Annotated in this window: 32 protein-coding genes; 28 read left to right on the plus strand and 4 right to left on the minus strand. The window is 58.9% G+C overall.

All coding sequences use genetic code 11. The annotated features are described in order from the left end of the window. The first annotated feature begins 224 nt into the window (after window positions 1–224). From coaE to uvrB, 3 genes are read left to right on the plus strand one after another with little or no spacing between them, the layout of a single operon-like run. The gene (coaE, locus tag DWZ01_RS09000; RefSeq protein ID WP_117635947.1) at window positions 225–866 is read left to right on the plus strand and encodes a dephospho-CoA kinase; all 642 of its coding nucleotides are present in this window, start codon (window positions 225–227) and stop codon (window positions 864–866) included. After that, on the plus strand, window positions 859–1,440 hold the full coding sequence (locus DWZ01_RS09005) for a lytic transglycosylase domain-containing protein (protein ID WP_117635946.1): 582 nt from the start codon (window positions 859–861) through the stop codon (window positions 1,438–1,440). The genes coaE and DWZ01_RS09005 overlap by 8 nt, the downstream gene beginning before the upstream one ends. 51 nt (window positions 1,441–1,491) lie before the next feature. Then, a complete protein-coding gene (gene uvrB, locus DWZ01_RS09010) occupies window positions 1,492–3,732 on the plus strand; it encodes an excinuclease ABC subunit UvrB (RefSeq protein ID WP_117848715.1) in 2,241 nt (746 codons plus the stop codon). 65 nt (window positions 3,733–3,797) lie between these two features. Here the strand turns inward: uvrB and DWZ01_RS09015 are convergent, their stop codons facing one another. From DWZ01_RS09015 to DWZ01_RS09030, 4 genes are all read right to left on the minus strand, one after another. Further along, complete coding sequence (locus DWZ01_RS09015; protein ID WP_117848717.1) at window positions 3,798–5,438, minus strand: NAD(P)/FAD-dependent oxidoreductase; 1,641 nt, start codon at window positions 5,436–5,438, stop codon at window positions 3,798–3,800. Between the two features lie 80 nt (window positions 5,439–5,518). Then, entirely contained in the window at window positions 5,519–6,790 is a 1,272-nt protein-coding gene (locus tag DWZ01_RS09020) for an NAD(P)/FAD-dependent oxidoreductase (protein WP_117848719.1), read from the minus strand. Continuing rightward, a complete protein-coding gene (locus DWZ01_RS09025) occupies window positions 6,791–7,621 on the minus strand; it encodes an Mrp/NBP35 family ATP-binding protein (RefSeq protein ID WP_022094864.1) in 831 nt (276 codons plus the stop codon). It abuts the gene before it with no gap. A 145-nt stretch (window positions 7,622–7,766) separates the two neighbouring features. Continuing rightward, a complete protein-coding gene (locus tag DWZ01_RS09030; RefSeq protein ID WP_158557022.1) occupies window positions 7,767–9,920 on the minus strand; it encodes an LTA synthase family protein in 2,154 nt (717 codons plus the stop codon). A gap of 193 nt (window positions 9,921–10,113) precedes the next feature. On the opposite strand from DWZ01_RS09030, the gene uvrA reads away from it, so the two are divergent. The 25 genes from uvrA to DWZ01_RS09155 all read left to right on the plus strand — a co-directional run bounded on the left by uvrA (window position 10,114) and on the right by DWZ01_RS09155 (window position 41,467). Continuing rightward, window positions 10,114–12,993, plus strand: coding sequence for an excinuclease ABC subunit UvrA (gene uvrA, locus DWZ01_RS09035; protein ID WP_117848723.1), 2,880 nt, complete (start codon window positions 10,114–10,116; stop codon window positions 12,991–12,993). 132 nt (window positions 12,994–13,125) lie between these two features. Further along, on the plus strand, window positions 13,126–13,626 hold the full coding sequence (gene ybaK / locus DWZ01_RS09040) for a Cys-tRNA(Pro) deacylase (RefSeq protein WP_117848725.1): 501 nt from the start codon (window positions 13,126–13,128) through the stop codon (window positions 13,624–13,626). A gap of 105 nt (window positions 13,627–13,731) precedes the next feature. Continuing rightward, window positions 13,732–15,312, plus strand: coding sequence for a murein biosynthesis integral membrane protein MurJ (murJ, locus tag DWZ01_RS09045; RefSeq protein WP_117848727.1), 1,581 nt, complete (start codon window positions 13,732–13,734; stop codon window positions 15,310–15,312). 6 nt (window positions 15,313–15,318) lie between these two features. Continuing rightward, a complete protein-coding gene (gene uvrC / locus DWZ01_RS09050) occupies window positions 15,319–17,259 on the plus strand; it encodes an excinuclease ABC subunit UvrC (RefSeq protein ID WP_334199552.1) in 1,941 nt (646 codons plus the stop codon). Between the two features lie 364 nt (window positions 17,260–17,623). Continuing rightward, window positions 17,624–19,237: an ABC transporter substrate-binding protein gene (locus tag DWZ01_RS09055; RefSeq protein ID WP_117848731.1), complete on the plus strand. Its 1,614-nt coding sequence runs from the start codon at window positions 17,624–17,626 to the stop codon at window positions 19,235–19,237. A 155-nt stretch (window positions 19,238–19,392) separates the two neighbouring features. Next, the gene (locus tag DWZ01_RS09060) at window positions 19,393–20,349 is read left to right on the plus strand and encodes an ABC transporter permease (protein ID WP_022094871.1); all 957 of its coding nucleotides are present in this window, start codon (window positions 19,393–19,395) and stop codon (window positions 20,347–20,349) included. Between the two features lie 3 nt (window positions 20,350–20,352). Next, window positions 20,353–22,368 (plus strand): dipeptide/oligopeptide/nickel ABC transporter permease/ATP-binding protein, encoded by a 2,016-nt coding sequence (locus tag DWZ01_RS09065; protein ID WP_117848733.1) that lies wholly within the window; start codon window positions 20,353–20,355, stop codon window positions 22,366–22,368. After that, window positions 22,369–23,196, plus strand: a complete 828-nt coding sequence (locus DWZ01_RS09070; RefSeq protein ID WP_117848735.1) for an ABC transporter ATP-binding protein — start codon at window positions 22,369–22,371, stop codon at window positions 23,194–23,196. Between the two features lie 80 nt (window positions 23,197–23,276). Next, window positions 23,277–24,254 carry an acetylxylan esterase gene (locus DWZ01_RS09075; protein ID WP_117848737.1) on the plus strand — a complete coding sequence of 326 codons (978 nt, stop codon included), beginning with the start codon at window positions 23,277–23,279 and terminating at the stop codon, window positions 24,252–24,254. After that, on the plus strand, window positions 24,247–25,098 hold the full coding sequence (locus DWZ01_RS09080; RefSeq protein WP_117848739.1) for an acetylxylan esterase: 852 nt from the start codon (window positions 24,247–24,249) through the stop codon (window positions 25,096–25,098). The genes DWZ01_RS09075 and DWZ01_RS09080 overlap by 8 nt, the downstream gene beginning before the upstream one ends. A 68-nt stretch (window positions 25,099–25,166) precedes the next feature. After that, window positions 25,167–26,087: a dihydrodipicolinate synthase family protein gene (locus DWZ01_RS09085; RefSeq protein WP_035138887.1), complete on the plus strand. Its 921-nt coding sequence runs from the start codon at window positions 25,167–25,169 to the stop codon at window positions 26,085–26,087. Between the two features lie 173 nt (window positions 26,088–26,260). Next, window positions 26,261–27,226 carry an ROK family protein gene (locus tag DWZ01_RS09090; RefSeq protein WP_022094876.1) on the plus strand — a complete coding sequence of 322 codons (966 nt, stop codon included), beginning with the start codon at window positions 26,261–26,263 and terminating at the stop codon, window positions 27,224–27,226. Between the two features lie 70 nt (window positions 27,227–27,296). After that, window positions 27,297–27,983: an N-acetylmannosamine-6-phosphate 2-epimerase gene (locus DWZ01_RS09095; protein WP_022094877.1), complete on the plus strand. Its 687-nt coding sequence runs from the start codon at window positions 27,297–27,299 to the stop codon at window positions 27,981–27,983. 101 nt (window positions 27,984–28,084) lie between these two features. Then, entirely contained in the window at window positions 28,085–29,005 is a 921-nt protein-coding gene (gene rapZ / locus DWZ01_RS09100) for an RNase adapter RapZ (RefSeq protein WP_022094878.1), read from the plus strand. A 6-nt stretch (window positions 29,006–29,011) separates the two neighbouring features. After that, on the plus strand, window positions 29,012–29,941 hold the full coding sequence (gene whiA, locus DWZ01_RS09105; RefSeq protein ID WP_117848741.1) for a DNA-binding protein WhiA: 930 nt from the start codon (window positions 29,012–29,014) through the stop codon (window positions 29,939–29,941). Window positions 29,942–30,134: 193 nt separating this feature from the next. Next, window positions 30,135–31,160, plus strand: coding sequence for a type I glyceraldehyde-3-phosphate dehydrogenase (gap, locus tag DWZ01_RS09110; protein ID WP_117848743.1), 1,026 nt, complete (start codon window positions 30,135–30,137; stop codon window positions 31,158–31,160). Between the two features lie 140 nt (window positions 31,161–31,300). Continuing rightward, window positions 31,301–32,491: a phosphoglycerate kinase gene (gene pgk, locus DWZ01_RS09115; protein WP_117848745.1), complete on the plus strand. Its 1,191-nt coding sequence runs from the start codon at window positions 31,301–31,303 to the stop codon at window positions 32,489–32,491. Next, the gene (gene tpiA / locus DWZ01_RS09120) at window positions 32,484–33,251 is read left to right on the plus strand and encodes a triose-phosphate isomerase (RefSeq protein WP_089572945.1); all 768 of its coding nucleotides are present in this window, start codon (window positions 32,484–32,486) and stop codon (window positions 33,249–33,251) included. Before pgk ends, tpiA begins: the two co-directional genes overlap by 8 nt. A gap of 5 nt (window positions 33,252–33,256) precedes the next feature. Then, on the plus strand, window positions 33,257–34,810 hold the full coding sequence (gene gpmI / locus DWZ01_RS09125; protein WP_117848747.1) for a 2,3-bisphosphoglycerate-independent phosphoglycerate mutase: 1,554 nt from the start codon (window positions 33,257–33,259) through the stop codon (window positions 34,808–34,810). 165 nt (window positions 34,811–34,975) lie between these two features. Beyond that, on the plus strand, window positions 34,976–35,230 hold the full coding sequence (gene secG / locus DWZ01_RS09130; RefSeq protein WP_006236144.1) for a preprotein translocase subunit SecG: 255 nt from the start codon (window positions 34,976–34,978) through the stop codon (window positions 35,228–35,230). Window positions 35,231–35,523: 293 nt separating this feature from the next. Continuing rightward, entirely contained in the window at window positions 35,524–37,200 is a 1,677-nt protein-coding gene (locus DWZ01_RS09135; protein WP_233506203.1) for an ABC transporter substrate-binding protein, read from the plus strand. A 157-nt stretch (window positions 37,201–37,357) separates the two neighbouring features. Next, a complete protein-coding gene (locus tag DWZ01_RS09140) occupies window positions 37,358–38,395 on the plus strand; it encodes an ABC transporter permease (RefSeq protein WP_117758574.1) in 1,038 nt (345 codons plus the stop codon). 14 nt (window positions 38,396–38,409) lie between these two features. Beyond that, on the plus strand, window positions 38,410–39,345 hold the full coding sequence (locus DWZ01_RS09145) for an ABC transporter permease (protein ID WP_117640785.1): 936 nt from the start codon (window positions 38,410–38,412) through the stop codon (window positions 39,343–39,345). A 2-nt stretch (window positions 39,346–39,347) separates the two neighbouring features. Beyond that, entirely contained in the window at window positions 39,348–40,439 is a 1,092-nt protein-coding gene (locus tag DWZ01_RS09150; RefSeq protein ID WP_117564867.1) for an ABC transporter ATP-binding protein, read from the plus strand. After that, complete coding sequence (locus DWZ01_RS09155; protein ID WP_022094888.1) at window positions 40,439–41,467, plus strand: ABC transporter ATP-binding protein; 1,029 nt, start codon at window positions 40,439–40,441, stop codon at window positions 41,465–41,467. The genes DWZ01_RS09150 and DWZ01_RS09155 overlap by 1 nt, the downstream gene beginning before the upstream one ends. Window positions 41,468–41,596 lie beyond the last annotated feature (129 nt).

Consider the following 41,596-nt stretch of genomic DNA (forward strand, 5'->3'; position numbering starts at 1 on the left):
CAGCCCGTGGGAGGCCAGGGCGCCGCTGACCGGTGGACGGCACCGAGCCGTCGCAAGACTTGAAGAAGGGGGAGGCCTCGCGGCCTCCCCCTTTTTTGCGTTTTATAGAGAGCTGTAATACAAGAACTCGCCTTCTTTTAGCTTGTCTTACTGTTTGGCTGTATTTTGAGTCCTTCTTTTGTATTTGCGCGATAATAACTCCCATTGGCGTTAGGGAGGACTTGATGTTTACCGTTTTTGTTTTGGGCAATATTGCTTCGGGTAAGTCGACTGCCTGCCGCTATCTCGAATCTCATGGCGCCATGCTCATCGATCTGGACGAACTTGCCAAATCGCTGTATGTGCCAGGCTCAGATATCGTCAATGCCCTCGCGGAAGAATTTGGCTGGGATATTTTGGACGAGGAGGGCGGCGTTCGCCGTAACATACTCGCTTCTCGAGCTTTTGTTTCTCCTGATGCGGTCGCGAGGCTCAATAGCATTGTGCACCCCGTTCTCATTGAGCAACTGTCACTGAGGATTCTTGATCCGGTTTGCTGCACGGTTTCTTCCCCCCGTTATCCCTTTGCGGTGGTCGAGGTTTCTGCTCCGACTGGTTTTGAGGATGCATTTGGCTTGGCTGATGAAATTCTGGTCATCAGCGCCCCTTTGTCAGTTCGTCGCGAGCGTGCTATTCAGCGTGGCATGGAGCCATCTGATTTCGATGCCCGTTCTGCTTGCCAGCCCGATGAGTCTGCGCTGTGCAATCTCGCTACAACGGTGATTGATAATGCCGCAGGCGATAATTCGCTCTTTGAGCAGCTTGACTCATGGCTTGCATGCCATGGGTTTATAGACACTGCGAATAAGGAGGATGCCGATGCCTAAGACACGTTTCTTTGCGTGGTATCGCCTTATTCCGCTGGCTGCCGTTTTTGCCTTCGGCCTTATCTCATTCGTTTACTCGTGTGCTCCCGCGGCTTTCTTTAAGCCGCTGTATCCCATTGACCACGAGGCGTATGTAAAGCAATCGAGTATTTCGCATAATCTGGATCCGTATCTGGTGTGCGCTGTCATTAAGTCGGAATCGAATTGGGATCCCGAGGCTGAGTCGAATCAGGGTGCTCAGGGATTGATGCAGCTGATGCCTGTGACTGCTCAGGATATGATCACCAAGGGCCTTGTCGACGGTGACGAGTATTCGGTCGACAACCTTAACGATCCGGCTACCAATATCGAGTTTGGCTGCGCATACCTCTCGTATCTTCTGACCTATTTCAATGGGTCGACGGATAGTGCCATTGCCGCCTATAACGCTGGCATGGGCAATGTCGACGGTTGGGCGCAGCAGAGCACGTCGCTTCATAATGCAATCACCTTTCCCGAGACGCAGGCGTATCTGATTCGTGTCAATAATGCCTGGGTTCGCTATAAGACCCTCTATCCCGATCGGTTCGTATAGGACTATGCCTGCCGCCTGCGTATACTGCAGATATATGAGTTAGGAGTATCCATGGCGGAATTTGAAGTAGAACGCGTTGGCGGTGAACTTAAGCGCTTTGGCGTTGAGGGCGCTGAGGTGCCGTTTGAAGTCGTTTCTCCCTATGAGCCTGCAGGTTCTCAGCCTAAGGCCATTGAGTCGCTTGTGCAGGGTGTGAGGGATGGAGATCGCTATCAGGTTTTGCTGGGCGTGACTGGTTCGGGCAAGACCTTCACGATGGCTAAGACTATTGAGGCCCTGGGGAAGCCGACGCTGGTCATGGCTCCCAATAAAACGCTCGCCGCTCAGCTTGCGAGCGAGCTCAAAGAGTTCTTTCCCAACAACGCTGTGGTCTACTTTGTCTCGTACTACGACTACTATCAGCCCGAGGCGTATGTGCCGCAAAGCGATACATATATCGAGAAAGACTCCTCGATTAACGAAGAGGTCGAGATGCTGCGCCATCAGGCGACCGCATCGCTGCTATCTCGACGCGATGTGATCGTTGTCGCATCGGTCTCGTGTATCTATGGCATTGGCTCTCCTGAGGACTATGCGGGTCTGGCTCCAAACGTCGACAAGAAGGTGCCGCTCGAGCGCGATGACTTTATCCATGCGCTTATCGACATTCAATATGATCGCAATGACTATGACCTGGCGCGCGGCACGTTCCGCGTGCGCGGTGATGTCGTCGACGTGTATCCGCCTTATGCCGAGCATCCGTTGCGGTTTGAGTTCTTTGGTGACGAGGTTGAACTGATAGCCGAGATCGATGAGGTCACCGGAGAGATGCTTCGTGAGTACGAGGCCATCCCCGTATGGCCGGCATCGCACTACGTGACCGAGAAGCCGAAGGTCAAGGCGGCTCTGAAATCGATCAGCGAAGAGTGCGAGAAGCGCGTGGCGGAGCTCAAGGCGACTGACAAGTTGCTCGAGGCGCAGCGTCTGCAGCAGCGCACCGATTATGATCTTGAGATGCTCGAGACGATGGGCTTTTGCAACGGCATCGAGAACTACTCGCGTCATCTGGACGGTCGCAAGCCGGGTGAGCCGCCGTTTACCCTGATCGATTACTTTCCTAAGGACATGCTCTGCATCATCGATGAGAGCCATGTGACGGTGCCGCAGATTCGCGGTATGCACGAAGGTGACCGCTCGCGTAAGGTAACGCTGGTGGAACACGGTTTTCGCCTGCCCTCGGCACTCGATAATCGCCCGCTTCGTTTCGATGAGTTTGAGGCAAGGATACCCCAGTTTATCTATGTTTCGGCCACACCGGGCGACTACGAGCTGCGGGTGAGCCAAAACGACGTGGAGCAGATTATTCGTCCGACCGGTCTGCTCGACCCCAAGATCGATGTGCGTCCGGTTCGTGGGCAGATTGACGATCTTGAGGACGAGATTCGCGAGCGCGTTGCCCGCAAGGAGCGCGTGCTGGTGACCACGCTCACCAAGCGCATGGCCGAGGACCTGACCGACCATCTGCTTGATGCCGGCATTAAGGTCAATTACATGCACTCCGATACAGCGACGATGGACCGTGTCGAGATCCTGCGAACGCTGCGCGAGGGAAAGATTGATGTTCTCGTTGGCATCAACCTGCTTCGCGAGGGCTTGGATCTCCCCGAGGTCTCACTGGTGGCAATTCTCGATGCCGATAAGGAAGGCTTCTTGCGCAACCGCCGTTCGCTGATTCAGACGATTGGCCGCGCGGCCCGTAACGCCGATGGCGAAGTCATCATGTATGCAGACGTTGTGACCGATTCGATGAAAGAGGCCATCGAGGAGACGCAGCGCCGTCGCGAGATTCAGATGGCATATAACGAAGAATATGGCATTGTGCCCAAGACGGTGCGCAAGGCCATCAACGACATCTCAAGTTTTATTGCCGAGGCCGAAAAAACCGTGGGTTCCAAGGGGCGCTCGAAGGGCGACTCTCTTGGCCATGGCGCATTCTATACGCCCGATGAGTTGGGCGAGGGTGGCGTGCCGGAAACGGTGGCGCCCGAGCAGACACTTGCGGAGCAGTTGGAAGAACTGCCGCATGACGAGCTCGTGCGGATCGTCGAAACCATGGAAGAGGATATGCGTAACGCTTCTGCCGCCATGGACTTTGAGGAGGCGGCGCGCCTGCGCGATGCCGTCGTTCAGATTCGGGCGATGCTCGAGGGTGCGTCTGAGGACGAGACGATCGAGCGCTTACGTTCGCAGGCCCGCAAGGGTTCCACGTTCGCATCGGGCAGAAAACGCCAGGGTGCACGGTTTAAGAAATAGTGAACAGGCCCCGAGTTCCCTGTGGAGCTTGGGGCCTGTGTCTTTTGCGCGCTGGAATTCGTGCGTTAGAGGTCTGCGATCAGGGCTTCGGCACAACGGATGCCGTCGGTGGCCGCGCTCATGATGCCGCCGGCATATCCAGCTCCCTCACCACAAGGGTAGAGGCCCGGGGTCGACACGGCATGGCACGTTCGGTCTCGGGTGACAGTGACCGGTGAGCTCGAACGAGTCTCCACGCCGGTAAGAACGGCATCGGGGCAGTCGTAGCCGCGTAGCTTTTTTCCGAGTAGGGGAAGTCCCAGGCGGAGCGACTCGATGATATGCTGCGGCAGGGCTTCGTCAATTGCCGTCCAGGTCACACCGAGCGGATAGGTGGGCTTTACCTTTCCGGGCGCCTTACTGGCGTGTCCTGCGAGGAAATCTCCGACGAGCTGTGCTGGTGCGTTCCAGTTGGAACCGCCCAGGCGATAGGCGGCCGCCTCGCAGGCACGCTGGAGCTCGATGCCGGCGAGCGGGTCATTGTTGGGAAGGTCCTCAGGCGTGACGTTAACGAGCAGGGCGGCATTTGCGTTGCGTCCGTCGCGGGCATTGAGACTGGCGCCGTTGACGCACAGGTGGCCCTGCTCGGAAGAGGCGGCGACAACCTGCCCGCCGGGGCACATGCAAAACGAGAACACGCTGCGGCCGTTGGGAAGATGGGCGACGAGCTTGTAAGGGGCTGCTCCGAGGGCAGGATGTCCCGCCGAGGCTCCGTATTGGACTCGGTCGATGTCGCGCTGCGGATGCTCGATGCGAACGCCCATGGCAAAGGTCTTTTGTGCGAGGGCCACGTTGTGGCCCTTAAGGAGCTCAAAAATATCGCGAGCAGAATGCCCGCAGGCGAGGATGAGGTGCTTTGTCTCGATTGGCTCGCAAGCGGCGTCTTGGGACGATTGGACATCAATACCGGTGATGGCGCCAGACGCGTCGATGCGAATGTCGACGAGCTTCGTTCGATAACGGACGACACCTCCGAGCTGCTCGATGCGCTGGGATATAGCGGTGACAACCGTGGGAAGGATGTCGGAGCCAATGTGCGGCTTGGCATCCCACAGAATATCGCGGGGCGCGCCCGCCTCGACGAAGGTTTCGAGGATAAGGCGATGGGCGGGATTTTTGGTTCCCGTATTGAGTTTGCCGTCCGAGAAGGTTCCCGCGCCGCCCAGGCCAAACTGGATATTGCTCTCGGGGTCGAGGATGCGCTCCTTTAGAAAGAGGTCGATCGCCTGCGAGCGGCGAAATGCCGGGTCGCCGCGCTCGATGAGCAAGGGCTTAAGACCTGCTTCGGCGAGCGTAAGCGCAGCGAAAAGGCCGGCACACCCGGCGCCGACAACGACAGGGCGTTCTTGAGGTGCGTCGGAGGCGGGGGAGGGGAATGAAGGCTCATCGTCTTCTATCGCGCGTACGCGCGAGCGGTCACGCTCGACAACGCTGTCGACTGCTTCTCGCTCGAGGTGGGGACTAGTCAGCTCAACACGAAAGCCCAGGATAAAATGGACGTCTCGTTTTTTGCGAGCGTCGATTGACTTGCGGTGGAGCTCGATGGACTTGATTTCGGAGTCCTTGCAACGTAGGACGCGCTTGGCGACTCGCTTGCCAACAATGAGACAGGCATTTTCATCGCCGGCTTCATCGAGCGACGCGTTGACTTGGGTGATTTCGATCATCGAGGTCTCCTTAGAGGCAAGAAAGAGGCCGTCCGGTATTCCAGACGGCCCGAATGCGTTTTTGATTATAGACTGCGCGGCTACAGGCTGCTTGCAGCGCGAATGCCCGAGATCCAGGCCCACGCAAGGTTAAAGCCTCCGCAATCGGCGTCGATGTCGAGCGCTTCACCGCAAACGTAAAGCGGAGCGTCGACAACGCTGCGCGCGCGTAGGCTGGGTGTTGAGATACTCTTGACAGATACGCCACCACGCGTGACCTGCGCTGAGCGCTCCTCGGCTGTTCCCTCGACGAGCAACTTAAAGTGCTTGAGGATCGAGACCAGGTGGATGACATCGTTGGAGCCTGGATGGCACTGCTCGAACGCTGTGCAGACGACGCGGGAGAGTTGCGGGGCGAGCATGCCGTCGAGCCAACGGGGATCGCGGGGTGAAAAGTCACCGAACAGCTCAACGCGCCGGTTGAGGATATCGAGCAACTCGTCTTTGGAGAGGTCGGGGAAAACGTCGAGCAGGATCGTATCGCCGTGCTGGATACGACGAGAGAGGTTGAAGACAGCGACACCCGAGATACCGAAGGTTCGAAACAGCACTTCACCGTCTTCGTGCCAGAGCTCATTATGATTGCGGGCGAGCGTCAAGCGGGCACGGACGCGCAGGCCATCCAACGTCTTGAATGCCGCCCGATCGCCAACGACCGTTGCCGATACGGGGCAGAGGATGGGGCGCAACGAAGTGAGGGGGAGGCTAAACGTATCGGCGATACCGGTGGGGTTGCCGCCCGTGGCGATAATTACGGCATGTGCCTGCAGGGCCTCGTTCTTGCGAGGGACATCGGCGAGCGCTTTCCGAAGCGAGCGGAGCTCCGATTTTCGGTCGTCGTGCTTTTTTGCCTTGAGTGCCCGCGCTGGACGGTCTATTTGGAGTGCCCAGCCTTCGGAAGCTTTGTGCGCCGAGGCAACGTTGGCTCCGCAGATTAAGGTGATACCTAGGCGGTCGCAAACGCTGAGAAGCGCGTCGCGCACCGATTCGGCGCGAAGGGAGCGCGGGTACAGCCGGCCTTCCTCGGAGGTTGTCATGATGCCCAGCGAGGAGAAGAAACCCATAAGCTCTTGTTCGGGCTGGGGGCCCATGACGGATTCGACGAATGCGGGGTGGTTATACCGCTGAGGATCAATCGATTCGTTGGAGAGGTTGCAACGGCCGTTACCGGTCGCAAGGAGCTTGAGGCCGCAGGCGACATCGCGCTCAACGATGCAGACGCTTTTGCCAGCGCGTGCGGCCGTAATGGCGGCGGCGAGGCCTGAAGCCCCGCCGCCGATTACCAAGACGTCATAGAGGGCGCTCGCGTTCACTTAGGCCTCGTCGGTCTCGTGCGGGGTAATAGCCTCGACGGCAGAGACTGCCTTGGGCAACATGCCATCGGGCAGCGCGGTCTCGACCTCGCCCTTATCGCAGGCCTCGGCGAGTGCCGGATTAATGGGAAGCTGGCCCAAGATGTCGAGGTTATAGCGCTCTGCGACCTCGGGGAGCTTGCTCTTGCCAAAGACCTCGATCTTCTTGCCGCAGTCGGGGCACTCAATATAGCTCATGTTCTCGACAATGCCCAGAATGGGGACGTTCATCTTCTCGGCCATGTTGACCGCCTTGGCGACGATCATCGAGACCAGATCCTGCGGGCTCGTGACGATGACGATGCCGTCGACCGGCAGCGACTGGAAGACGGTGAGCGCGACGTCGCCTGTTCCCGGAGGCATGTCGACCAGTAGGTAGTCGATGGGGCCCCACGAGGTCTCGCTCCAGAACTGCCTAATGGCGCCTGCGATGACCGGACCGCGCCAAAGGACGGGGTCGGTCTCGTTTTGGAGCAGCAGGTTGGAGCTCATGACCTTGACGCCGTGCTCGGAGATTTCGGGCAGCATAAGGTTGCCAAGGGCATGGACGTGGCGTCCACTCATACCGAACATCTTGGGGATAGAGGGACCGGTGATGTCGGCATCGAGGACGCCGACCTTGTGGCCGTGACGGGCAAGCTCGGTGGCGATGGCACCGGTGACAAATGACTTGCCGACACCGCCCTTGCCGGAAAGCACGGCGATGACGCGCTTGACCTCGGACAGCGTGTTCTCCTCAAATTGCGACGGCGACGTTTGTCCGCCGGCGGCCTGTGCGTGTTCGCAACCCATGTATGACTCCTTTGTATATGCTGGGGCCGGGGCCCCGCGATGTGACACGAGCGTCATTGTACCCTCGTTTGCGAGCGGGAGTCATTTGCGATGCGTTTGGGCCGAGCGTGCTTGCAATACGATGGGCCCAAGCGAATGGGCGGGCTTACTGAACTTTGCTGGCGAACTCGAGGTATTGCATGCGCTGCAGCTTGTCGATCGTCGAGGCGTAGGGGCTGTCTTTCGATTCCAAGTCGTAGCGCAGCCCGTCGGCACCGAGATAGCCGGCGACATTGATGGTGGGCACATCTGACCTTGTCGCAAGCAGGGCCTTTTGGTAATTGGTGAGCGGGGCGCCGATCTTATTAAGGGTAATGGCTGCAATCTCGTTTGCCCCGACGGTGTCGTAGACGTTGAGCTCGGTATTGCCGGCGATCTCATAGTTAGCCCAGACGAGATATGTCGACTGATAGATACGGAAAGCGTGGCTTGCCGTATCTTCCTGAGGGTACAGCTCGTCGTTGAGAGTCGTTGCGGCGCTCGGCTGATGGTCGCCAAAAAAGACAAGAACAACCGGTCTGCCGATATTGCGGAGCTCGTTGATAAAGTACTCGAGGTCCCGGTCGGATGCGTTGATGCAGGTGAGATAGGTGTTGAGCGCGCTGTTGGCACCCTCACTGGCTCCCTCGACCCAATAGTTTGTCAGCTCTTCGGCGGGAACGGTGCCATAGTCGTAGCCGCCGTGATTTTGCATCGTGACGTCAAAGATGAACTGCGGGGCTTCGTTAGTTCTAAGCAGGTCGAGTATCTTGTCGTAGGTGGCGTAGTCGCATACGCCGGCATGGTAATAGGGCGCACCTTCGAAATCGCCGATTGAAAGAAAGTCTCCAAAGCCCAGCTGCTGATAGATTTTATCTCGATGGTAGTTGACGGGGTTTTGCGGGTGCATAGCGGTAGCGGTATACCCAAGCTCTTTAAGGTCCTTTGCCAGGCTGTTGACGCCATTCATCTGATACAGCTGATAGGGGATTTTGCCTAATCCGACAAAGGCCGTTGTCGCTCCGGTCAAAAATTCGAATTCGGAGTTCGCCGTTCCGCCACCGGCGACCGAAGCGAGCATGGTGCCGCGAACAAGTGTGTCGGGAAGCGAGTTGTAGAATGCGGGGCCGGTGTACCCGTCCGTCTGGAGCTGCTCAAAGCACGAAAGGTCGCTAAAACTCTCGTTCATGACGGCAACAATCGTCGGCTTGATTTCATTGAACTGGGCAACGGCCGCCGCGCGCTGTTCGCTCGAGCCATATGTGCTGTCGTAGACGGCGGCGAGCTCCTGCTCGATGCTCTGCGCCTCATCGGGCGTATAGTCTTTGGGCTTCTCAATGGGCAACTCGTTGACCATTTCGGTGAACGAAGTGATAAAACCCTGAGACGCATACGTGGTGATGGGCTGCCAACGGTCAAATCCAAAATCCAGCGCCTGCTCCAAGTCGATGTTGGAAAAGCCTGAGAGCCCCACAACGGTCACTAGCAGAAAAGCACAGAGGTTAGCGGCGATAGCGGGGAAGACATGGGTGGGCGTACGGAGCTTTCGCGGTCGGATGAGCGAAAGAAGCCCCAGGGAAATCTCCAGCAGGGCGAGAGAGGTTACGATTCCGGCGGTAAAGGTAAACTCGTATCCCTCGCTCACTTCCATTGCGGTGCCAAGGGCCAAGATATCGCTTGGCAGGATGGCTTCGCCTTTAAACGTTATGACGAAGTGCTCGGCAATGCCAAGGATGCAGCAGACGACGGGCACGAGGGCCATGACGCCTCCATGACGCTGTCCCAGCAAATAAAGGGAGAGCAGAACCGTCGCGAGCAGCCCGACGGAAAACCCGAATGAGTTGGCGGGAATGCGATAGAACGTTTCGTTGCAGGCAATTTCGAGTGAAACGAACGAGAGCGCTGAAACAGCGGCGATGACAAGGATGTCACGGCAAATACAGGCAACCGTTCCCGTCGCAAGGTCGGTTTGGTCGATAAGTCCCGAAACCAAGGGCTCGACAAGAAGCATGACGGCGGCAGCACCGAGCGCCGAATAAGAAAGGACCCATAGAGAGCTGCCCTCATTTACGAGCAATTGATTCGTAACCCATGCAGCTGCCACGCCGAGCGGGATGAGGAGCGTCGCGCACCAAAAGACGCGGGCAATGGGTGGCTTTTCGTTGCGTTTGATTGAAAAATACACGCGCACGACGACGGCGGCCACGATAAGGACGGCGATGAATATGGGCAGATTGGCCATGTCGCTCGAAGTGATTTCAAGGGGGATATCTTCGGTCATGGACGTTCCTCTGGTACAGCAAATTAAGTTCAGTATTAGACTACTGTAACCTTTCCACGGCATTTCGAGAAACAAAGCGCCCGATACGCAAAGCTAAAGGTCTGCGAATCTTGTATTACGAACATCTGTGCGCGTCGAGTGCGCTAAACTCATCGGCAGTATGATTCGATGCAATAGGAGGCAAGGAGCTTCCATGTCTGATTCTTCTATCGTTATTCGCGGCGCCCGTGAGCACAACCTCCGTGATATCGATGTTTCCATTCCGCGTGACCAACTCGTGGTCATTACCGGTCTTTCTGGCTCGGGCAAGAGTTCGCTGGCATTTGACACTATCTATGCCGAGGGCCAGCGTCGATACGTCGAGAGTCTTTCGAGCTATGCGCGCCAGTTCTTGGGACAGATGGACAAACCCGACTTGGATTCAATCGACGGCCTTTCGCCGGCGGTGTCGATCGACCAAAAGACGACGTCTAAAAACCCTCGCTCGACGGTTGGCACCGTAACCGAGATTTATGACTATCTGCGCCTGCTGTTCGCCCGTGTGGGCACCCCGCACTGTCCCGAATGCGGCCGTGTCATTGAGCGCCAGACGACCGACCAGGTTGCCGACAAGGTCTTGACGGCGGGGGAGGGCCGCCGCGCGTTTGTGCTGGCACCGGTGGTGCGCGGGCGAAAAGGCGAGTACACCAAACTGTTTGAGGATCTTCGCGCCGAGGGCTTTAGCCGCGTGCGTGTCGACGGTGAAGTGCGCTCGCTCGACGATCCGATCGATCTGGACAAGAAGTTCAAGCACGATATCGAGGTCGTGGTCGACCGCATCGTGATCCGTGAGAACTCTCTGGGCCGTATCGCCGAGTCTGTTGAGCAGGCGACCGCGCTGGCGCACGGCAATGTGAACGTATACTTGCTGCCCGACCGCGACGCTCCCGAGGGGACCGAAGGCGAGTTGCTGGAGTATTCGCTGGCGTTAGCGTGCCCGGAGCATGGGCACTCCATCGATGACCTGCAGCCGCGTGATTTCTCGTTCAACGCGCCCTATGGCGCGTGCCCAGAGTGCGATGGCCTGGGCTTTAAGAAGACGGTCGATGCCGAGGCCCTAATCGAAGACCCCTCGAAGTCGATCGCCGACGGGGTCTTTGGCAGCCTGTTTGGCAACTCTAACTACTATCCGCAGATTTTCGCTGCGGTCTGCAAACACTTTAAGGTGAGCGTCGATACGCCGTGGAAGGATCTGCCTCCGCGGGTGCGTCGCGCGTTTTTAGACGGCATGGGCGACCAGAAGATTTCGGTCGACTATCAAAAGCTCGATGGGCGCCGCAGCCAGTGGGACACCAAGTTCTCGGGCGTGCGCAATATCCTGTACGAGCGCTATACCGAGACGACGAATGAGAACACCAAGGCGCGCTTGGAGAAGTACATCCGCGAGGAGCCGTGCTCGAGCTGCCACGGCGCTCGTTTGCGCCCCGAGATGCTCGCTGTTACCGTAGGCGGTAAGTCCATTTACGAGGTCTGTTGCCTATCGTGCCGCGAGTCGCTCGAGTTTTTTGAGGGCTTGGAGCTTACCGAGCGCCAACAATTTATCGGCGGGCGCATCGTTAAGGAAATCCTGGAGCGCCTGCGCTTTCTGGTCGATGTCGGACTCGACTATCTGACCCTCGACCGTGCCTCGGCGACGCTTTCCGGAGGCGAGGCCCAGCGCATTCGCCTGGCAACGCAGATCGGCGCCGGCCTCATGGGTGTGCTGTACATTTTGGACGAGCCGTCGATCGGCCTCCATCAGCGCGATAACGAGCGCCTGATCAAGACGCTTGAGCGCCTACGCGATATCGGCAATACCGTCATCGTCGTCGAGCATGATGAGGATACGATTCGTGCTGCCGACTATGTGATCGACATGGGCCCCGGTGCGGGCGTGAACGGCGGACACGTGGTCGCCGCGGGAACGCCTGCCGATATCATGGCGTGCCCCGATTCGATGACGGGTGCCTACCTGACCGGCAAGCGAATGATTCGGGTTCCCGATGAACGCCGCAAGCCCGGTCGCGGCTGCCTTAAGATCACGGGCGCCCGCGCCAACAACCTCAAAAACGTTACCGCCAAGATCGAGTTTGGTACGCTTACGGTCGTTACCGGCGTGTCGGGATCGGGTAAGAGCTCCCTGGTTACCGACACCATCGCACCTGCCCTTACGAATGCCATTCACCGTTCGACGCGCCCTGTGGGTCCGTATAAGAAAATCGAGGGCATCGAGTGTATCGATAAGGTGATCGATATCGACCAGTCGCCGATTGGTCGCACGCCGCGTTCCAACCCTGCTACGTACATTGGCCTGTGGGATGATCTTCGCGCGCTGTTTGCGAGTACGCCGGAGTCGAAGGCGCGCGGCTACTCGCCGGGTCGTTTCTCCTTTAATGTGAGTGGCGGGCGCTGTGAGGCGTGCAAGGGCGATGGGCAGATTAAGATCGAGATGCACTTCCTTCCCGATATCTACGTTCCCTGCGAAGTTTGCGGCGGTAAACGCTACAACCGCGAGACACTCGAGGTCACCTACCGTGGCAAGACCATCTCGGACGTGCTCGACATGAGCGTCACCGAGGCGCTGGCCTTCTTTGGGAATATCCCGCAGATCAAGCGAAAGCTCCAGACGCTGTACGATGTAGGCTTGGGCTACGTGAGCCTGGGCCAGCCCGCCACGACGCTCTCGGGCGGCGAGGCGCAGCGTGTGAAGCTCGCCAAGGAGCTTCATCGACGCCAGACGGGCAAGACGTTCTATATTTTGGACGAGCCGACGACCGGTCTTCATTTTGAGGACGTCCGCCAGCTGCTCGATGTGCTGCAGCGCTTGGTCGATGCGGGCAACACGGTGCTGGTGATTGAGCACAACCTTGATGTCATCAAGGTTGCCGACCGCCTGATCGATATGGGTCCCGAGGGCGGTAACGGCGGCGGAACCGTCGTGGTTTCGGGCACACCGGAGCAGGTTGCGGACTGTCCGCAGAGTTATACGGGCAAGTTTTTGGCACCGTTGCTCAGGCGTGACCGGGAGCGTCAGGCTCAACTTGATGCTCAATAAATAGGCGATTCAGTTTATGGGCGCCATCGACTCCTTGTGATTCGATGGCGCTTGCTGTGCCGAAGTGACGTATGCAGCCGAATTGGACATATACTTAATCGTTGCGTCCGAATGCGAGGGAAAGGATATGTCATGGCAAAGGCTGTAAAGACGCCAAAAACCAATGCGATGCGCGAGCTGGAAAGCGCCGGCATTTCCTATGTTCTACATACGTACGAAGACGATGGCGATGAGTCGGTGGGCCTGGGGGTCGCGATTTCGGAGCAGCTTGGCGAGGAGCCCGGTCAAGGATTTAAGACCTTGGTCTGCGTGACGCCGTCCAACGACCATGTCGTGTGCTGCATCCCTGTTGCCGATGAGCTCGATCTAAAGTCCGCCGCGCGTGCCGCGGGGGAGAAGTCCTTGGTTATGATGCATGTGAAGGATTTGCTTGCGGCGACTGGCTACGTTCGCGGCGGCTGCAGCCCGGTCGGTATGAAAAAACGCTACCGGACGCTCATTGATGAGACGTGTGTCCTTTGGGATACCATTTTTATTTCGGGAGGCAAGCGTGGTTATCAGCTCGAGCTTGCACCCGATGATTTAATTGCATTTTGCGGGGCGACGGTTGCCGCGATTACGAGAGAGGACTGAGCGATGCCGCAGGAAGAATTGAAGCGCGGAGCTCATTTTGCAAAAGAATCTGCGCCTCAGACACCCTCATCCGAAGCTTCTTCGTCGCGAGATGACACTGACGACATGGGCTCGTCGGACTACTCCACGGTTGGTCGTTCCGCCGGGCTTATGACCATCCTGACTATCGTGTCTCGCGTCACCGGTTTTATCCGCACGTGGGCAATGGCGGCCGCTATCGGCATGTCGCTACTCTCGTCCTCCTATCAGGTCGCCAACAACCTGCCCAATATGCTCTACGAACTCGTGATGGGTGGCATGCTCGTGACGGCGTTTTTGCCCGTGTACATGGGCGTGAGGCGTGAGCAGGGTCGCGAGGCCTCGAACGAGTACGTGGGCAACCTGCTCGGCATTCTGCTTTTAGTGCTGGGTGGCATTTCGTTGCTGGGGACCGTGTTCGCCCCGGGCTTTATCTGGACGCAATCGTTCCTTTCGGGTGACGGTGGCAGCATGGATACCGCTGCGTTCATGTTCCGTTTCTTTGCCATCCAGATTCTGTTTTATGGTTTGGGCTCGGTGTTCTCGGGCGTTCTCAACGCACACCGCGACTACTTTTGGTCGACGTTTGCCCCGGTCCTCAACAATGTGATCGTCATTGCGAGCTTTATGGGTTTTGCGCCCGTGTCCGCACAGTTTGGCGAACGTGCCGGCATCATCTTGATTGCGGCCGGTACGACCCTCGGTGTCTTTGTTCAGATGGCATGTCAGATTCCCGCGCTTGGCAAGCACGGCGTGCATCCCCATATCCATATCGACTTTAAGGACCCCGCGCTGCGCCAGACGATTGCGCTCGGTATCCCGACGCTGCTCGCCACGGTGTGCATGTTTGTCTCGACTTCTATCACCAACGCTGCCGCGCTGGTGGTCCAGCCCGAGACGGGTCCTTCCGTCATCGCCTATGCGCGCCTGTGGTACACGCTGCCCTACGCGCTGATTGCCGCCTCGCTTTCGACGGCGCTCTATACCGAGCTCTCTCATGACGCACAGGAGAAGGATTACGACAGCGTTCGCACGGGCATTTCGCGTGGCGTCGCCCAGATGCTGTTCTTCCTGATTCCGTTCGCACTGTACCTGATTGTCTTCGCACGTCCGCTCAATATGATCTACTGTGCTGGCAAGTTCGATGAATCCGGCGTGGCGCTGGTATCCGAGTACCTTGTCTACCTGGCGCTCTCGCTGCCGCTCTACGGCGTGGTCGTGTTGATGCAGAAGAGCTTCTCTGCCTTGCTCGACATGAAGCCCTATAGCCGCTATTGCCTGTATTCCGCCATCGGCCAGGCCGGCTCGGTTCTGCTGTTTGGCGTTGTGCTGGGCTTCGGTATGCCGGCAATCGCGCTTTCGTATGTCGTCGACTACGTGATCTTGGTCGGCTGTTCGCTGTGGTGGCTGCGTCGTCGCCTGCGTGGCCTTCAGGTCAAATCTATCCTACATGGCGGTTTCTTTGGCCTTTTGCTCGGTGGCCTAGGTGCTGCCGCAGGCGCCGGCGTCATGTGGGCGCTTGAACACTTTGTCGGGGCACTTGGCGGCTCGATTCTGATTACTCTTGGCTACGTTTGCGTTGCGGGTGTCGCCTCGCTTGTTGTTACCTTTGGCCTTGCCGTCGTCCTTAAGATGCCCGAGGTCTCGGCGCTGCTTCGTCGCAAGTAGGTGCGCGTGGCCGGTCACGACAACATACCAACGCTTGCCGAGCAGGTTTCGCGCGTTCCCACACAGCCCGGATGCTACCTTTGGAAGGATGCCAAGGGCGATGTCATCTACGTGGGCAAGGCGAAAAACCTGCGCGCCCGCATGCGTCAATACGTGACACTGCAGGATGAGCGTCAAAAGATCCCGCTGATGATGCAGCTGGTGGCGAGCTTTGACTACATCGTTGTCGAAACCGAGCATGAGGCGCTTGTACTCGAGCGCAACCTGATCGGCCAGTACCATCCGTACTTTAACGTCGACCTCAAGGATGACAAGAGCTACCCCTTTATTGCCATTACAAAGGGCGACCTGTATCCCGCGATCAAATACACGCGTGAGCGTCATAAGCCGGGAACGCGCTATTTTGGACCCTATACCGATAGCCGTGCGGCACGTGAGACGATAGATACGCTGCGCAAGGTTATCCCCATCTGCTCTGCATCCTGTGCGGAGTGGCGTCGTTGTCGCCGTACCATCGAGTCCCACAAGGGCGAGGAAGACATCGTCAATATGATTTGCGCACAAAACGGGCGTCCCTGCTTTGACTACCATGTCGGGCGCGGCCCGGGTGCGTGTATCGGCGCGATTTCCCCGGCAGACTATGCCAAGAACGTCAAGCGTGTCGAGCGCTTTTTGTCGGGCCATCGCAAGGATGTCGTCGATGAGCTGACCTCCGAGATGACGGATGCCGCCGAGGCGCTCGACTTTGAGCGCGCGGCACGCGTCAAACGTCGTTTGGAGGTCATCAGGGGTCTGGACGATCGTCAGCAAGTCGTTTTTCCCTCCAGTGTCGATATCGATGTCATCGGGTTCTATCGCGAGGAGACCATCTCCGCCGCTTGCGTCTTCGTCGTTCGCGAGGGCCGAACAGTTCGCACCTGCGAGTTCATTCTCGACAAGGGTCTTGATGTTGACGAGGAAGAGCTCCAGTCGGGCTTTCTTAAGCGCTATTACGACGAGACGGCTGATATTCCAGCTGAGGTCAACCTTTCCGTCGAGCTTGAGGATGCGGAGGCGCTGGGGGAGTGGCTTGCGGGCAAGCGTGAGCGTTCCTGCCATCTCCATAGGCCGCAGCGTGGCGAAAAGCACCGTCTGCTCGATATGGCATCCAAAAATGCGCGCCATGCCCTCATGCGCTACATGATGCGAACGGGGTACGCTGACGACCGCACCAATCAAGCGCTCCTGGAGCTCGAAAGTGCGTTGGCGCTGCCATCGCCGCCGTTGCGTATCGAGTGCTTCGATATCTCTACACTGCATGGCACCTTTACGGTCGCCTCGATGGTGGTGTTTACCAACGGGCGCGCCGACAAGAGCCAGTACCGTCGTTTTAAAATTCAGGCCGAATTGGACGAGGCAAACGACTTCGTGTCGATGTCCGAGGTTTTGGGACGACGCTATGCTCCCGAGCGCATGGCCGACGAGCGCTTTGGCTCGCGCCCCGATTTGCTCGTTGTCGATGGCGGTAAGCCGCAATTGACCGCTGCGATCAAGCAACTTGAGGCTCTTGGGCTCGATATACCAGTTTGTGGCTTGGCGAAGGCCGACGAGGAAGTTTTTGTGCCTTGGGACGAGACTCCTGTCGTGCTGCCGACCGGGTCTGCTTCGCTCTATCTAATTAAACAGGTACGCGATGAGTCCCACCGATTTGCCATCACGTTCCACCGTGAGTTGCGCGATAAAGCCATGACGGTTTCGGTACTCGATGACGTTCCGGGCGTGGGACCCACCAGAAAACGTGCCCTTATGCGCCATTTTGGCTCGATGAAGCGTTTGCGCGCGGCGAGCGAGCAAGAGATCGCGGAAGTTCGCGGCATACCTGCCGATGTTGCCAAGGCGGTCCACGAGGCGCTCGTTGCATGGAATGCCGAGCGCGCCGAGGCGGCGGCTGGCCATTCCGATAGCTAAACACGAGCCTAAACAACTGATATACATGATTGCGCGATTTTCAACCATTTATTTCGCCATGATTGCCTGCTGGTTTCGGGTTTTATTAACGCTAAAACGTTTGACTAACCCAAGCGAAAACCCTGCTATCCTGCGGGTTGACGAAGACTGATATCTCACCTCGCCGATACATACTGTCTGTCGAATCATTTGTCAATGAATTCGGTGAACGGTAGTAAATACCGTTCAAGCGTATGTATGTATCGGTCGCCGAGCGCGGCACCTCAGTTGGGTTCGTCGGTAGGTAAGGTATATATCGTCCGCAAGTTGCGCGGGGGCAAGTCTAGGTGCTCCCGGGTAAGATTCTCTATTGATAGGAGAAGACATGGCCATCATCAACAAGGGTATGTCCAGGCGTTCGTTCCTCGGCCTCACCGGCAGCGTCGCTGCTGTCGCAGGGCTTGGTCTCACCGGCTGCGGTGGCAGCTCTAGCGACGAAGGTTCCGCTTCCGGTTCCACCGATTCCGCCAACCGTGGCGGCGGCGTGATCACCGCTGGTTCCGCTTACGCTCCGTCCAGCTTCGACCCCGCCAGCACCGGCTCCGCTGTGGGCCTGGGCGCTAACTGGCACGTCATCGAGGGTCTTTACGGCATCGATTACCACGACTACAGCACCTTCAACGAGCTCGCCACCGACGATCCCAAGTCCGTAGACGACACCACCTTCGAGGTCACCATCCGTAAGGGTGCCAAGTTCTCCGATGGTACCGAGGTCACTGCTGACGACGTCGTTGCCTCCTACACCGCTTGCGCTGCTTCCGCTACCTATGCTCCGTTCTTCCAGCCCTTCGAGTCCATCGAGGCCAAGGACGCCAGCACCGTAACGGTCAAGACCAAGGTCCCCAACTTCTCCCTGCTCAAGGATCGTCTGGCCATCATCCGCGTTACCCCGGCTACCCAGGCCGAGGAGGATCGCGCCAAGCAGCCGATCGGTTCCGGCCCCTGGATGTACGACTCTATCTCCGATACCGAGATCACCCTGGTTCCCAACCCCGAGTACAACGGTGAGTATGCTGCCGAGGATAAGAAGATCCAGTACAGCATCCTGACCGACCCCACCGCTCGCGTTACCGCTCAGCAGGAGGGCTCCACGCTCGTTATGGAGCTCGTCACCGCTGACGCCGTCGACCAGCTCGAGAGCGCTGGCTGCAAGATCGATAACGTTCAGGGTTTCGGCACCCGCTTCATCATGTTCAACGTCGCCAAGGAGCCTTGGAACAACGTCAAGGTCCGTCAGGCCGTCATGTACGCGCTCGACACCGAGAAGATGATTACCAACACCTTCGCCGGCCTTGCTACCGCTGCCAGCTGCTACCTGCCCAAGAGCTTCACCAACTATCATGAGGCTTCCACGGTGTACAAGACTGACGCCAAGAAGGCCAAGAAGCTCATCGAAGAGTCTGGCATCACCCCGGGCGCCATCACCCTGCGCACCACCGACAACGAGCAGATTAAGGGCATGGCCGCTCAGGTCAAGAACGACCTCGACGCTCTCGGCTTCGATGTGACCATCCAGACCGATACCTCGCCGGCCACTTACGCTGCCATCGACGGCGGCGAGGCCTACGATATCCTTCTCGCTCCTGGCGATCCGTCCTGCTTCGGCGCCGACCCCGACCTGCTGCTCAACTGGTGGTATGGCGACAACGTCTGGATGCAGACCCGTTGCCCGTGGAAGGATTCCGCTGAGTGGGCGAAGCTCCACGGTCTCATGGACGAGGCTCTTGCCGCCGAGGGCGACGAGCAGCAGAAGAAGTGGAACGAGTGCTTCGACATCATTGCCGACAACGCTGTTCTGTATCCCGTTGTCCACGTCAAGACCGTTTCCGCTTCCTGGGACGATCCGTCCACCGCGCCCAACGGCGAGGCCCTCGATGGCTTCAAGGGCATCGGCACGACGAGCATGTCCTTCAGGGGCGTCGCGACCGTCAAGGCCTAAGACTCGCTTGAGTCATATGTGGGGCGTCGGTCGTAAGGCAACGTCCTCATAGTTAAAACAAAGACCCGGGCGGCCTCGATGTCGCTCGGGTCTTGTAATGAGTATCCATACTCATATACCAGTTGGTCCTACCGACAAAAGAAAGGGGAGAGAACGTGAACAACTTTCTACGTTTGATTGGAAGACGTCTCGTGGCGCTGCCGATCATGGCATTGGGCGTCACCGTCCTGGTGTTCTTCCTTATGTCGTTCTCCAAGACCGACCCCGCCTATACGGCGTTGGGTGACGGTGCCTCGCCCGAGGCGGTTGCCGAGTACCATGAGAAGTATGGTCTGGACGACCCCTGGCCCGTGCGCTACGTGCGCTATATGGGCGATTTGATCCATGGTGACATGGGCACCTATGGTGCTGCTCGCAACTCCGTTGCCAAGCGCATCTCCACGGCCCTGCCCGTCACGATGCAGCTGACCTTCATCGGTCTTGCCATCGGCGCGGTCGTCTCGTTTTTGCTCGGCGTCATCGCGGCACTGTATCGCGATAAATGGCCGGACCAAGTGATCCGCGTCTTCTCCATCGCCGGCTTGGCAACCCCGTCGTTCTGGCTTGCCGTCCTGTTGATCCTGCTGTTCTCTTCCTACCTTAAGGTGCTCCCGGCGTCCGGTGCTCTGCCTCACTTCACCACCAACCCGGCTGGCTATCTGGGACGTATGATCATGCCCGCTATCGCCCTGGCATTCCCGCTGACGGGCCAGATGACTCGTATCGTGCGTACCGCCATGGTCGAGGAGCTCGACAAGGATTATGTCCGCATGGCCCGTGGCGCCGGCGTTCCCGAGAAGGTCGTCGTCGGCATCAACGTTCTTCGCAACGCGCTGATCACCCCGGTCACCACCCTCGGTCTTAAGATCGGCTACCTCATGGGCGGTGCTGTCGTCATCGAGGTCATCTTCAACCTCCCCGGCATGGGTACTGCGATTCTGCAGGGCGTTCAGGGCAACGAGGCGAACCTGGTTCAGGGCGTCGTCATCGTCGTTGCTCTTGCCTTCATCATCATCAACATCGTGGTTGACATGCTCTACCTGCTCATCAACCCGCGCATCAGGACGGTGTAGATTATGGTAAAGATTCGAGAGAAGCAAACCGAGCAGCTCGAGAAAGCTGCCTCCAAGGGGCTCAAGCTCGGTGGCTGGAAGAAGATGACGCTGTCTTCTAAGATTGCCGCCGTCGTGCTGGCACTGGTCGCCCTGACCGCGATTCTGGCGCCCCTTCTTGCCCCCTATAGCCCGGTCGAGATTTTCACTGCTCGCCAGGCTCCCGGCAATGGATTTATCTTCGGTACCGACGATAAGGGCCGCGACATCCTGTCGCGTATGCTTTACGGTGGCCGTTACTCGCTGATCATCGGCTTCGGTGCTACTGCCATGGCTCTGGTCTGCGGCTCGGTCGTGGGCGCCCTCGCGGCGGTTTCGCGCAAGTCCGTTTCCGAGGCGATCATGCGCATCCTGGACATCATCATGTCCATCCCGGGCATCGCCCTCGCTGCCGTCTTCGTCTCCATCCTGGGCAACTCCGTGCCGTCGATCATCTTCGCCATCGGCTTTATGTACACTCCGCAGATTGCCCGTATCGTGCGCGCCAACATCGTGTCCGAGTACGGCGAGGACTATGTCCGCGCGGTCATCGTTTCCGGCGCCAAGGCTCCGTGGATTTTGATCAAGCATGTTCTGCGTAACTGCATCGCCCCGATCATGGTCTTCACCGTTACTCTGGTCGCCGACGCCATCATCTTCGAGGCCTCGCTGACCTTTATCGGCGCTGGTATCCAGGAGCCCACCGCTACCTGGGGCAACATCCTCGCCGACGCCCGCGGCGGCGTGCTCGCTGGCCGTTGGTGGCAGGCGCTGTTCCCGGGTCTGGCCATCATGATCACCTGCCTGGCGCTCAACATCCTCTCCGAGGGCATTACCGACGCCATGGCCGCTGCTCCCTCCGCCGCCCTGGATCCGACCGACTCCTCCAAGCGCCGCGAGGCCGACCTGCTGGTCTCCGACCCCGTTCGCGCTTACAAGGAGCAGGCTCAGTCCCTGTCCGCCCGTCTTGGCGCCCTGCGCGATGTCGAGCTCAAGCGTAACGACCGCCATGTGCCCGATGAGTCCGTTGAGCCGATCCTTTCGGTCCGTGATTTCTGCATCCAGTTTGAGCACCACGGTGATATCAACGTCGTCGACCACGTCAACTTTGATGTCCGTCCCGGCCAGACCATGGGCCTGGTCGGTGAGTCCGGCTGCGGTAAGTCCATCACCACGCTGGCCATCATGGGCCTGACCGACGATGACGAGCATCTTTCCGGTGAGGTTCTCTGGGAGGGCCGCGATCTGCTCAAGATGAGCAAGAAGGAGTGGTTCGGCCTGCGCGGTACCGATATCGCCATGGTCTATCAGGACGCCCTGTCCTCGCTCAACCCCTCCATGCTCATTTCCGCCCAGATGAAGCAGCTCACCAAGCGCGGCGGCACCCGTAGCGCCGAGGAGCTCCTGGAGCTCGTGGGCCTCGACCCCAAGCGTACGCTCGAGAGCTATCCGCATGAGCTTTCCGGTGGTCAGCGTCAGCGCGTTCTGATCGCTATGGCCCTTACCCGCGACCCCAAGCTGGTCATCTGCGACGAGCCCACGACCGCTCTGGACGTTACCGTCCAGAAGCAGGTCATCAAGCTGCTTAACGACCTTCAGGCCAAGCTCGGCTTTGCCATGATCTTCGTTTCGCACGACCTGGCACTGGTCGCCGAGGTCGCTCATAACATCACGGTTATGTACGCCGGTCAGGTTATCGAGCAGGCGCCCACCAAGGAGCTGCTCACCAACCCGATCCACGAGTACACTCGCGGTCTTCTGGGTTCCGTCCTGTCCATCGAGAGCGGTTCGGGCCGCCTGCACCAGGTGCCCGGCGCCGTTCCGAGCCCGCGCGATTTCCCCAAGGGCGATCGCTTCGCGCCCCGCTCGAGTCATCCGCGCATTGGCCTGGACACCCGTCCGGTTTTCAAGCGCGTGCCCGGCACCGAGCACTTCTATTCCGAGCTCCCCGATGAGGTGCTCAAGGCAAATGGTTTGACCCCTCACGCGGAGGTGATGTAGATGAGCGAGACCGCAGTCAACGGCGTCGAGCCGATCATCTTCCTTGATGACGTCCACGTCACCTTTAGGACCCGTACCGGCTCGATTCTGCACCCCAACCTGGTTCACGCCGTCCAGGGTGTAACGATTAAGCTCATGCCCGGTCAGACGATCGGCATCGTCGGCGAGTCCGGTTGCGGTAAGTCCACCACCGCCAACGTCATGTGCGGCCTGCAGGCCCCCACGAGCGGCAAGGTCTACTTTAAGGGCAAGGACGTTACCAAACGTACCGCCGAGGACCGTCGCCACATGGGTCGCGTCATCTCGGTCGTGTTCCAGAACCCGGCCACGGCGCTCAATCCCCGCATGGTCGTTCGCGAGCAGCTGCTCGACCCCATGCGCGTCCACAACCTGGGTACCGAGGCCGAGCAGGAGAAGCGCGTCAAGGAGCTCCTGGAGCTCACCGGTCTGCCCAGCTCCGCCGCCGAGGTTCTTCCCGGTCAGCTTTCGGGCGGCCAGCGTCAGCGCGTCGCAATTGCCCGTGCCCTGTCGCTGAACCCCGATGCCATCATCGCCGACGAGCCCACCTCGGCTCTGGACGTTTCGGTCCGCGCACAGATTCTGAACCTGTTGACCGACCTTAAGAAGGAGCTCGGCCTGGCCATGGTGTTCATCAGCCATGACATCCAGACGGTCCGCTATATCTCTGACGACATCATCGTTATGAATGGCGGCAGGATCGTCGAGCAGGGCGAGGCCAAGCAGGTCTTCCAGCACCCCCAGGACCCCTACACCAAGATGCTGCTCGGCGCTGCGCCGTCGCTGCTGCATCCCAAGCTCGGCGAGTAGCCTCGCTTTCCCTCCCGTGCGCCCGGTTCCCTTGCCGGGCGCACCTCCGTTGCGATTTCGAAAGGTTGGGTTCACGAGCCATGCCAAGTGCTCAGGAGCTACAACATCAATTTGGTGAATATCGAGGCGCCATGCCCCGTCCATCAGATTTCGATCTCTTTTGGAAGGATCGCATGGCCGAGGCCGACGCCGTCGGGCTTGACTATGCGATCGACACGGCATCGGTCACCGATGCCGCGACCTGTCAACTTTTCGACCTCTGGTATACCGGCATGTGTGGCGCTCGCCTGCATGCCAAGTACCTTAAACCCGTCTCGGACGAGCCCGTGCCATTGGTGCTTCAGTTCCATGGGTATCCGGGTGCAAGCCGGAGCTGGTTTGAGCAGGCGTCGTTTGCGGGCATGGGCATGGCACTCATCGCCCTCGACTGCCCCGGCCAAGGAGGTCCCTCCGAGGACATTGGTGGATTTGAGGGCACAACGGTTGCCGGGCATATCGTCGCCGGCATCGACGGCGACCCGGCCAACCTCTACTATGTCCGCTTGCACCAAGATATTCGCATCCTGTGCCGCATCGTTCGCGAGCTCGAGGGCATCGATCTTGCACGTGTGTTTGTGAACGGCGCGTCGCAGGGCGGCGGTTTGGGCATTGCGACCTGTGCGCTTAACAGAGAGCTTATCAATCGCGCCGCCATCCTCTATCCCTTCCTGTCAGATTTCCGCCTGGTCTGGGATTTGGGTGCCGACGACATTGCCTACGAGGGCCTGCGCTATTGGTCTCGCTGGTTTGACGAGGACTCGAGTCGTATTGACGAAGCCTATGCCAAGCTGGCGTACTTCGATTCCAAGAACTTTGCCCCTATGGTCAAATGCCCCGTGCTGTTTGGCACTGGCACAGCCGATATCGTCTGTCCGCCAGCGACGCAGTTTGCGGTCTATAACAACCTGACCTGCGAAAAGCGTCATGAGTTCTTTGAAGGCTTTGGCCACGAGGAGATTCAGGATTTTGACGATTTGATCATTCCGTTTTTCTGCAAGGGAGGGGAGGCTCATGTCTAAGTGCGAGAGCAATGTCAATGGGCTGATTGTCCCCGAGCTCGTGGGAATTCCTGGAACGGTTTCGTCAAGGCTCGCAGAATATCGGGACTGGCGCGGTGATGTCCAAGCAGATGTTTCTGATTTAGAGACATGCGCTTCGAATCTTGAGATTCAAGGCCTGGCCATTACGGCGATTGACTTTGTTAACCCCTGCGCCCGTTACTCGGAGGTCTCCTTTGAGCTCGGTGACGATGCGATTCACGCTCGTTTGATCGAGCCTGTCGGTCGTGCCCGAGTATCTGAGCGCGTGCCGCTGTGCCTGATGTTCCACGACATCGATCGGCCTGTGCGCGGCTGGCATCACATGACGAGATTTGCCGCCATGGGGTATGCCGTCCTCGCGCTGGATGACGATGTTGCTGGTGCGGACGACCTGCAGCGGGGGATTTCTTCGCCCGCTTTTGTCGAGCGCGTCCGTTGGGGTTGCGCGCTGGCGAAGGTGGCGCGCAATCTTGATGGCATGGACCCCGACCGCATCTTTGCATGGGGCGAGGGTCTAGGCGGCGGAGTCGCGCTGGCGGTTTCTGCTCTGGACGAGCGGGGTCTCGCCTGCACGGCGGTTGCCAATCCGCTTCCTGGCGGCCTCGAGGCGCTGTCGTCTCGGGTGCGCGGATCGGTGCTCATGGGCACATCGCTCATGGATACCGTGAGCGACCCCAAGGGTCAGTTTGCCGTATTCAACGGTCTTGAGTGTGACCGGAGGCATATCATCTATGCCAAATACGCTCACGAGCGCATCAATGCGTTCGAAAACGAAGTCGTCGACTTCTTTAACCAAACGTTCTACTCGTGTTCTTTGGCCTAGACGGCCTGAACACTGCCAACAAGAGTGGGTGGCACAGGGTCGCCCGCCAGACAACTAAGGAGATTCTTGTGGCAACTCAGAAATTCACCGGCGTTATCCCTCCCGTCGTTGTTCCCGATACCGAAGATCACCAGCTCGACGTTGCCTCCTTTGAGCGCAGCATTAACCGCATGATCGATGCCGGCGTCGATGGCCTGTTCTTCCTGGGCTCCTCGGGCGAGGTCGTCTTCTCCACCGACGAGCGTCGTCGCCAGATTATCGCCGAGGCCGTTCGTATCGTCGACCACCGTGTGCCCGTTCTGGTCGGCATCATCGATACCGAGACCGAGCGCATGATCGAGCACGGCAAGGTCGCTCAGGAGCTGGGCGCCGATGCCCTCGTCGCCACCTGCCCGTTCTATGCCCTGCAGGGCATGACCGAGGTTGAGGAGCACTTCCGCATCCTGCATGAGGAGCTCGACCTGCCCATCTTTGCCTATGACATTCCCGTCTGCGTTCACACCAAGCTCCCCTGGAAGCTCCTTGCCAAGCTCGGCGCCGAGGGCGTTCTGGCCGGCGTCAAGGATTCCTCGGGTGATGACATCTCGTTCCGCTACCTCGTTCAGGAGAACGAGAAGAACGGCCATCCGATGAGCATTCTCACCGGTCACGAGGTTGTTGTCGACGGCGCCTACCTCGGTGGCGCCGACGGTTCCGTCCCGGGTCTCGCCAACGTTGAGCCCGAGGGCTACGTGCGTCAGTGGAAGGCCGCTCAGGCTGGTGACTGGGCTACCGTCAAGGCCGAGCAGGATCGCCTCAATGAGATTTCGCACATTTGGGATGTCACCTCGGGCGTCCAGGGCTATGCCGGTGGCGTCGGCGCCTTCAAGACCGCTATGAACCTCATGGGCATCTTCGACAGCCCGACCATGCCGCGCCCGGTGAAGGCCATGACCGGCGAGAACGTCGAGGCGATTAAGAAGGTCCTTCAGGACAACGGTCTCCTGTAAAGCTTCCCCGGGCGCCCGACCTCGCCGTTCAACCGTGCGGCCATGACCCATTAGGTTAATGGCCACACGGTTTCTCGGCGATCTCGGGCACCTGGAAAACCTTTACCGCGCTGTGACGGCTAGCCTGACGGCGCATTTCCTGTAGTTGTTTTTTATCTCCTAAGGAGAGCGACATGGAGAACAAGTACGTCTGCTCTGTCGATATCGGCGGAACTAAGATCGCGACTGCCATCATGGAGTACCCGGCTGACGGCAGCGTGCCCCATCCCGTATTTGAGGCCGAGGTTCCCACCGAGGCCCAGGAGGGCGGCGAGGCCGTCTTCCAGCGTATCGAGGCGTCCATCAAGGCTGCTCTCGAGGCGAATCCCGATGTCGAGGTCCTTGGCGTCGGTATCGGTGCTGCCGGCGTCGTCGATCCCAAGACGGGCGCCATCGCGTATGCCAACGAGATCATGCCCGGCTGGTCCGGCGTCCAGTTGGGGCCGCGTCTGCGCGAGGACCTCGGTCTTCCCGTTGCCGTTGTAGGCGACGTGCAGGCTCATGCTCTGGGCGAGGCCCACTGGGGCGTCGGCAAGGGCAAGTTCTCCGTCTTGTGTCTTGGCATCGGTACGGGCATCGGCGGCGCATATGTCGAGAACGGCCGCGTGATGCAGGGCTTCCATGGTGCTGCCGGTCATATGGGCCACATCGAGTGCTCGGCTGCCGCCGGCATTCCCTGCGCCTGCGGGCGTTCCGGCCATCTGGAGTCGGTTGCTTCGGGCACTTCCATTGGTCGTATGTACGATGAGCGCTTTGGTCGCGTCGACCCCAGCCGTCCTTCGGTCGGTCGCGATGTGAACGACCTGTGCCGTGCGGGCGACGCAAAGGCGACCGAGGTCATCCATGACGCCGGCTTTGCGCTGGGTGCCAGCTTGGGCTCGCTCGCTAACATCCTGGACCCTGAGGTCATCGTGCTTTCGGGTGGCGTGATTCACCAAGGTCCCGATTGGCGTTCGCAGACGTGGAAGGATTCGGTGCACGAGGGCTATGCCAGCCAAGCGCTCGATCCGCTTCAGGACACGCCGATCCTCATCGGTTCTCTGGAGGGCGATGCTCCGCTCATCGGTGCCGCTGAGCATCTTCTTGCCTCGTTGAAGTAAACGTATCTGCTGTAGGAGCCTCCCGAGACAACAGGCCTCGGGAGGCTGTTCTAAGAAAGGTTGCAGCCTTATGACCGTCGATCCTTTGATTCAATCCCTGAAGGGCAAGCTCGTCGTGAGCGTTCAGGCGTATATGGGCGAGCCGCTTCGTACGCCCGAGACCATGGCGCAAATGTCTCGCGCTTGCGAGCTCGGCGGCGCCGCCGCCATTCGCTGCCAGGGCCTTGCCGACATTGCCGCCATTAAGGGTCGCTGTGAGGTTCCCGTCATCGGCCTGTGGAAGGATGGGCACGAGGGCGTTTACATCACGCCGACGCTGCGCCACGCTCGCGCCTGCGTTGCTGCGGGTGCCGATATCGTGGCGATCGACGCCACCGATCGTCCGCGTCCCGATGGCAAGACCGTCGAAGATACTTTCCGTCCGCTGCACGAGGAGGGCGTGCTCCTGATGGCCGACTGTGCCACCATCGAGGATATTCGTCGTGCTGTCGACATGGGCTTCGACCTGGTGTCCACCACGCTGTCTCATGGTGTTGCCGCCATCGACTGCACCATGGCCGATGGCCCCGATCTGCCGCTCCTGCGTCAGGCGACCGAGGAATTCCCCGGCCTTCCCATCATTTGCGAGGGTCGCGTGCATACGCCCGAGGAGGCTCGCGCCGCGATCGATGCTGGCGCCTGGGCCGTTGTCGTCGGCACCGCCATCACGCACCCCACGAGTATTACGAGTTGGTTCAAGGCTGCGCTTGAGGCGTAAGACAGGCCTCGTATCCGCTCGGGGCGGTATACTCAATATAGGCAATTGACCGCGCGGGATCCGGGTTGCTGGGTCCCGCGCTTGTTTTCGGGAGGCAACACATGCAAAAGGGAGATGCCATGGATGCGGCGGAGCGCTCGGAGCGCATCCCCGATATCGTCATCATCACCGGAATGTCCGGATCAGGCCGCACACAGGCCATGCACGTGTTCGAGGACATGGGCTATTTTTGCATCGATAACCTGCCTCCGCGTCTCATCGCCCAGCTTGCCGAGCTCGTCGGCATCAATACGGGCGTGGGCAGGCATCTCGCCGTCACCTGCGATTTGCGTAGCCAGGGACTGTTTGACGAGTTGCTCGATGCGGTCGCCGCTCTCGAAGAGCGCGAGATGAGCTGCGACATCGTGTTCCTGGAGGCTTCTGACGAGGTGCTGATTCGTCGCTACAGCGAAAATCGCCGCCGTCATCCCATTGCCAAGCCGGGGGAGACTACGGCCGATGCCATTCAGCGCGAGCGCCTTCAGCTGCAGGGCGTGCGCGACCGAGCCGATATGATTATCGACACGAGCCGTCTGCGCACCTCTGCGCTGCGCAACAAGCTGCGTATGGCATTTTCCGAGCTGTCCGACCAGCAGCTCATGGACGTCCACGTGTTCTCGTTTGGCTTTAAGCACGGCATGCCCGTCGAGGCGGACATTATGATCGACGTCCGCTTCCTGCCTAATCCGTTCTACGATCCCGAGATGCGCACGATGACCGGTCTCGATAAAAAGGTCTCCGATTTTGTTCTGGACCATCCCAAGACGCAGGAGTTTTGGAAGGCTTGGACACAGCTGCTCGATACGGTGATGCCGGGCTATATCGCGGAGGGCAAGCCGCAGCTTTCTATCGCCATCGGCTGTACAGGCGGCCAGCACCGCAGCGTTGCCATTGCCGAAGCCACGGCACGTTATTTGGAAGGCGCCCAATATCACGTGAGCATTTCCCATCGCGACCTGTCGCGCGCCAACACGAAGGCATAGGCCTGCATGTCGTTTACCGCTGAGGTGCGCGACGAGCTTGCGCGCTGCGAACCCGAATGTGAATACTGCGATTTGTCGACGCTTGCCGCCCTCACGCGCGTGAGCGGTACGCTCTCGCTTACCGGCTCTGGGCGGTATCGTTTGACGGTTGCGACTGAGACGGGAGCCGTTGCGCGCACGATGATCACGCTGACGCATCGCATCCTTAAGCTCAAAACGGAGTTCACCGTCCGTAAATCTGTATTGCATAAGGTTCGAAACTACCTCATCACCTTGCCCGATCAACCCGACCTGGATAAGGCTCTGGTGCTGCTGGGTATCCTCGACCGTAGGGGAGGACTTGTTGCCGGCGTGCCCCGACATATCGTTGCCCGTCCTTGCTGTAGACTTGCCTATATCCGCGGCGCGCTCATCGCGGGCGGCTTCGTGGCCGATCCACGCGGCGATTTTCATTTGGAGATCGCGGTGCAGGGCGAGCAATATGCCAAGGGGCTTTGCGATCTGTTGGAGCAGGTTGGGGTCCATGCTCGTGTTAATGCACGGCGGGGGTCATATGCCGTGTACATTAAGAGTGCCGAGGAAATCGAGCATCTTTTAAAGCTGATTGGTGCCAAGCGCAGCGTTGCCGAGATTGAGGAGGCGCGCGCGGTCAAGTTGGTTAAGAACGATGTGAACCGTCGCGTGAACGCCGAGCTCGCCAACCAGACCAGAAGCGCCGGTGCTGCCCAACATCAGCTTGCGCTTATCGATGAGCTCGAACAGCGGGGTTTGCGCGACACGCTTCCGGATGCCTTGGCGGTCTTTTGCGACCTGCGCGAGCGCTATCCCGATCTTTCGCTGCGTGATTTAGGGGAGATGGCTGACCCTCCCTTGTCGAAGTCTGCCCTCTACCATCGAGTTTTGAGGCTTGAAAAGCTCATTGAAGCAAACAGGTAGGTTAAAGTATCGACTTATATACGGATTTAGCTGCTATTTTATTCTTTAAAGCGTTTTAACGCAAATTTGATTTTCAATTTCGAGCATTCTCGTGAAATTCAAGTCAAAAAAAAGGTATATTAGGCGAGTGGTTAGTTTGTGGGCCTCAACGGCGGGCGCTGTAGCTCGCGGGGGCCTTACGAAAGGAGACACAATGGCAGTAAAGGTTGCTATTAACGGCTTCGGTCGCATCGGTCGTCTGGCTTTCCGTCAGATGTTCGGTCATGAGGGCTCCGAGATCGTCGCTATCAACGACCTCACCTCTCCCGATATGCTCGCTTACCTGCTGAAGTACGACTCCACGCAGGGCAACTACGCTCGCGATCACGAGGTCGTTGCTGGCGAGGATTCCATCACCGTTGACGGCAAGGAGATCAAGATCTACAAGGAGGCCGACGCCAACAACCTGCCTTGGGGCGACCTCGACGTCGACGTCGTTCTCGAGTGCACCGGTTTCTACACCAGCAAGGCTAAGGCTCAGGCCCACATCAACGCTGGCGCCAAGAAGGTCGTCATCTCCGCTCCGGCTGGCAGCGATCTGCCCACCATCGTGTACAACGTCAACCATGAGACGCTGACCGCTGATGACAACATCATCTCCGCTGCCTCCTGCACGACGAACTGCCTCGCCCCGATGGCCAAGGGCCTGAACGACTTCGCCCCCATCGTCTCCGGCATCATGACCACCATCCACGCCTTCACCGGCGACCAGATGCCGCTCGACGGCCCGCAGCGCAAGGGCAACTTCCGTCGCTCCCGCGCCTGCTCCGAGAACATCGTCCCGAACACCACGGGCGCTGCCAAGGCCATCGGCCTGGTTCTCCCCGAGCTCAACGGCAAGCTCATCGGTGCCGCCCAGCGCGTCCCGACGCCGACCGGCTCGCTGACCAACCTCTACGCCGTCGTTGACAAGAAGGTCACCGTCGACGAGGTCAACGCTGCCATGAAGGCCTACGCCGAGACCATCCCCGATACCTTCGCCTACAACGAGGACCAGATCGTCTCCCGCGACATCGTCGGCGAGACCCACGGCTCCATCTTCGACGCCACTCAGACCATGTGCTCTGACCTCGGCAACGGCCAGACCCTCGTTCAGGTCACCTCTTGGTACGACAACGAGAACTCTTACACCTCTCAGATGGTCCGCACCATCAAGTACTTCGAGAAGTTCGTTGCCTAATTTGGCTTTTAGCGAATAGCTCGTTGAGCGTCTAAAGAAGGGCGCGGCCTTATAGGGCTTACACCCTAGGGTCGCGCCCTTTTTATAAGAAATCGTCTGCCGTAATGGGAGGCAGACACGTACGAAAGGTAGAAGCAAACATGGCCTTTACCAAGAAGACCGTCCGCGACATCGATGTCGACGGCAAGCGCGTTCTCGTCCGCGTTGACTTTAACGTGCCTATCAAGGATGGCGTCGTTGGCGACACCACCCGTATCAAGGCTGCCCTGCCCACCATCAACTATCTCGTTGAGCACAACGCTCGCGTCATCCTCATGAGCCACCTCGGCCGTCCCGATGGCACCGGCTTCCAGCCCGAGCTGTCCCTCGAGCCCGTCGCCAAGAAGCTCGCCGAGCTCTCCGGTCTCGACGTTACCTTTGTCGCCGACACTTACGGCGAGAAGGCCGCCGAGGCCGTTGCCGCCGTCGAGCCGGGCAAGGTCCTCGTTCTCGAGAACGTCCGCTTCGATAAGCGTGAGAAGAAGAACGATCCCGAGATCGCTAAGAAGCTCGCTTCTTATGGTGACGTCTTCGTTCTCGATGCCTTCGGCACCGCTCACCGCGCCCAGGGTTCCGTCGTGGGCCCCGCCGCTTACCTGCCTGCCGTCGCTGGCTTCCTGCTCGAGAAGGAGGTCGACACGCTGACCGGCATCTTCGCCGAGCCCGAGCGCCCCTTCGTCGCCATCGTCGGCGGTTCCAAGGTTTCCTCCAAGATCGGCGTTCTCGATCACCTTATCGACTCTGCTGACACCCTGATCATCGGTGGCGGTATGGCCTACACCTTCTTCCTGGCTCAGGGCCTGTCCGTCGGTCAGTCTCTCAAGGAAGAGGACTGGGTCGAGCGCGCTGGCGAAATGCTCAAGAAGGCCGAGGAGAAGGGCGTCAAGATCCTGCTCCCCATCGACAACCGTGTTGCCGATCACTTTGGTGAGGACGCTGTCCCCGAGGTTGTCGCTTCCGACGCTATCCCTGACGACCGTGAGGGCATGGACATCGGTCCTAAGACCGAGGAACTTTACGCCGAGGCTGTCAAGGGTGCCAAGACTGTGTTCTGGAACGGCCCCATGGGCGTCTTCGAGTTCGATAACTTCGCTCACGGCACCCAGGCTATCGCCGAGGCTGTCGCCGAGGCCGACTGCACCTCGATCATCGGCGGTGGCGACTCTGTCGCAGCTGTCAACAAGTTCAACCTGGCCGACAAGATGAGCTGGATCTCCACCGGTGGTGGCGCTTCCATGGAGCTCGTCGAGGGTAAGGCCCTGCCCGGAGTGGAGGCGCTTCTCGATGCCTAATCGCACCCTTCTTATCGCTGGTAACTGGAAGATGAACAACGACGTCGCCGAGGCCGCCAAGCTCGCCGACGAGCTGGCTCAGGCTCTGCCCGAGGTTCCGGCTGGCGTCGAGGTGCTCGTCTGCCCTCCGACCATCGACATCACCACGGTTCATGACCGCATTCAGGCTGCCCCCATCGCCCTCGGTGCACAGAACGTGTACTGGGAGGCCAAGGGTGCCTTCACCGGTGAGTCCTCTTGCGACATGCTCAAGTCCGCTGGCTGCACCTACTGCATCATCGGCCACTCCGAGCGTCGTGACTACTTCCACGAGACTGACGAGGACCAGAACAAGAAGGCCAAGGCCCTCGTTGCCGCCGGTCTTGTTCCCGTCTTCTGCTGCGGCGAGTCCCTCGAGGTCCGCGAGGCCGGCACCTATGTCGAGCACGTCGTGAACCAGGTCAAGGCTGGCCTTGCTGGTCTTGAGATCACCTGCCCCAAGCAGGTCGTCGTCGCCTACGAGCCCATCTGGGCCATCGGCACCGGCAAGACCGCTACTGCTGAGGACGCTCAGGAGGTCTGCGGCGCTATCCGTGAGACCCTCAAGGAGATGTTTGGCGAGGAGCTCGCCGACGGCATCCGCGTCCTGTACGGTGGTTCCGCCAAGCCCGGCAACATTGCCGAGCTCGTCGCCAAGCCCGACGTTGACGGCGCCCTCGTGGGCGGCGCTTCGCTCAAGGCTGCCGACTTCGCCTCTATGGTCGTCAAGGCAGGCGAGTAGGACATATGGCACAGCGTCATCTTCCTGCACTCCTGATTATCATGGACGGCTGCGGCCTTGCTCCGGCCGATGGCGAGAACGCCGTCGCCGCTGCCAAGACGCCCTTCCTTGATAGCCTGTACGAGAAGTATCCCCACACTACGCTCGGCGCTTCGGGCGAGGACGTGGGCCTTCCCGACGGTCAGATGGGCAACTCCGAGGTGGGTCACCTCAACATCGGTGCCGGCCGTATCGTGTTCCAGGAGCTTTCGCGCATCAACAACGCCATCAAGGATGGCTCCATCGCCAAGAACGAGGTCTTCGTCAAGGCTATGGACGACGTCAAGGCTGACGGCAAGACCCTTCACCTCATGGGTCTTATGAGCCCTGGCGGTGTTCATTCTCACATGAACCACGTCGAGGCCCTGGTCAAGATGGCTGCCGAGCACGGTGTCAAGACCGTTCGCGTCCACGCCTTCATGGATGGCCGCGACGTTGACCCGCAGTCCGGTGCCGGTTACATGAGTGAGTTCTGCGCCTTCCTGGCCAAGATCTCCGAGGAGACCGGTTGCGACGCTCGCGTTGCCACCGTCTCGGGCCGTTATTGGGCCATGGACCGCGATAACCGTTGGGAGCGCATCCAGCGTGCCTACGATGTCATGGTCAACGCGTCCGATGCCGATACCGACCCCGTGGCCGGTATCAAGGCCTACTACGAGAAGGATCCGCGCGGCGATGAGTTCGTCGAGCCCTTCGCTGCCCACAACGAGGGCATCCACGAGGGCGACGCGGCCATCTTCTTCAACTTCCGTCCCGACCGCGCTCGTCAGATGACCCGCGTGTTCACGGACAAGGAGTTCGACGGCTTCGAGCGCGAGCAGATCAAGCTTTCGCACTTTGTGACGATGACCGAGTACGATCCGACGTTTGACGTCGAGGTCGCCTTCCCCAAGACGTTCCCCGAGAACGTCCTGGCCGACGTTATCGCCGCCAATGGCCTGAAGCAGCTGCACACCGCCGAGACCGAGAAGTACGCCCACGTGACGTTCTTCCTCAACGGCGGCATCGAGGAGCCCAAGGAGGGCGAGGAGCGCGTGCTCGTCGCTTCTCCCAAGGTCGCTACCTACGATCTGCAGCCCGAGATGAGCGCTCCCGAGGTTACCGAGAAGCTCGTCGCCGCAATCAACGAGGATCGCGCTGATTTCTACATCGTGAACTTCGCGAACTGCGACATGGTTGGTCACACCGGTGTCTTCGACGCCGCCGTTAAGGCCGTCGAGGCTGTTGACGATGCCCTGTCCAAGGTTGTCCCGGCGATTCTCGCCAAGGGTGGCTTTGCGCTGATTACCGCCGACCATGGCAACGCCGATCACATGTTTGACGTTGCTTCCGACGGTTCCAAGCATCCGTTTACGGCTCACACCACCAACCGCGTGCCGTTCATCATCGTTGATGATAAGGCCAAGCTCACCGGTATCGAGGACGGCCGTCTTTCGGATATCGCTCCGACCATGCTCACCATGGCTGGTATTGAGCCTTCCGCCGAGATGACGGGTCGCGTGCTCGCCACCGAGGCCTAATAGAAAACAAATACCGTTTTCTAGTAAGGGGGTTGTCCACAACCGGACGACCCCCTTTTTTGGTATTTCTGCCATTTCTACCCCGTCCCTAAATGGCAGGTGGGGGAGTGTTGAAGGTTGTGGTACAGTACTGGAGTTTGAGTTGTTCTATTAAGGAGCTTATCTATGGGTCCGTTCCAGATTCTTCTGTTTGTCGTTTGGGCTGTTTCTGCCGTGGCGCTGACGATTCTCGTTCTGATGCATTCCGGTAAGGGCACCGGCGTTTCGGATATGATCGCTAGCTCGCTGTATAACTCCAGCTCTGCCACGGGCGTCATGGAGCAGAACCTCGATCGCCTGACGGTAATTATGGCCGTCGTTTTTGCCGTGTGTGTCGTTCTGTGCATGTTCTTCTTCCCGCAGGGTATCGTCGGCTACTAAGCATCGGCGTATATACGTTTGTAAAGGGTCCCGCATGTGCGGGGCCCTTTTTGTTTACAGACTTGTAACAGAGTCAAAATATCCCCACATACTTCGCCCAACTAAAGAAATTCTCGACCGTTAACCGGAATTAGCCCCAAATCGTGCATAAAATGCGCTACTGTATTGCAAAACGTTGGTCTGTTGTGCATAACCAGCCATAGCAGCGGGCGGCGTTTTGATGGTTCGGATCGGATTGTCTCGACATATGTCCGACTGAACATTTCTTTGTCCTATCTCATAAGGAGGATGGCATGGCTGATTCTATGTTCCACCAGCCCGTTATGGGTCGTCGCGCCTTTGTCGGCGGTACCCTTGCTGCGAGCTCCATGGCTTTTCTTGCCGCATGCGGCAAGAAGGGCGGCGACACTTCCGGTTCTGAGTCCGGTTCGACGCTGAACTTCTACATCAACAACCCGGTCTGCATCGACCCCTACAACGTCCAGGAGGATCAGGGCACTCAGGTCGAGTACCAGCTCTTCGACGCTCTGACGGAGTACGACCCCGAGAAGGGCGAGATCGTTCCGCTGGCTTGCGAGTCCTTTGAGGCTAACGACGACGCCACCGAGTTCACCTTCAAGATCAAGAAGGCTAAGTTCCACAACGGTGACGACGTTACCTCCAAGTCCTTCAAGCTCGGTTGGGAGCGTCTAGTCAACACCAAGTCGGCCATCGCCACCGAGTATGGTCCTTCCGAGGTCTCCTATCACCTTTCCATGGTTGAGGGCTATGACGATCTGCTTGCCGGCAACGCTACCGAGCTCAGCGGTGTTACCTGCCCCGACGATGAGACCCTCGTCGTCAAGCTGTCTTCCGCTTACGCCGACTTCCCCTTCGTCGCCTCTCACCCGGCTCTGTCCCCGGTTCCCGAGTGCGCCGAGTCCGATGTCAAGAGCTTCTACCTTGCCCCGGTCGGTAACGGCCCGTTCATGATGGACGGTAAGTGGGAGGATGGCCAGGAGATCAACCTCAAGAAGTTTGACGATTACTATGGCGACAAGGCCAAGATCGATGGCATCCACTTCCAGGTCATCAAGGACATGGAGACCGCTTACAAGGAGTTCCAGGCCGGTAACCTCGATGTCTGCGACGTTCCCGTTGCTCAGATCGACGCCGCCAAGAAGGACCGTGGCGAGTCCAAGGACGGCTACACCATGGGTGACGGCGAGCATATGCTGCTCGGTGCCGAGCCTTCCACGTACTATCTGACCTGCAACACCACGGCCGAGCCGTTCAATAACGCCGACCTGCGCAAGGGCATCTCCCTGGCCATCAACCGTGAGGCCATCTGCAAGACCATCTTCAAGGGTACCCGTACCCCCGCCGACGGTATTGTTCCTCCGGGAATCGCCGGCTACAAGGAGGGCGCATGGGAGTTCTGCGCCTATGACGTCGACAAGGCTAACGAGTACCTCGACAAAGTCGCTCCCGCTGGCGCTAACGGCGATCGTGGCATTAGCGTGACCCTTTCCTACAACCAGGACGGTGGTCACAAGGAGATCATGGAGTCCATCATCGGCGACCTCGCCAAGGTTGGCGTTACCGCTGTCTCCGATACCCCTGAGTGGTCTGCCCTGCTCGAGCAGTATCAGAACTTCAACTATCAGTTCGGCCGTCTGGGCTGGATCGCCGATTACCCGATCATGGACAACTTCCTGTACCCGCTGTTCCACTCCGACTCCCTCGGTGGCGACAACCGCTCCGGTTACAGCAACCCCGAGTTCGATGCCAAGGTCGACGAGGCCCGCACCACGGTTGATGACGAGGAGCGCATCGCCAAGATGCGGGAGGCCGACGCCATGGTCGCTGCCGACTGCCCGGTCATCCCGGTGATGTTCTACACGCACACCATCGCTGGCTCTGACCGCGTCAAGCATCTCTATGTTGATCCGCAGAAGCACGCCGATCTGGGTACCGCCGAGCTCGCCTAAGGGTTTTGCAGCTTCCGTGAGGGTCAAGTATTTACGTAGACCTCATGGGAAACATACAGTTCTCCCTAACCTGGGGTAAACTGGCTGATGGTAATTTTGGGATGCCGGTCTGGCGATCGGCATCCCATTTAGGTTAATCCCTAGATAGGGGAGTGGTATGGGTAAGTACATCGTTAAACGTGTGCTTCAGTTCATCCCGGTGTTTTTGGGCGTTACGCTGATTCTGTTCGCCCTCCAGAATATCGTGCCGGGAGATCCGATCAAGCTGATCGGTGGAGACAAGGCTCTGTCCCCCGAGGTGGAGCTTCAGCTTCGCGTTCGCTATCACCTGGTCCAGACGGACGAGGACGGCAACGCGATCCTTGACGAGAACGGCGACCCCGTTCAAACGTCGCTCGTGGACCGTTACTTGTATTACATGAACGGCCTGCTTCATGGCGATCTGGGCAATTCGTACCAGCGCAAGCTGCCGGTTACGGAAATCTTTGCCCAGAAGTATCCGTATACGGTCAAACTTGCCGCGTGCGCCATCGTGCTCGAGGCAATCATGGGTATCGGTGCGGGTATCATTTCGGCGGTTAAGCGTTATTCCTTCTGGGATATTTTGGTAACGCTCACCACGTCGATTCTCGTTGCCGTCCCAGCCTTCTGGCTCGGTATGTTGCTGCAGCTGTTCTTTGGCGTCATTCTCAAGGACGCCACGGGCGGTGCATTCTCCATGCCGATCTCGGGTGCCGGCGGTTCCAGCTCTCAGTATCAGGATTGGATGCACTATGTGCTTCCGACCATTACGCTGGCTTCGGTTTCGACCGCTTATGCCGCCCGCATTATGCGCTCGCAGCTGCTTGACGTCATGAACCAGGATTACATCCGTACGGCAAAGGCCAAGGGTCTCTCCAATCGCGCGATCATTATCAAGCATGCGCTTAAGAATGCACTCATCCCCGTCGTTACCTATATTGGTGTCGACTTCGGCGGCATGCTTTCGGGCGCCATCCTGACCGAGACGGTCTTTAACTGGCCCGGCATCGGCTTCGAGGTCTACCGCGCCATTAGCATGCGCGACTGGCCCATCGTTATGGGCGGCGTTACGCTCATTGTTGTCGTCGTTATGGTGATCAACCTGCTCGTCGACATTAGCTATGCATTCCTCGACCCGCGCATCCGCCTTGGCGGTCCGTCGGATAAGGCCTAAGGGAGGTACGTCTCATGCAGGAAACTGATTCTCAGTCTCAGGAGCAGGCTACCGCCACCAAGGCCGCATCTGCTCCCGCCAAGTCCCGCACGCTGTGGGGCGACGCTTTTAAGCGTCTTCGTAAGAACAAGCTCGCCGTTATCGGTGTCTGCTGGATCATCATCGTTGTTGTGGTCGCCCTGACCGCCGATCTGTGGGCTAAGCCCTGGCTCGGCTCTCCTACGGCTTCTGACTCGACGACCATGGCCGAGACTTCGCTGCTGGCTCCGTGTGCCGAGCACCCGTTTGGCACCGACTCTCTTGGTCGTGACATTCTCGTCCGTGTTATCTACGGTGCACGCGTTTCGCTTTCCGTCGGTATTATGGCCACCGCCATCTCCACGGTGATCGGTCTGGTCATGGGCGCCCTGGCCGGTTTCTATGGCGGCATCTGGGATACGATCATCATGCGCTGTGCGGACATCTTCCTGGCGTTCCCGTACGTGCTGTTCGTTGTTGCCATGATTGCCGTTATCGGTCGTGGTCTTCAGAATGTCTTTATCGCCATCGGCATTCTCGGCTGGCCTTCGATTGCGCGCGTCTTCCGATCCGCGATCCTGACGGTCAAAGAGAACGACTATGTTGACGCCGCTCGCGCTATGGGTGCATCCGATGCGCGTATCGTTATGCGCCATATCTTCCCGAACTCCGTTGCTTCTATCGTGGTCTATGCGACCATGAACATTGGTGGCGCTATTCTGACCGAGTCTGCCCTGTCCTTCCTCGGTATGGGCGTTATTCCGCCTACGCCTTCGTGGGGCTCTATGATTCAGGACGGTCAGCAGTATCTTCTGACTGCTCCCTGGATGATGATCATGCCCGGTCTGGCAATTCTCTCGACGGTGCTCGCCTTCACCCTGTTGGGTGACGGTCTGCGCGACGCCCTCGACGTCAAGATGAAGGACGCATAAGGATGAAGAAGAACAAGAACTATGTGGACCTGAAGGACCAGCCTGTTCCCGAGGGCCAGCATCTGCTCGAGGTCGATGACCTTAAGATGTATTTCCATACCGAGGATGGCGTCGTTCGCGCTGTCGACGGTGTCTCCTACACGCTCGATCGCGGCGAGACCTTGGGCGTCGTCGGTGAGTCCGGCTCCGGTAAGTCCGTGACCGCCATGACCATCATGGGCCTCATTTCGATGCCTCCGGGAAAGATCGAGGGCGGCGACGTTCGCTATCGCGGTCGTTCTATCCTCGAAATGACCGAGGAAGAGATGCAGCACATTCGCGGTAACGATATCGCGATGATCTTCCAGGATCCTATGACCTCCCTTAACCCGGTCTATAAGATCGGTAAGCAGGTGGGCGAGGGTCTTCGCTTGCACCGTGGCTATTCCAAGCAGGAGGCGCTCAAGCGTGCCACCGAGCTTTTGGACCTCGTTGGCATTCCCGAGCCCGAGAAGCGTGTCAACGAATACCCGCACCAGTTCTCCGGCGGTATGCGTCAGCGCGTCATGATCGCCATGGCCCTTGCCTGTGATCCCGATATTCTGATTGCCGACGAGCCCACGACTGCCTTGGACGTTACCATTCAGGCTCAGATTATTGAGCTTATGCAGGAGATGCAGGAGAAGAACGGCAACGCCATCATCATGATTACCCATGACCTGGGTGTTGTCGCCGATATGGCCGATAAGATCATGGTTATGTACGCCGGCCGTCCCGTCGAGTTCGGTACTGCTGAGGAAATCTTCTACGAGAGCCGCCATCCCTACACCTGGGGTCTTATCCGCTCCATCCCGGAGCAGGCTATCGATGAGAAGAAGCCGCTTACGCCGATTCACGGCAACCCGCCCTCGCTCATGAACCTGCCCGAGGGCTGCGTCTTCTCTCCTCGTTGCCCCTATGCGACGGACAAGTGCCGCAAGCAGCGCCCCGAGCGCGTTGTTACCGAGTCTGGTCATTACTCTGCGTGCCACTACTCCGGTGACCCCGAGTTCCTCAAGAACGCTCCTGAGACGTCCCGTACCCGCAAGGATTCCAAGAAGGGAGGCGAGGCGTAATGGCAGATACCAACGAGCGTACTCCGCTGCTTAAGGTCGAGCACCTCTCTAAGGAGTTCCCCGCTGAGTCCGGCATGTTCGCCAAGCGCTTCTCCAAGCGTGTCGTCTCTGCTGTGAATGACATTTCGTTCGAGATTTATCCGGGCGAGACCTTTGGCCTGGTCGGCGAGTCTGGCTGCGGTAAGTCCACCACGGGCCGCACCATCATGCGCCTGACCAAGCCGACGGCAGGCAAAGTGTTCTTCCAGGGCAAAGACGTTGCCGAGATGAGCAAGCACGAGATCAAGGATATGCGTCGCGAGATGCAGTTCATCTTCCAGGACCCCTATGCTTCGCTCAACCCTCGCATGACCATCGGCGAGATTGTTTCTGAGCCCATGACCATTCATGGCGTGGGTACCAAGGAAGAGCGTATCGAGCGCGTCCGCGAGCTTCTCGACGTTGTCGGTCTGAACCCCGAGCACATCAACCGCTATCCGCACGAGTTCTCGGGCGGTCAGCGTCAGCGTGTCGGCATCGCCCGCGCCTTCGCTTTGAAGCCCAAGCTGATCATCTGCGACGAGCCCGTTTCCGCTCTGGATGTTTCCATTCAGGCCCAGGTTCTGAACCTGCTCAAGGAACTTCAGGACAAGTTTGGTACGGCGTATCTGTTTATCGCCCACGACCTGTCCGTCGTGCAGCACATCTCCGATCGCGTTGCCGTTATGTATCTGGGTAAGATGGTCGAGGTTTCGGACTGGAAAACGCTCTATAGCGAGCCTCACCATCCGTACACGCAGTCGCTGCTGTCTGCCGTGCCGGTTCCCGATCCTGATATCCAGAAGACCCGCAAGCGCATCATCCTCGCTGGCGATCCGCCGTCGCCGCTGGATCCGCCGACCGGTTGCCGTTTCCACACGCGCTGCCCGATCGCGCAGGGCATCTGCTCCGAGAAGCTTCCCGAGTTTAAGGAAGTCGCACCGGGCCACTGCTGCGCCTGCCACTTCGCGGAGCCGTTCCCGATCAAGGAATCGCACATCGACCTGTAGTCGGTTGTTTGTCCGGGCCCGCCCTGGTGTTACTTTTCAGAACGTCCTCGGACATGCAAGAAACCCCCGCTGCGCACTGAACTGCCTCCCATTTCTTGGACACAAGAAATGGGAGGCTTTTTTATGGCT

Origin of the sequence: Collinsella sp. AF28-5AC (assembly GCF_003457875.1) — a bacterium.
Taxonomy (GTDB): domain Bacteria; phylum Actinomycetota; class Coriobacteriia; order Coriobacteriales; family Coriobacteriaceae; genus Collinsella.

Bases quoted from the DNA above. Each gene is read 5' to 3' on its own strand.
- DWZ01_RS09025 (WP_022094864.1), bottom strand. From the start codon at position 7,621: ATGGGTTGCGAACACGCACAGGCCGCCGGCGGACAAACGTCGCCGTCG.
- murJ (WP_117848727.1), top strand. From the start codon at position 13,732: ATGGGCTCGTCGGACTACTCCACGGTTGGTCGTTCCGCCGGGCTTATG.
- DWZ01_RS09055 (WP_117848731.1), top strand. From the start codon at position 17,624: ATGGCCATCATCAACAAGGGTATGTCCAGGCGTTCGTTCCTCGGCCTC.
- DWZ01_RS09090 (WP_022094876.1), top strand. From the start codon at position 26,261: ATGGAGAACAAGTACGTCTGCTCTGTCGATATCGGCGGAACTAAGATC.
- DWZ01_RS09070 (WP_117848735.1), top strand. From the start codon at position 22,369: ATGAGCGAGACCGCAGTCAACGGCGTCGAGCCGATCATCTTCCTTGAT.
- uvrB (WP_117848715.1), top strand. From the start codon at position 1,492: ATGGCGGAATTTGAAGTAGAACGCGTTGGCGGTGAACTTAAGCGCTTT.
- whiA (WP_117848741.1), top strand. From the start codon at position 29,012: ATGTCGTTTACCGCTGAGGTGCGCGACGAGCTTGCGCGCTGCGAACCC.
- gap (WP_117848743.1), top strand. From the start codon at position 30,135: ATGGCAGTAAAGGTTGCTATTAACGGCTTCGGTCGCATCGGTCGTCTG.
- DWZ01_RS09065 (WP_117848733.1), top strand. From the start codon at position 20,353: ATGGTAAAGATTCGAGAGAAGCAAACCGAGCAGCTCGAGAAAGCTGCC.
- DWZ01_RS09075 (WP_117848737.1), top strand. From the start codon at position 23,277: ATGCCAAGTGCTCAGGAGCTACAACATCAATTTGGTGAATATCGAGGC.
- DWZ01_RS09150 (WP_117564867.1), top strand. From the start codon at position 39,348: ATGAAGAAGAACAAGAACTATGTGGACCTGAAGGACCAGCCTGTTCCC.
- DWZ01_RS09080 (WP_117848739.1), top strand. From the start codon at position 24,247: ATGTCTAAGTGCGAGAGCAATGTCAATGGGCTGATTGTCCCCGAGCTC.
- ybaK (WP_117848725.1), top strand. From the start codon at position 13,126: ATGGCAAAGGCTGTAAAGACGCCAAAAACCAATGCGATGCGCGAGCTG.
- coaE (WP_117635947.1), top strand. From the start codon at position 225: ATGTTTACCGTTTTTGTTTTGGGCAATATTGCTTCGGGTAAGTCGACT.
- pgk (WP_117848745.1), top strand. From the start codon at position 31,301: ATGGCCTTTACCAAGAAGACCGTCCGCGACATCGATGTCGACGGCAAG.
- DWZ01_RS09155 (WP_022094888.1), top strand. From the start codon at position 40,439: ATGGCAGATACCAACGAGCGTACTCCGCTGCTTAAGGTCGAGCACCTC.
- DWZ01_RS09005 (WP_117635946.1), top strand. From the start codon at position 859: ATGCCTAAGACACGTTTCTTTGCGTGGTATCGCCTTATTCCGCTGGCT.
- gpmI (WP_117848747.1), top strand. From the start codon at position 33,257: ATGGCACAGCGTCATCTTCCTGCACTCCTGATTATCATGGACGGCTGC.
- rapZ (WP_022094878.1), top strand. From the start codon at position 28,085: ATGCAAAAGGGAGATGCCATGGATGCGGCGGAGCGCTCGGAGCGCATC.
- DWZ01_RS09095 (WP_022094877.1), top strand. From the start codon at position 27,297: ATGACCGTCGATCCTTTGATTCAATCCCTGAAGGGCAAGCTCGTCGTG.
- DWZ01_RS09030 (WP_158557022.1), bottom strand. From the start codon at position 9,920: ATGACCGAAGATATCCCCCTTGAAATCACTTCGAGCGACATGGCCAAT.
- secG (WP_006236144.1), top strand. From the start codon at position 34,976: ATGGGTCCGTTCCAGATTCTTCTGTTTGTCGTTTGGGCTGTTTCTGCC.
- uvrA (WP_117848723.1), top strand. From the start codon at position 10,114: ATGTCTGATTCTTCTATCGTTATTCGCGGCGCCCGTGAGCACAACCTC.
- tpiA (WP_089572945.1), top strand. From the start codon at position 32,484: ATGCCTAATCGCACCCTTCTTATCGCTGGTAACTGGAAGATGAACAAC.
- DWZ01_RS09145 (WP_117640785.1), top strand. From the start codon at position 38,410: ATGCAGGAAACTGATTCTCAGTCTCAGGAGCAGGCTACCGCCACCAAG.
- DWZ01_RS09140 (WP_117758574.1), top strand. From the start codon at position 37,358: ATGGGTAAGTACATCGTTAAACGTGTGCTTCAGTTCATCCCGGTGTTT.
- DWZ01_RS09135 (WP_233506203.1), top strand. From the start codon at position 35,524: ATGGCTGATTCTATGTTCCACCAGCCCGTTATGGGTCGTCGCGCCTTT.
- DWZ01_RS09015 (WP_117848717.1), bottom strand. From the start codon at position 5,438: ATGATCGAAATCACCCAAGTCAACGCGTCGCTCGATGAAGCCGGCGAT.